58 protein-coding genes (1 of these 58 running past the window's edge) are annotated in these 55718 nt (G+C 74.4%); 31 read left to right on the top strand and 27 right to left on the bottom strand.

Annotation, left to right across the window (positions count from 1 at the left end):
* From UXQ13_RS04065 to UXQ13_RS04055, 3 genes are all read right to left on the bottom strand, one after another.
* Positions 1 to 551: the 5' portion of an ABC transporter ATP-binding protein gene (locus tag UXQ13_RS04065; RefSeq protein ID WP_336391849.1), read on the bottom strand. It extends 367 nt beyond the left edge of the window; 551 of the gene's 918 nt are visible here — the first part of the coding sequence; it begins with the start codon at positions 549 to 551; the stop codon falls past the left edge of the window.
* Positions 548 to 1645, bottom strand: a complete 1098-nt coding sequence (locus UXQ13_RS04060; protein ID WP_225232021.1) for a transcriptional regulator — start codon at positions 1643 to 1645, stop codon at positions 548 to 550. Before UXQ13_RS04060 ends, UXQ13_RS04065 begins: the two co-directional genes overlap by 4 nt.
* 68 nt (positions 1646 to 1713) lie before the next feature.
* Positions 1714 to 2196 carry a heme-degrading domain-containing protein gene (locus UXQ13_RS04055; RefSeq protein ID WP_225232022.1) on the bottom strand — a complete coding sequence of 161 codons (483 nt, stop codon included), beginning with the start codon at positions 2194 to 2196 and terminating at the stop codon, positions 1714 to 1716.
* 52 nt (positions 2197 to 2248) lie between these two features.
* Here UXQ13_RS04055 and UXQ13_RS04050 point away from each other — a divergent pair, with 52 nt between their 5' ends.
* Complete coding sequence (locus UXQ13_RS04050; protein ID WP_225232023.1) at positions 2249 to 2884, top strand: hypothetical protein; 636 nt, start codon at positions 2249 to 2251, stop codon at positions 2882 to 2884.
* Here the strand turns inward: UXQ13_RS04050 and metF are convergent.
* The gene (gene metF, locus UXQ13_RS04045) at positions 2851 to 3741 is read right to left on the bottom strand and encodes a methylenetetrahydrofolate reductase [NAD(P)H] (protein ID WP_225232024.1); all 891 of its coding nucleotides are present in this window, start codon (positions 3739 to 3741) and stop codon (positions 2851 to 2853) included. The two genes, UXQ13_RS04050 and metF, sit on opposite strands and share 34 nt — an antisense overlap.
* 96 nt (positions 3742 to 3837) lie before the next feature.
* Here metF and UXQ13_RS04040 point away from each other — a divergent pair, with 96 nt between their 5' ends.
* The 3 genes from UXQ13_RS04040 to UXQ13_RS04030 are packed head-to-tail and all read left to right on the top strand — an operon-like array spanning position 3838 to position 7387.
* Positions 3838 to 4971, top strand: a complete 1134-nt coding sequence (locus UXQ13_RS04040; protein ID WP_225232025.1) for a polyprenyl synthetase family protein — start codon at positions 3838 to 3840, stop codon at positions 4969 to 4971.
* Positions 4968 to 6461, top strand: a complete 1494-nt coding sequence (crtI, locus tag UXQ13_RS04035; RefSeq protein WP_225232026.1) for a phytoene desaturase family protein — start codon at positions 4968 to 4970, stop codon at positions 6459 to 6461. The genes UXQ13_RS04040 and crtI overlap by 4 nt, the downstream gene beginning before the upstream one ends.
* Positions 6458 to 7387, top strand: a complete 930-nt coding sequence (locus UXQ13_RS04030; protein WP_225232027.1) for a phytoene/squalene synthase family protein — start codon at positions 6458 to 6460, stop codon at positions 7385 to 7387. Before crtI ends, UXQ13_RS04030 begins: the two co-directional genes overlap by 4 nt.
* 22 nt (positions 7388 to 7409) lie before the next feature.
* Here the strand turns inward: UXQ13_RS04030 and UXQ13_RS04025 are convergent, their stop codons facing one another.
* A complete protein-coding gene (locus UXQ13_RS04025) occupies positions 7410 to 7739 on the bottom strand; it encodes an Rv2175c family DNA-binding protein (RefSeq protein WP_336391848.1) in 330 nt (109 codons plus the stop codon).
* A gap of 17 nt (positions 7740 to 7756) precedes the next feature.
* Here UXQ13_RS04025 and UXQ13_RS04020 point away from each other — a divergent pair, with 17 nt between their 5' ends.
* The 3 genes from UXQ13_RS04020 to UXQ13_RS04010 all read left to right on the top strand — a co-directional run bounded on the left by UXQ13_RS04020 (position 7757) and on the right by UXQ13_RS04010 (position 11855).
* Positions 7757 to 8917, top strand: a complete 1161-nt coding sequence (locus UXQ13_RS04020) for an alpha-hydroxy acid oxidase (RefSeq protein ID WP_225232029.1) — start codon at positions 7757 to 7759, stop codon at positions 8915 to 8917.
* Positions 8918 to 9010: 93 nt separating this feature from the next.
* Complete coding sequence (gene pknB, locus UXQ13_RS04015) at positions 9011 to 10984, top strand: Stk1 family PASTA domain-containing Ser/Thr kinase (RefSeq protein ID WP_225232030.1); 1974 nt, start codon at positions 9011 to 9013, stop codon at positions 10982 to 10984.
* A gap of 19 nt (positions 10985 to 11003) precedes the next feature.
* Complete coding sequence (locus tag UXQ13_RS04010; RefSeq protein WP_225232031.1) at positions 11004 to 11855, top strand: deoxyribonuclease IV; 852 nt, start codon at positions 11004 to 11006, stop codon at positions 11853 to 11855.
* A gap of 10 nt (positions 11856 to 11865) precedes the next feature.
* Here UXQ13_RS04010 and UXQ13_RS04005 read toward each other — a convergent pair whose 3' ends face one another.
* Positions 11866 to 12879, bottom strand: a complete 1014-nt coding sequence (locus tag UXQ13_RS04005) for a threonine aldolase family protein (protein ID WP_225232032.1) — start codon at positions 12877 to 12879, stop codon at positions 11866 to 11868.
* A complete protein-coding gene (locus tag UXQ13_RS04000; protein ID WP_225232033.1) occupies positions 12872 to 14209 on the bottom strand; it encodes a class II 3-deoxy-7-phosphoheptulonate synthase in 1338 nt (445 codons plus the stop codon). The genes UXQ13_RS04005 and UXQ13_RS04000 overlap by 8 nt, the downstream gene beginning before the upstream one ends.
* 83 nt (positions 14210 to 14292) lie before the next feature.
* Here UXQ13_RS04000 and UXQ13_RS03995 point away from each other — a divergent pair, with 83 nt between their 5' ends.
* Positions 14293 to 15192, top strand: a complete 900-nt coding sequence (locus UXQ13_RS03995) for an NmrA family NAD(P)-binding protein (RefSeq protein ID WP_225232034.1) — start codon at positions 14293 to 14295, stop codon at positions 15190 to 15192.
* 14 nt (positions 15193 to 15206) lie between these two features.
* Here the strand turns inward: UXQ13_RS03995 and UXQ13_RS03990 are convergent, their stop codons facing one another.
* Positions 15207 to 15689 (bottom strand): polyadenylate-specific 3'-exoribonuclease AS, encoded by a 483-nt coding sequence (locus UXQ13_RS03990; protein ID WP_225232035.1) that lies wholly within the window; start codon positions 15687 to 15689, stop codon positions 15207 to 15209.
* 26 nt (positions 15690 to 15715) lie between these two features.
* Complete coding sequence (locus UXQ13_RS03985) at positions 15716 to 16621, bottom strand: short-chain dehydrogenase/reductase (protein ID WP_225232036.1); 906 nt, start codon at positions 16619 to 16621, stop codon at positions 15716 to 15718.
* A gap of 98 nt (positions 16622 to 16719) precedes the next feature.
* On the opposite strand from UXQ13_RS03985, the gene UXQ13_RS03980 reads away from it, so the two are divergent.
* From UXQ13_RS03980 to UXQ13_RS03970, 3 genes are read left to right on the top strand one after another with little or no spacing between them, the layout of a single operon-like run.
* Entirely contained in the window at positions 16720 to 18237 is a 1518-nt protein-coding gene (locus UXQ13_RS03980) for a flavin-containing monooxygenase (protein ID WP_336391847.1), read from the top strand.
* Positions 18234 to 19160, top strand: coding sequence for an alpha/beta fold hydrolase (locus UXQ13_RS03975; RefSeq protein ID WP_336391846.1), 927 nt, complete (start codon positions 18234 to 18236; stop codon positions 19158 to 19160). The genes UXQ13_RS03980 and UXQ13_RS03975 overlap by 4 nt, the downstream gene beginning before the upstream one ends.
* A complete protein-coding gene (locus tag UXQ13_RS03970; RefSeq protein ID WP_225232038.1) occupies positions 19157 to 19711 on the top strand; it encodes a TetR/AcrR family transcriptional regulator in 555 nt (184 codons plus the stop codon). The genes UXQ13_RS03975 and UXQ13_RS03970 overlap by 4 nt, the downstream gene beginning before the upstream one ends.
* Before the next feature lie 21 nt (positions 19712 to 19732).
* Here the strand turns inward: UXQ13_RS03970 and UXQ13_RS03965 are convergent, their stop codons facing one another.
* Complete coding sequence (locus UXQ13_RS03965; RefSeq protein ID WP_225232039.1) at positions 19733 to 20494, bottom strand: lysophospholipid acyltransferase family protein; 762 nt, start codon at positions 20492 to 20494, stop codon at positions 19733 to 19735.
* A 127-nt stretch (positions 20495 to 20621) separates the two neighbouring features.
* On the opposite strand from UXQ13_RS03965, the gene UXQ13_RS03960 reads away from it, so the two are divergent.
* The gene (locus UXQ13_RS03960; RefSeq protein ID WP_336391845.1) at positions 20622 to 21383 is read left to right on the top strand and encodes a hypothetical protein; all 762 of its coding nucleotides are present in this window, start codon (positions 20622 to 20624) and stop codon (positions 21381 to 21383) included.
* 17 nt (positions 21384 to 21400) lie between these two features.
* Here UXQ13_RS03960 and UXQ13_RS03955 read toward each other — a convergent pair whose 3' ends face one another.
* From UXQ13_RS03955 to UXQ13_RS03940, 4 genes are read right to left on the bottom strand one after another with little or no spacing between them, the layout of a single operon-like run.
* Entirely contained in the window at positions 21401 to 22384 is a 984-nt protein-coding gene (locus tag UXQ13_RS03955; protein WP_225231741.1) for an ROK family glucokinase, read from the bottom strand.
* Positions 22381 to 22710, bottom strand: a complete 330-nt coding sequence (locus UXQ13_RS03950) for a hypothetical protein (protein WP_336391844.1) — start codon at positions 22708 to 22710, stop codon at positions 22381 to 22383. The genes UXQ13_RS03955 and UXQ13_RS03950 overlap by 4 nt, the downstream gene beginning before the upstream one ends.
* The gene (locus UXQ13_RS03945; protein ID WP_225232040.1) at positions 22707 to 23849 is read right to left on the bottom strand and encodes an ArsA family ATPase; all 1143 of its coding nucleotides are present in this window, start codon (positions 23847 to 23849) and stop codon (positions 22707 to 22709) included. Before UXQ13_RS03945 ends, UXQ13_RS03950 begins: the two co-directional genes overlap by 4 nt.
* A 7-nt stretch (positions 23850 to 23856) precedes the next feature.
* The gene (locus tag UXQ13_RS03940) at positions 23857 to 24288 is read right to left on the bottom strand and encodes an SRPBCC family protein (protein WP_336391843.1); all 432 of its coding nucleotides are present in this window, start codon (positions 24286 to 24288) and stop codon (positions 23857 to 23859) included.
* A gap of 152 nt (positions 24289 to 24440) precedes the next feature.
* Between UXQ13_RS03940 and UXQ13_RS03935 the strand changes: the two genes are divergently transcribed.
* Entirely contained in the window at positions 24441 to 26243 is a 1803-nt protein-coding gene (locus UXQ13_RS03935; protein WP_225232042.1) for an AMP-dependent synthetase/ligase, read from the top strand.
* Here UXQ13_RS03935 and UXQ13_RS03930 read toward each other — a convergent pair.
* From UXQ13_RS03930 to UXQ13_RS03910, 5 genes are all read right to left on the bottom strand, one after another.
* Positions 26240 to 27388: a glycosyltransferase family 4 protein gene (locus UXQ13_RS03930; protein ID WP_318249952.1), complete on the bottom strand. Its 1149-nt coding sequence runs from the start codon at positions 27386 to 27388 to the stop codon at positions 26240 to 26242. The two genes, UXQ13_RS03935 and UXQ13_RS03930, sit on opposite strands and share 4 nt — an antisense overlap.
* Positions 27376 to 28611 carry a M48 family metallopeptidase gene (locus tag UXQ13_RS03925; protein ID WP_225232043.1) on the bottom strand — a complete coding sequence of 412 codons (1236 nt, stop codon included), beginning with the start codon at positions 28609 to 28611 and terminating at the stop codon, positions 27376 to 27378. Before UXQ13_RS03925 ends, UXQ13_RS03930 begins: the two co-directional genes overlap by 13 nt.
* Before the next feature lie 44 nt (positions 28612 to 28655).
* Positions 28656 to 29714 (bottom strand): C40 family peptidase, encoded by a 1059-nt coding sequence (locus tag UXQ13_RS03920; protein ID WP_225232044.1) that lies wholly within the window; start codon positions 29712 to 29714, stop codon positions 28656 to 28658.
* 183 nt (positions 29715 to 29897) lie between these two features.
* Entirely contained in the window at positions 29898 to 30221 is a 324-nt protein-coding gene (locus tag UXQ13_RS03915; RefSeq protein ID WP_318249953.1) for a hypothetical protein, read from the bottom strand.
* A 113-nt stretch (positions 30222 to 30334) separates the two neighbouring features.
* Positions 30335 to 32065, bottom strand: coding sequence for a D-alanyl-D-alanine carboxypeptidase family protein (locus tag UXQ13_RS03910; protein ID WP_336391842.1), 1731 nt, complete (start codon positions 32063 to 32065; stop codon positions 30335 to 30337).
* 171 nt (positions 32066 to 32236) lie between these two features.
* Between UXQ13_RS03910 and UXQ13_RS03905 the strand changes: the two genes are divergently transcribed.
* Positions 32237 to 34045 carry a DEDD exonuclease domain-containing protein gene (locus tag UXQ13_RS03905; RefSeq protein ID WP_336391841.1) on the top strand — a complete coding sequence of 603 codons (1809 nt, stop codon included), beginning with the start codon at positions 32237 to 32239 and terminating at the stop codon, positions 34043 to 34045.
* Positions 34042 to 34323, top strand: a complete 282-nt coding sequence (locus tag UXQ13_RS03900) for an Lrp/AsnC family transcriptional regulator (RefSeq protein WP_225232047.1) — start codon at positions 34042 to 34044, stop codon at positions 34321 to 34323. Before UXQ13_RS03905 ends, UXQ13_RS03900 begins: the two co-directional genes overlap by 4 nt.
* A 43-nt stretch (positions 34324 to 34366) precedes the next feature.
* Here UXQ13_RS03900 and trpD read toward each other — a convergent pair whose 3' ends face one another.
* A complete protein-coding gene (gene trpD, locus UXQ13_RS03895; RefSeq protein WP_225232048.1) occupies positions 34367 to 35437 on the bottom strand; it encodes an anthranilate phosphoribosyltransferase in 1071 nt (356 codons plus the stop codon).
* A complete protein-coding gene (locus tag UXQ13_RS03890) occupies positions 35434 to 35844 on the bottom strand; it encodes a hypothetical protein (RefSeq protein ID WP_225232049.1) in 411 nt (136 codons plus the stop codon). Before UXQ13_RS03890 ends, trpD begins: the two co-directional genes overlap by 4 nt.
* 300 nt (positions 35845 to 36144) lie before the next feature.
* Here UXQ13_RS03890 and ctaE point away from each other — a divergent pair, with 300 nt between their 5' ends.
* From ctaE to qcrB, 4 genes are read left to right on the top strand one after another with little or no spacing between them, the layout of a single operon-like run.
* Positions 36145 to 36714, top strand: a complete 570-nt coding sequence (ctaE, locus tag UXQ13_RS03885) for an aa3-type cytochrome oxidase subunit III (protein ID WP_318249954.1) — start codon at positions 36145 to 36147, stop codon at positions 36712 to 36714.
* Between the two features lie 8 nt (positions 36715 to 36722).
* Entirely contained in the window at positions 36723 to 37580 is an 858-nt protein-coding gene (qcrC, locus tag UXQ13_RS03880; RefSeq protein WP_318249955.1) for a cytochrome bc1 complex diheme cytochrome c subunit, read from the top strand.
* Positions 37577 to 38686 (top strand): cytochrome bc1 complex Rieske iron-sulfur subunit, encoded by a 1110-nt coding sequence (gene qcrA / locus UXQ13_RS03875; RefSeq protein WP_225232051.1) that lies wholly within the window; start codon positions 37577 to 37579, stop codon positions 38684 to 38686. Before qcrC ends, qcrA begins: the two co-directional genes overlap by 4 nt.
* Positions 38686 to 40362, top strand: coding sequence for a cytochrome bc1 complex cytochrome b subunit (qcrB, locus tag UXQ13_RS03870; protein WP_225232052.1), 1677 nt, complete (start codon positions 38686 to 38688; stop codon positions 40360 to 40362). Before qcrA ends, qcrB begins: the two co-directional genes overlap by 1 nt.
* A 1243-nt stretch (positions 40363 to 41605) precedes the next feature.
* Here qcrB and UXQ13_RS03865 read toward each other — a convergent pair.
* The gene (locus tag UXQ13_RS03865; RefSeq protein WP_225232053.1) at positions 41606 to 42007 is read right to left on the bottom strand and encodes a cytochrome c oxidase subunit 4; all 402 of its coding nucleotides are present in this window, start codon (positions 42005 to 42007) and stop codon (positions 41606 to 41608) included.
* Positions 42008 to 42049: 42 nt separating this feature from the next.
* Positions 42050 to 42928 (bottom strand): aa3-type cytochrome oxidase subunit II, encoded by an 879-nt coding sequence (gene ctaC, locus UXQ13_RS03860; RefSeq protein ID WP_225232054.1) that lies wholly within the window; start codon positions 42926 to 42928, stop codon positions 42050 to 42052.
* Positions 42929 to 43191: 263 nt separating this feature from the next.
* On the opposite strand from ctaC, the gene UXQ13_RS03855 reads away from it, so the two are divergent.
* The 3 genes from UXQ13_RS03855 to asnB are packed head-to-tail and all read left to right on the top strand — an operon-like array spanning position 43192 to position 45849.
* On the top strand, positions 43192 to 43551 hold the full coding sequence (locus tag UXQ13_RS03855) for a metalloprotease (RefSeq protein ID WP_225232055.1): 360 nt from the start codon (positions 43192 to 43194) through the stop codon (positions 43549 to 43551).
* Positions 43541 to 43876 carry a DUF3817 domain-containing protein gene (locus UXQ13_RS03850; RefSeq protein ID WP_225232056.1) on the top strand — a complete coding sequence of 112 codons (336 nt, stop codon included), beginning with the start codon at positions 43541 to 43543 and terminating at the stop codon, positions 43874 to 43876. Before UXQ13_RS03855 ends, UXQ13_RS03850 begins: the two co-directional genes overlap by 11 nt.
* Positions 43877 to 43914: 38 nt before the next feature.
* Entirely contained in the window at positions 43915 to 45849 is a 1935-nt protein-coding gene (asnB, locus tag UXQ13_RS03845; protein ID WP_225232057.1) for an asparagine synthase (glutamine-hydrolyzing), read from the top strand.
* A gap of 69 nt (positions 45850 to 45918) precedes the next feature.
* On the opposite strand, the gene UXQ13_RS03840 is transcribed toward asnB, so the two are convergent.
* Positions 45919 to 46281: a HesB/IscA family protein gene (locus tag UXQ13_RS03840; protein ID WP_091248670.1), complete on the bottom strand. Its 363-nt coding sequence runs from the start codon at positions 46279 to 46281 to the stop codon at positions 45919 to 45921.
* Positions 46282 to 46449: 168 nt separating this feature from the next.
* Here UXQ13_RS03840 and UXQ13_RS03835 point away from each other — a divergent pair, with 168 nt between their 5' ends.
* Together UXQ13_RS03835 and UXQ13_RS03830 are read left to right on the top strand one after the other, a co-directional pair.
* Positions 46450 to 47046 (top strand): DUF3043 domain-containing protein, encoded by a 597-nt coding sequence (locus tag UXQ13_RS03835; RefSeq protein WP_336391840.1) that lies wholly within the window; start codon positions 46450 to 46452, stop codon positions 47044 to 47046.
* Between the two features lie 34 nt (positions 47047 to 47080).
* A complete protein-coding gene (locus UXQ13_RS03830; RefSeq protein ID WP_225231743.1) occupies positions 47081 to 48064 on the top strand; it encodes an aldo/keto reductase family protein in 984 nt (327 codons plus the stop codon).
* A gap of 1 nt (position 48065) precedes the next feature.
* Here the strand turns inward: UXQ13_RS03830 and UXQ13_RS03825 are convergent, their stop codons facing one another.
* Positions 48066 to 48293 (bottom strand): hypothetical protein, encoded by a 228-nt coding sequence (locus UXQ13_RS03825; RefSeq protein ID WP_225231744.1) that lies wholly within the window; start codon positions 48291 to 48293, stop codon positions 48066 to 48068.
* Between the two features lie 112 nt (positions 48294 to 48405).
* Between UXQ13_RS03825 and UXQ13_RS03820 the strand changes: the two genes are divergently transcribed.
* The 4 genes from UXQ13_RS03820 (at position 48406) to UXQ13_RS03805 (ending at position 50619) form a co-directional block, all read left to right on the top strand.
* The gene (locus UXQ13_RS03820; protein WP_225231745.1) at positions 48406 to 48822 is read left to right on the top strand and encodes a phage holin family protein; all 417 of its coding nucleotides are present in this window, start codon (positions 48406 to 48408) and stop codon (positions 48820 to 48822) included.
* Positions 48819 to 49118 carry a DUF3618 domain-containing protein gene (locus UXQ13_RS03815; RefSeq protein ID WP_225231746.1) on the top strand — a complete coding sequence of 100 codons (300 nt, stop codon included), beginning with the start codon at positions 48819 to 48821 and terminating at the stop codon, positions 49116 to 49118. Before UXQ13_RS03820 ends, UXQ13_RS03815 begins: the two co-directional genes overlap by 4 nt.
* Entirely contained in the window at positions 49115 to 49387 is a 273-nt protein-coding gene (locus tag UXQ13_RS03810) for a DUF4235 domain-containing protein (RefSeq protein ID WP_225232058.1), read from the top strand. Before UXQ13_RS03815 ends, UXQ13_RS03810 begins: the two co-directional genes overlap by 4 nt.
* Before the next feature lie 95 nt (positions 49388 to 49482).
* Complete coding sequence (locus UXQ13_RS03805) at positions 49483 to 50619, top strand: YihY/virulence factor BrkB family protein (protein WP_225232059.1); 1137 nt, start codon at positions 49483 to 49485, stop codon at positions 50617 to 50619.
* Here UXQ13_RS03805 and gcvT read toward each other — a convergent pair whose 3' ends face one another.
* A complete protein-coding gene (gcvT, locus tag UXQ13_RS03800) occupies positions 50620 to 51741 on the bottom strand; it encodes a glycine cleavage system aminomethyltransferase GcvT (protein WP_225232060.1) in 1122 nt (373 codons plus the stop codon).
* Between the two features lie 36 nt (positions 51742 to 51777).
* Between gcvT and UXQ13_RS03795 the strand changes: the two genes are divergently transcribed.
* Complete coding sequence (locus tag UXQ13_RS03795; protein WP_225232061.1) at positions 51778 to 53289, top strand: leucyl aminopeptidase; 1512 nt, start codon at positions 51778 to 51780, stop codon at positions 53287 to 53289.
* Positions 53290 to 53305: 16 nt separating this feature from the next.
* On the opposite strand, the gene UXQ13_RS03790 is transcribed toward UXQ13_RS03795, so the two are convergent.
* Positions 53306 to 53650 (bottom strand): oxidoreductase, encoded by a 345-nt coding sequence (locus UXQ13_RS03790; protein ID WP_225232062.1) that lies wholly within the window; start codon positions 53648 to 53650, stop codon positions 53306 to 53308.
* Positions 53651 to 53846: 196 nt separating this feature from the next.
* Here UXQ13_RS03790 and lpdA point away from each other — a divergent pair, with 196 nt between their 5' ends.
* Together lpdA and UXQ13_RS03780 are read left to right on the top strand one after the other, a co-directional pair.
* Entirely contained in the window at positions 53847 to 55226 is a 1380-nt protein-coding gene (gene lpdA, locus UXQ13_RS03785; protein ID WP_225232063.1) for a dihydrolipoyl dehydrogenase, read from the top strand.
* A 38-nt stretch (positions 55227 to 55264) separates the two neighbouring features.
* The coding region (locus tag UXQ13_RS03780; RefSeq protein ID WP_336391839.1) for a biotin/lipoyl-containing protein at positions 55265 to 55718 on the top strand (454 nt) is incomplete at its 3' end.

The raw sequence follows: 55718 nt of genomic DNA, 5'->3' as shown, positions 1-55718 counted from the left end.
TGCAGGTCAAGCAGCAGCAGGCGGATCTCGTGGATGCCCTGCGGGTCCAGCCCGTTGGTCGGCTCGTCCAGGACGAGCAGGTCCGGACGGCGCAGCAGCGCCCCGGCCAGCCCCAGCCGCTGCCGCATGCCCAGCGAGTAGCCCCGGACGGCGCGCTTGCCCACCCCGCCGAGCCCGACCTGCTCGAGCACCTCGGCGATCCGGGCCTTCCGGGTGCGGCGGGACCCACCGGGTCCGGCGGCGTCCAGCAGCGAGAGGTTGGCGGTGCCGGACAGGTGCCCGTAGGCGGCCGGGCCCTCGATCAGGGCGCCCACCCGCGGCAGCACCTCCCGGGCCGCCTTCGGGATCGGCCGGCCGAGCACCTCCACGGTGCCGGCGGTGGGCAGCACGAGCCCGAGCAGCATCCGCACCGTGGTGGTCTTGCCCGACCCGTTGGCGCCGAGGAAGCCGTAGATGTCCCCGGCCCGCACGTCCAGGTCGATGCCGTCCACCGCCCGCACGGCGCCGTAGGCCTTGCGCAACCCGTGGGTGGCGATGACGGTGCCGCTCATCGGTCGGTCTCCTGGATCTGCTGCGCGGCGGTGGCCAGCGCGTCGAGGGTGACGGTGCCGGCGAGCAGGTAGGTGCCGCTGCCGCCGTCCCGGGTGCTGGTGCCGGCGACCATCAGCGACAGCGGGCCGGCCGCGATGCGCACCCCGAGGTCGTCGACGACGGCGCCGGGGGTGGCCGCGAGCTGGCTGCGCAGCGAGCCGGCCGCCCGGCCGGGCAGGGCGCTGACGGCCAGCACGGTGATGCCCGAGCCGTAGGCGCCGATCTGGTCGGGGACGCCCTCGACGGTGCGCCGGTCCAGGCCGGCCAGGGTCGCGGGCAGGTCGGCCCGCTCCTGCCGGCCCAGGTCGACGTCGGTCAGGTCGCGGTCGGTGGTGACGTCGGCGTCCGGCGGCGGGTCGAACGCGGTGGTGGCGGCGTCCGGCGTGGCCAGGTCGAGGTCGAGGAAGCGGGTGTCCAGCGCCGGGATCGAGGTGTCCGCGCTGCGTACCACGACCCTCAACGGCAGCCCGGTGGTCGGGTCGGCCCAGATGTCCACCGCGGAGACCGAGGCCGCCTCGGCCGCCGGGGTGTAGCGCAGCCCGACCGCGTCCACGCCGGCCACCCGGGCCGGGTCGATCCGGGTCAGCTCGGCGTCGGTGGCCTCGCTGAGCAGCCGTCGGCCCAGCGCGCTGGGCAGCAGGTCGGGTGCGGCCGGCAGCGCCAGCGGCGGGGCGTCGCCGCGGCTGGCCCGCTGGTCGGCGTAGTCCCAGGTCCAGGTGCCGGCGGCGTCGCGGTGCGTGCCGGTCTCGCCGGTGGTGGTGACGACGTCCACCCGCCAGTCCTCGGCGCCGCGGTACCAGGCGCGCAGCGAGGTCTGGTCCGACAGCAGGTCGGCCACCCCGGTGAGCGCGTCGGACACCGGGAGGGTGAGCCCGCCGGTGGAGACGGCGTAGCCGGAGAAGGCGACGTCGTCGCTGGCCAGCACCCGGTCGCGCAGGTCGGTCGCTGCGACCGACGCGTCGTCGGCCGGCAGCGCCTCGAAGACGGCGGGCAGGGCGACCAGGACGGCCAGCCCGAGGGCCACCACGGCCCAGCGCCATCCCCGTCGGACCATGGCCCCACCGTACGACGGGACGACGGGGTGCTGCCGCTTTCAAGCAGTTCGCACATCGTCCCCACAGGTCACCGCGCCAGGAACAGCTCCAGCGCCTCGACGGCCAGCGCGTGGTCCTCGGCCTGCGGCAACCCGGAGACGGTCAGGGTGCCGACCACCCCCGCGCCGGCCACGGTGATCGGGAAGGCCCCGCCGTGCCCGGCCATCCGGGTGGCGTCGATCCAGGGCGCGTCCTCGAACGCCTCGCCCCGCGCCCGGGCCTGCAGCCCGGCCAGGAACGAGCTGGTGCCGAGCTCGCGGACGGTGGCCACCTTGCGGGCGATCCAGACGTCGTTGTGCGCGGCCGTGCCGGCCAGCGCGGAGTGGAACAGCTGCTGCTGGCCCCGGGTGATGTCGACGGTGACCGACAACCCGCGGTCCCGGGCCAGGCCGACCACCAGCGATCCCAGCGCCCAGGCGTCGTCGTGGGTGAAGTGCTCGAGCACGAGCCGGCGCTCCTGGTCCTGCACGGCGGCGATCAGGTCGGCGATGTCCTCGGGTGCGTCGGTCACCGGGCGATCGTCGCAGAGCGGGCCGGTCCGGTGGCCGCTAGCGTCGGTGGCCGTGGCGCCCCCCATCACCGACGCCGTCGTCGTCGACGTCCTCCGCCGGGTCGACCGCCTGTGGGCCCCGGTGGTGGCCCGGCTGGACCGGCCGCCGGCGCTGCCCGAGGCGCAGCGCGCGGAGTGGTGGGCCGAGAACGTCTCCCGGGTGGTCGCCGTGGCCTCGGCCGCGCCCCGGTTCGCCGGCAAGCTGGCCGACCTGCTGCCGCTGCAGAACACGGTGGGTGCCGCCGTCCAGTCCCTCGTCGTGCTGGGGGTGGCCGCCGAGCACGGGACCACCGACCCGGCGGCGCGGGTCGCGCTGCTGGCCCGGGTGCTGCTGGACCGGCCGCTCACCGCCGAGCAGGTGGAGCCGCTGCTGGTGCGCCGGCGCGGCGCCTACGCCGATGACGTGCTCGGTGCCGTGGAGCGGAGGCAAGGTGCCGCCGGGATCACCCGCACGCTGTGGCGGGTGGCCCGGCTGCTGGCCCGGATCGACGACGCCCTGGACGCCCGGCCCAAGGGCGGGCTCGGCGCCCGCGCACTGTCCAACCTGCCGGTCGTCGGCGTGGTCGGCGGCTACCGGGCCGAGCGCGTCGGCCTCCGCCGCGCGGCCCAGCAGGCCTATACGGCGTTGACCGGGACCAGGCGGGAGTAGACCTCACGGGTCGCCGTGGAGCGGTTCATGGTGATGAAGTGGATGCCGGGCACGCCCTCGGCCAGCAGCTGCGCGCACATGTCGGTGGCCACGTCCACGCCCAGGGCCCGCTGCACCGCGGCCGGCTGGTCGGCCACCGCGTCGAACCGCTCGGCCAGCTCCCCCGGGAACGCCTGGCCCGACAGCTGCACGATGCGGGCGATCTGCTTGGCGCTGGTCACCGGCATCACCCCGGCCAGCACGGGGACGTCGCAGCCGCGGGCGGCCACCCGGTCACGCAGCCGGAGGTAGTCGTCGACCCGGAAGAACATCTGGGTGATCGCGAAGTCCGCGCCGGCCCGGCACTTGGCCACGAACATGTCCACGTCGGTGTCCGGGTCCGGCGAGCGCGGGTGCGACTCGGGGAAGGCCGCGACCCCGACGCCGAAGTCGCCCATGGACTTGACCAGCTCGACGAGCTCCGCGGCGTACTGCAGCCCGTCGGGGTGGGCCACCCAGTCCGCCTGCGGGTCGGCGCCCGGCGGGTCGCCGCGCAGCGCCATGACGTTGCGCACCCCGGCCGCGGCCAACCGGCTCACCACGTTGCGCAGCTCGGCGACCGAGTGGTCCACCGCGGTCAGGTGCGCCAGCGGCAGCATCGTGGTGTCGGTGGCGATCTGCTCGGTCACCGCGAGGGTGCCCTCGCGGGTCGAGCCGCCGGCCCCGTAGGTCACGGACACGAACGAGGGCGCCAGCCGCTCGAGCTCGCGCAGCGTCGTCCACAGCTGGGCCGCGCCGGCCTCGTCCTTGGGCGGGAAGAACTCGAACGACCAGGTCGGTCGGCCCTCGTCGATCAGGTCGCGCACGGTGCCGGTCACACCTGGACAGGGTACGGGGGCGCACGCCGCACCCCGGAGCGGACGGCGAGTGGATCACGATGAGTGCCGACCGCCCGGACCGGTCATACTCGTACGGTGACTGCAGGCACCCGGGCGAACGGATCGACCAGCGCAAACGGCGCTGACCAGCACGCGGCGGCCGCTGCGGCGGACCTCGCGCGGGTCCGCGCGGCCGTCAGCGAGGCCCTGGACGCGTTCCTGCTGGAGAAGCGGGCCGTGCTCGCGGCGATGGACGCCCAGCTGGTCCCGGTCATCGAGGAGGTCGCCGCGGTCGCCGAGGGCGGCAAGCGGCTGCGGCCGGCGTTCGCCTACTGGGGCTGGCGCGGGGTGGCCACGGCGCACACCGAGGACGACGCCGCGGTGCTGCGGGCGGTGGCCGCGCTGGAGTTCGTGCACGGCAGCGCCCTGGTGCACGACGACGTCATGGACGCCGCGACCACCCGCCGCGGCCGGCCGGCCACCCACATCGGCTTCGCCGACCGGCACACCGCCGCCGGGCTGGAGGGCAGCCCCGAGCTGTTCGGCACCGGCGCCGCGATCCTGGTCGGCGACCTGGCCCTGGTCTGGTCCGACGAGCTGCTGCGCCGCTCGGGCATCTCCGCCGAGGCGCTGGCCCGGGCCCGCCCGGTCTGGGACAGCATGCGCACCGAGGTCACCGCCGGCCAGTACCTGGACCTGCTGCGCGCCGCCGGCGGCCTGCCCGGCCCCGAGGGGGCGCTCAAGGTGGCCCGCTACAAGAGCGCCGGCTACACCGTCCAGCGCCCGCTGCACCTGGGCGCGGCGATCGCCGACGCCGGCCCCGAGGTCACCGACGCCTACACCGCCGTCGCGCTGCCGCTGGGCGAGGCCTTCCAGCTCCGCGACGACGTCCTCGGTGTGTTCGGCGACCCCGCCGTCACCGGCAAGTCCGCCGACGAGGACCTGCGCGAGGGCAAGCAGACCCTGTTGGTGGCGCTCACCGCCACCGGCACCGACGACGCCGGCCGGGCCCTGCTGCGCAGCGTGCTCGGCGACCCGGCCGCCGGGGCGCCCGAGCTGGACTCGATCCGCGACCTGATGCGCAGCACCGGCGCGCTGCAGCAGGTGGAGGACCGCATCACCACCCAGACCACCGCCGCCCGCGAGGCGATCGCCGAGGCCCCGGTGCTCGACGAGGCCCGGGCCGCCCTGGACGCCCTGGCCGTCGCGGCCACGAGCCGCACCACGTGAGGACCGTCCCCGGACGCACCGACCGCGTCGTCGTGGTCGGTGCCGGTCTCGCCGGCCTGTCCGCGGCCCTCCGGCTGCGCGGTGCCGGCCGCGAGGTCACCGTCGTCGAGCGCGGCCCGCAGCCCGGCGGGCGCGCCGGCCGGGTCGAGCACGCCGGCTACGCGCTGGACACCGGCCCGTCGGTGCTGACCGCCCCCGGCCTGATCCGGGACGCGCTGGCCTGCGTCGGCGAGACGCTGGAGGACCGGCTCGAGCTGCTCCCCCTGGAGACCACCTACCGCGCGCAGTACGCCGACGGGTCCACCCTCGACGTGCACGCCGACCCCGAGGCGTTCGCCGCCGAGGCCGAGCGGGTCTGCGGACCGGGCTCCGGCGCGGAGGTCCGCGCCTACCTGCAGCACATCCGGGACCTGGACCGGCTGCAGTGGGACGTCTTCATCGACCGCAACCTGGACTCCCCGCTGGACCTGGTCGGCCGGCCGATGGTCGAGCTGGCCCGCAAGGGCGGCTTCGGCCGGCTGGCCCCGCACGTGGACAAGCGGCTCACCGACGAGCGGCTCCGCCGGCTGTTCAGCTTCCAGGCCCTCTACGCCGGGGTGTCCCCGTTCACCGCGATCGCCGCCTACGCGGTCATCGCCGAGCTCGACATCGGCAAGGGCGTCTGGCACCCGGTCGGCGGCATCCACGCCGTCCCGGCCGCCCTGGCCGCCGCCGCGGCCGCGGCCGGCGTCGTGTTCCGGTACGACACCACGGTCGCCTCGCTGGACATCCGCGGCGGTCGCGCCGTCGGCGTCCGGCTCGAGGACGGCGAGCTGCTGCCCGCCGACGCCGTCGTGGTGACCGTGGACCGCCCCGACACCCTGGTGCCCCGCCGGGCCCGGAAGGTGAAGCCGGTCTACTCCCCCAGCTGCGTGGCCATCCACGTCGGCGTCCGGCAGGAGTTCGCCGACCGCGCGCACCACACGATCAGCTTCGGCGCGTCCTGGCGGGAGGTCTTCACCGAGCTGACGCAGACCGGCCGGCCCATGAGCGACCCCAGCCTGCTGATCTCGATGCCCAGCAAGACCGACCGGACGCTGGCCCCCGAGGGCGGCCAGGTCATCAGCATCGTGGCGCCCACCCCGAACCAGGACCGGCACTCCGGCGGCAACCCCGACATCGACTGGGCGGCGCTGGGTCCGCGGTACCGCGACGAGGTGCTGCAGACCATGGAGGCCCGCGGCTGGACCGGGCTGACCGGCTCCATCGAGGTCGAGGAGATGCTCACCCCGCAGGACTGGGCCGACCAGGGCATGGCCGCGGGCACCCCGTTCGCCCTCGCGCACACCTTCGCCCAGACCGGCCCGTTCCGGCCCTCGACCTACCCCCGCGGCGGGCTGGAGAACGTGGTGCTGGCCGGCTCGTCCGTGCAGCCCGGCGTCGGCGTGCCGATGGTGCTGGTCAGCGGTCGGCTGGCCGCCGAGCGGATCACCGGGAAGGTCCCCGCGTGACCTCGCTGCAGACGAAGCAGGCGCAGCTGGACGAGGCCTACCGGGTCTGCCGGGGCATCGCCGCCGAGCACGGCAAGTCCTACTTCCTGGCCACCCGACTGCTCACCCCCGACCGGCGGCCGGCGATCCACGCGCTCTACGCCGCCGCCCGGGTCGCCGACGACATCGTGGACGTCGGTGCCGACCTGCCCGGCCGCGACCCCGACGGCGAGCTGCTGGCCTGGTCCAAGGCCGCGCTGGAGGAGGTCGAGGCTGGCTGGTCCGACGACCCGGTCCGGCTGGCCCTGGTGCACACCGTGCGCCGCTACGACATCCCGCTCGAGCACTTCGTGGACTTCCTGGCCGCGATGACCAGCGACCTCGACGTCACCGGGTACGCCGACCTGGCCGCCCTCGACCGGTACATGTGGGGCTCGGCGTCGGTGATCGGCCTGCAGGTCCTGCCCGTGCTGGGCACCGCGCGCGGGGTCAGCCGCGAGGAGGCCGCCCCGCACGCGATCGCGCTGGGCGAGGCGTTCCAGCTGACCAACTTCCTGCGCGACGTCGCCGAGGACGTCGACCGCGGCCGGGTCTACCTGCCTGAGGACATGATGGCCGCGCACGGCGTCACCCGGGAGCAGCTGGCCGCCCGCGAGCACACCCCCGGCTTCACCGCCCTGATGCGGGACATGGTCGACGTCGTCCGCCGGCGCTACGACGACGCCGCCCCCGGGACGGCGATGCTGGCCCCGGAGTCGCGGGACTGCGTGCGCGCGGCCACCGACCTGTACGGCGGCATCCTGCGGGAGATCGAGCGTGCCGGGTACCGGGTGCTCGACGGCCGGGTCCGGGTGTCCAGGCCGCGGCGTCTGGCCGTGTTCGCCCGCCGGTTGACCGCCGCCCAGGTGGCCCGGGCACGGGTCGGCCTCGCCCGCTCGGGCGGCTAGCCCGACCCGGCCGGGCGCCGGGTCAGAAGGCCAGTGCCTGGGCCCGGCGGGTGACCTCGGTGTGCCGGTCGTCGCGCAGCGCCTGCACCGGGGTGCCCGGCAGCGACTCGTCCTCCCGGAACAGCCAGTCCCACGCCTCCTGCTCGGAGAACCCGCTGTCGCCCAGCAGGGTCAGCAGGCCCGGCAGGTGCCGCAGCACCTCGCCGTCCTGGATGACGTCGACCGGGATCTTGCTGCGCCCGCTGCCCGGCAGCGCGAGGAGCCTGCCGTCGTTCACCAGCTGCCGGACCCGGTTCGGCGACACGCCGATGAGCTTGGCGACCTCTTGGGGGGTGTAGAACTCCACGCCCATGAGCTTAGGTCGGTCCCGTGACCAGCCTGACCCAGCGCCTCCGCGGACCCGACGAGGACCCCCAGCCCGACGACCCGGACCGCGAACCGCCCTACCTGGACCTCGACCGGCTCGAGGCCCGGGCACGGGAGACGCTGGAGGCCTCGGTCTACGACTACTACGCCGGCGGGGCCGAGAGCGAGACCTCGCTGACCGAGGCGCCGCAGGCCTGGCGGTCCTGGCGGCTGCGGCCCCGGGTGCTGCGCGGCACGACGGCCGACCTGGCCACCACGCTGCTGGGCAGCCCGGTGGCCACCCCGCTCGGCGTCGCCCCGTGGGCCTACCAGGGCATGGCCCACCCCGACGGCGAGCTGGCCACCCGGCGGGGCGCGGCCGAGGTCGGCGCCCTGATGACGGTGTCCACCAGCGCGAACCACACCGTCGAGGAGGTGGCCGCGGCAGCGCCGGCGTCCCCGGCCTGGTTCCAGCTGTACCGGCAGCACTCCCCCGAGCACACCGCCGACCTCGCCCGCCGGGCCGGCGACGCCGGCTACCGCGCCCTGGTGCTCACCGTCGACCTGCCGGTGCTGGGCCGCCGGCGCCGTGACCTGCGCCGGGACTTCGCCCTCCCGGCCGGCCTGCGGATGGCCAACCACCCCGCGCCCGACGACCGGCCGCCGCTGTCGGCGAACGCCCACCCCAGCTGGACCTTCGACGACGTCGGGCGGTACGCCGAGCTCAGCGGGCTGCCGGTGGTCGTCAAGGGCGTGCTGCGCGGGGACGACGCGGTGGCCTGCGTCCGGGCCGGCGCCTCGGCCGTCTGGGTGTCCACCCACGGCGGCCGGCAGGTCGACCTGGTGGTGCCCAGCGCCCACGCGCTGCCCGAGGTCGTCGACGCCGTGCGCGGGGAGACCGCCCCCGACGGGTCCGACGTCGAGGTCTACGTGGACGGCGGGGTCCGGGCCGGCTCCGACGCCCTCGTCGCCCTCGCGCTGGGCGCCCGGGCCCTGGGCGCCCGCGCGGTCTTCCTGGGCCGGCCGGTCGTCTGGGGCCTGGCCACCGGGGGCGCCGACGGGGTCGCCGGCGTGCTGGCCGGCCTGTCGGCGGAGCTGGCGCACGCCATGACGCTGTGCGGGGTCGCCGGGCCGGCCGACGCCACCCAGGACCTCGTCGTCCGGGCCGGCTGGCTCCCCCGCTGAGGTGCGCGCCGACGTGACGGGGTCCGCGACGGGTGACGCAGGCCCCCGCGTCGCTGGGCCTGGGTGCTGGCCCTCGCTCGTATGCTCGCACCCGTGGACACGACCGTGACCGACCCCGTGCTGGGGCTGGTCCTGGAGGGGCGCTACCGCCTCGAGGAGCGCATCGCGCGCGGCGGCATGTCCACCGTCTACTCCGCCACCGACCTCCGGCTGCACCGCGAGGTGGCGGTCAAGGTGATGGTCGAGCACCTCGCGCACGACCCGGCCTTCGTCGACCGCTTCATCCGCGAGGCCCGCGCCGCGGCCATGCTCAGCCACCCCAACGTGGTCGGCGTCAGCGACCAGGGCAGCGACCAGGGCCTGGTCTACCTGGTCATGGAGCTGGTCCGCGGCCGCACGCTGCGCGACCTGCTGCAGGCCCGCGGCCGGCTGACCGTGGGCGAGGCCTTCGCCGTCCTGGAGCCGGTGCTGTCCGGGCTGACCGCCGCGCACCGGGCCGGGATCGTGCACCGCGACATCAAGCCCGAGAACGTGCTGATCTCCACGTCCGGCCAGGTCAAGGTGGCCGACTTCGGGCTGGCGCGAGCCGTGGCCGGCACCGGGCACACCAGCCACACCGGCGGCGTGCTCATCGGCACGGTGGCCTACCTGTCCCCCGAGCAGCTCGAGCGCGGCCGCTCCGACGCCCGCTCCGACGTCTACGCCGCCGGGGTCGTGCTCTACGAGCTGCTCACCGGCCACCCGCCCTACGCCGGGGACACCCCGTTGGCGGTGGCCTACCAGCACGTGCACCACGACGTGCCCGCCCCGTCGCTGGAGACGCCGTCGGTGCCCTGGCAGGTCGACGAGCTCGTCGGGCGCACCACCCGGCGCGACCCCGGTGCCCGACCGCTGGACGCCGGCGCCTTCCTCGCCGAGATCGAAGACCTCCGCCGCGACCTCGGCCTGGGCCGCACCCCGGTGCCGACCGGCCGGGCCAGCACGACCACCACCACGATCCGCCCGGTCAACCGGGCGACCGCGGCCCGCGCCGGCGACGACCCGCGCACCGAGGTCATCTCCGCCGCCCGCGCCTCCGGGCGGACCGCGATGGTCCCGATGCCGCCCACCGGCGCCGTCGGCGGCCGTCGTCCCCCGCACCCGACCACCCCGCGCCCGCTGCCGCGGGTGGGGGTGTCCGACCACATCCGGCGCCGGCGGATCCGCTTCGGCGTCACCATCGTGCTGCTGCTGGCCGTCACCGTCGGCGCGGTCGGCTGGTGGCTGGGCTCCGGGCGGTGGACCGACGTACCCGCCGTGTCCGGCCAGGGCCAGCAGCAGGCCATCGGCTTCCTGCAGGAGGCCGGGCTGGACCCGGTGGTCACCGAGGTGTTCAGCGAGGACGTCGCCGCCGGCACCGTCATCTCCGCCGACCCCGCCGACGGCGCGCGGATCATCATCGGCAGCGACGTGCAGCTCAGCGTCTCCAAGGGCCCCGAGCGGTTCACCGTGGACGGCGGCCTGCTCGGCCAGCCCGCCGACGACGTCCAGGCCACGATCGAGGGGCTGGGCGCCGACCTGCAGGTCACCCGGACCACCGGCCGCAGCGACGACGTCGCCGCCGGCGCGGTGATGGCCCTGGACCCCGCCCCGGGCACCGAGCTGCGCCGCGGCGACACCGTCACCCTGCAGGTCTCCGAGGGACCGGCCACCGCCGCCGTCCCCGACCTGGTCGGCAGCGACCCCGACGACGCCGAGGCCACCCTGGCCGCGCTGGGCTTCGAGGTCGAGCGCACCGAGGGCCGCAGCGACGCCGTGTCCGCCGGCCAGGTGGCCGCGGTGTCCCCGGACGGCACCGAGACCTTCGGCGCCACGATCACCCTGACCGTGTCGGTCGGCCCGGTGCAGGTCAGCGTGCCCAACGTGGTCGGCCAGTCCAAGGACGCCGCCGTCGCCGCGCTGGAGGCGGTGGGGCTCGAGGCCTCGGTCACCCAGTTCTTCGGCGACACCGTGCTGCGGCAGACCCCCGCGGCCGGCGAGGTCGTCGACCCCGGCACCTCGGTGACCATCCTGGTGACCTTCGGGTGATCCCCCCGTCGGGGCGCACGTGTCGGTCAAGGGCGGGTTGGCCACCGGCGGCCTGGCCTACGCCGACGCGGTCGGTGCGCAGGCGGTCCAGGTCTTCGTGGGCAACCCGCGCGGCTGGCGGCGCTCGGCCGGTGACCCGCAGCAGGACGCCGCGTTCACCGCCGGCTGCGCCGAGCGCGGGATCCCCTCGTTCATCCACACCCCGTTCCTGGTCAACGTCGGTTCGCCGTCCGCGGCCACCGTCGAGGCCTCGGTGGCCACGGTCGCCGCCGACCTGGCCCGCGGCGTCGCGCTCGGCTGCGCCGGCGTCGTCGTGCACGCCGGGTCCTCGGTGGGCGAGGACCGCTACGAGGCCGCGCTGGCCCAGCTGCACGACCGGCTGCTGCCGGTGCTCGACGGCCTGCCCGACGACGGTCCCTGGCTGCTGGTCGAGCCCACCGCGGGCGGCGGCCGGGCGCTGGCGGCCACCGTGCAGGACCTGGGCCCCTACTTCGCCGCCCTGGAGCACCACCCGCGGCTGGGCGTGTGCCTGGACACCTGCCACGCCTGGGCCGCCGGCCACGACCTGGCCACCCCGGGCGGGACGGCGGCCACCCTGGACGCGCTGGAGGCCGCCGTCGGGCCGGGCCGGCTCGGGCTGGTGCACGCCAACGACTCACTCGACGGCTGCGGCTCGCTGCGCGACCGGCACGCCACCATCGGCGCCGGGCAGATCGGGGTGGCCGCCTTCGCCGAGCTGCTGGCCCACCCGACGGTCGCCGGCGTCCCCGTCGTGGTGGAGACGCCGATGGCCGGCGAGACCGGCCCGTGGGACGGGCACGCCCGCGACATCGCGCTGCTCCGCGAGCTGCGCGACCGCGTCGCCGTCTGACCCTGCGGGGTCAGAGCAGCGGGGCGAGGACCTCCACGGCGCGGTCGATGCCGGCGTCGTCGACGTCGAGGTGGGTCAGCAGCCGGACCTTGGTCGCCGACACCTGGCTGATCAGCACGCCCTGGCCCTTGGCGGCCTCGGCCAGCATCGGGGCCGCGACGCCGTCGAGCACGACCATGTTGGTGTGCACCGTCGCCGGGTCCACGCCGAGCCGCTGCGCCAGGGACCGGGCCCGCGCGTGGTCCTCGGCGAGCCGGTCGACGTGGTGGTCCAGGGCGTAGTGACCGGCCGCGGCCAGCACGCCGACCTGGCGCATCCCGCCGCCCAGCCGCTTGCGCCACAGCCGGGCCTCGGCGATCCGGTCGGCCGAGGCCACCAGCACCGAGCCGATCGGCGCGCCCAGGCCCTTGGACAGGCAGACCGAGGCGGTGTCGGCCAGCCGGCCGTAGGTCGACAGCGGCACGCCGGAGGCGACCGCGGCGTTCCAGATGCGGGCGCCGTCCAGGTGCACCGCGACACCGGCGTCCCGGGACCAGGCGTACAGCTTCTCCAGCTGCGCCAGCGGCTGGACCAGCCCGCCGGCCCGGTTGTGCGTGTTCTCCACCGCGATCGCCGCGGTCGGCGTCAGGTGCCAGTTGCCGAAGGGCCGGACCTGCTCGATGAGCTGGTCGGCGTCCAGCACGCCGCCGGTGGAGACCACCGTGCGGGTGGACAGGCCGAAGATCGCCGCCGCGGCACCCATCTCGTAGGTGACCACATGCGCCTCGGCGTCCCCGAGCACCTCCTGGCCGGGCTGGCAGACCAGCCGCATGCCGATCTGGTTGCCCATCGTCCCCGAGGGCACGAAGACCGCGGCCTCGTGGCCGAACAGGTCGGCGACCCGCTCCTCCAGCGAGTTGACCAGCGGGTCCTCGGAGTAGACGTCGTCGCCGACCTCGGCGTCGGCCATCGCTGCCCGCATCCCGGCCGTCGGCTTCGTGACGGTGTCCGACCGCAGGTCGACCATGCCGCTGTCCTCAGCCACGGAGCATCTCCGCCACGAGGAAGGCCAGCTCCAGGCTCTGCCCGGTGTTCAGGCGGGGGTCGCAGGCGGTCTCGTACCGGCTGCTGAGGTCCTCGTCGCTGATCTCCATGGCGCCGCCCAGGCACTCGGTGACGTCCTCGCCGGTCAGCTCCACGTGGATGCCGCCGGGCCAGGTGCCCAGCGAGCGGTGCACGTCGAAGAAGCCGAGCACCTCGTCGACCACCCGGTCGAAGTGCCGGGTCTTGTAGCCCGACGGCGACTCGTGGGTGTTGCCGTGCATCGGGTCGCACTGCCACACGACCTGGTGGCCGCTGGCGGTGACCTTCTCCACGATCCCCGGCAGGACGTCGCGGATCTTGCCGTTGCCCATCCGGCTGATCAGCGTCAGCTTGCCGGGCAGGCCGTCGGGGTCCAGCCGCTCGACCAGCTCGACGGCTTGCTCGGGCGTCGTGGTCGGGCCGATCTTGACCCCCACCGGGTTGGCCAGGTTGGCGGCGAACTCGATGTGCGCGCCGTCCATCTGGCGGGTCCGCTCGCCGACCCACACGAAGTGCGCGCTCAGCGCGTAGGGGCGGCCCTCGTGCATCCGCATCAGGGCGCGCTCGTAGTCCAGGATCAGCGCCTCGTGGCTGTTGAACAGCTCCACGCTGCGCAGCGCGGAGTCGTCGACCCCGCAGGCCCGCATGAAGCCCAGCGCCCGGTCGATCTCCTGGGCGATGACCTCGTACCGCACCCCGGCCGGGGAGGAGGCCACGAAGTCCTGGTTCCAGTGGTGCACGGCGTGCAGGTCGGCCAGCCCGCCGCGGGCGTAGGCCCGGATCATGTTCATCGCGGCGGCCGAGTTGGCGTAGGCGCGGACCAGCCGGTTGGGGTCCGGGATGCGCTGCACCGGGTCGGGGTCGAAGGAGTTGACCATGTCGCCGCGGTAGGAGGGCAGGCCCAGCGCGTCGATGTTGGAGCTGCGTGGCTTGGCGTACTGGCCGGCGACCCGGCCCACCTTGACCACCGGGACGCTGGCGCCGTAGGTGAGGACGACGGCCATCTGCAGCAGCGTGCGGGTGGTGGCCTGCAGGTGCGGCTCGGTGTTGAGGTCGAAGGTCTCCGCGCAGTCCCCGCCCTGCAGCAGGAAGGCCTTGCCCTGCGCCACGTCGGCGAGCTGGGCGCGCAGCGCGTCCACCTCGCTGGGCGCCACGATCGGCGGCACGGTGGACAGCGTCGCCAGGACGGCGTCCAGGGCGGCCCGGTCGGGCCACTCCGGCTGCTGGGCGGCAGGGAGGTCGCGCCACCTGTCCAGGCCCGGGACCAGCTCGGCAGGTTCGGTCAGACTCACGGTGGAAGGGTACGGCGGGCCGGGGACACCCCGGTCCGGAGCCCTGTGCACCGACGCACGCCCGGCCCGATGGAGAGGAACCCATGACCCGCCTGATCACCGTCACCGGTGCGACCGGAGCGCTCGGGGGCCGGGTCGCCCGGCTGCTGGCCGCCGGCGCCGCCGACCACGGCGCCGCCCTGCGCCTGGTGGTGCGCGACGCCGCCCGCGCCCCGCAGCTGCCCGGCGCCGAGGTCGTCGCACACCCCGGCGGCTACGCCGACGAGGCCGGGCTGACCACCGCCCTGGCCGGGACGAACACGCTGTTCCTGGTCAGCGCGGCCGAGGCCGAGGACCGCACCGAGCAGCACCTGGCCGCCGTCCGGGCCGCGGTGGCCGCCGGGGTGGACCGGATCGTCTACACCTCGTTCCTCGGCTCCGAGGTGGGCGCGACCTTCACCCTCACCGCCACGCACGCGGCCACCGAGGCCGCGCTCGGGGACACCGGTCTGCGGACGACGGTGCTGCGCAACTCGATGTACGCCGACTTCGTGCCGTTCTTCGCCACCCCCACCGACGACGGCGGTGCGGTGATCGCGGCACCGGCCGGGGACGGGGCGGCGTCCTTCGTCTCCCGCGACGACGCCGCGGAGGTGGCCGCCACCGTCCTGCTGCGCGACCACCCCAGCACCGACGGCCGGGTGCTGGACGTGACCGGCCCGGAGGCGCTGACGCTGGCCGAGGCGGCCGCCGTGCTCACCGACGTGACCGGCCGCCCGGTGCGCTACGAGGCGCAGACGGTGGAGCAGGCCTGGGCCACCCGCCGGCCCAGCGGCGCCCCGGACTGGGAGGTCGAGGGCTGGGTGACCAGCTACACCGCGATCGCCGCCGGCGAGATGGCCGTGGTCAGCGATGTGGTGCGGGCGTACACCGGCCACCCGGCCACGTCGGTCCGCGAGCACCTGCAGCGGCACCCCGAGGACTGGGCGGCCCTGCGCCCCTGACCTCCGGGATGGGGCTAACGGCGGGCCTGCACCGCTTGCCAGACCGCGAGCCCGTGCCGGGCGTCCACGAGCGCGTCGTGGGCGTCCGGCGACTTGGGCGGCAGCGGCGGTGACCCGGCGTCCTCCCAGAGCTGCTTGAGCTCGTGGGTGAACCGCGGCACCTTGCGCGGCAGCGCCGGCATCGCGCCCCACAGCTGGCACAGCACGACGTGGTCGTAGGCGGCGATCCAGGCCCACAGCTGGACCTCCTCACCGGGGCCGGTGAGGAAGTCCAGCAGGGAGTCGCGGATCTGCGCCCGGGTGCGCCAGGCCCTGTCGGCCGGGGACGGCAGCTTCTCCAGCACGTTCTTGCGCACCCACGGGATGGCGCGGGTCGGGTCGAACTCGGTGGAGACGGCGTAGAACTCGCGACCGGTCTCGTCGACCACCCCGATGGACACCAGGTCGATCGTGGTGCCGTCCTCGATGAACTCGGTGTCGTAGAAGTAGCGCCGCACCCGGCAACCCTAGGCGGGCGCCGGGATCAGCTGCGGCTGCGACCGCGCTCGACGGAGTTGGCGCCGAACTCCTCGCCGCCCAGCGCGGCGATCTCGCGCTCGAGCTGCGGGACGGCGGTCTTGGCCTGAGCGAGCACCAGTTTCTCCCCCACCGCGCCGACGACGGCCTGCCGCCAGGCCGAGAAGAAGCCCACCGAGCGGGGCACGAAGACCCGCCGGCCCCGGTCCTCCAGGTTGCGCAGCAGCGCGTCGGCGCAGTCCGACACCGAGGTGTAGGAGCCCAGCGGCCCGGGGAGCCGGTCGAGGGTGGCCTTGAAGGTGGGCAGCGCGGCCTTGGTGTCGCGGACCATGTCGGTGTCGATCCACACCGGGTGCGCGCTGGCCACGGTCACCCCGCGGTGGGCCACCTCCAGCCGCAGCACGTCGCCGAAGCGCTCCAGCCCGGCCTTCGCCGCGCAGTAGGCGCTCAGCCCCGGCAGCACGGAGAAGGCGGCCGCCGAGGAGATCAGCAGCACGTGCCCCCCGCGCTTGGAGATCTCGGGCAGCGCAGCGTGCGCGGTGAACATGGCGCCGGTCAGGTTGACCTCGATGGTGCGGGCCAGCGCCCGGGCCGAGGCGGTGGCCACGGTGTTCATCGGCGCGATGCCGGCGTTGGCGACCACGACGTCCAGCCCGCCGAACACGTCGACCGCGCGGGCGACGGCGGCGGCCATCGCGTCGGCGTCGGTGACGTCGGCCTCCACCCACAGGTGCTCGGGGCCGAGCTCGGTGGCGACCTGGGCCAGCAGCTCGGGCTCGAGCCCCACCAGGGCCACCCGGGCGCCCTTCGCCGCGGCCTTGCGGGCCAGCTCGGCGCCGATGCCGCGGGCGGCGCCGGTGATCAGCACGGCCTGGCCGGCCAGCGAGCGGGGGGTGCGGTTCCTGCGGGCCATCGTCGGCTCCTCGTCGTCGAGTTCGCTGTTGAGCACTGCTCAACGTCTGTGTACCGTGTTGAGCGTTGCTCAGCAAGCCGTCAGCAGAGGAGCGATCGGTGACCAGCACGCTCGAGGAGTCCGTCCGCCCCACCGCACGTGAGGTGCACGTCGCCGTCGTCGGGTCCGGCTTCGCCGGCCTGGGCATGGCCATCCAGCTGCGCCGGCAGGGCATAGAGGACTTCGTCGTCCTCGAGCGGGGGGACGACGTCGGCGGCACCTGGCGGGACAACACGTACCCGGGCGCCGCCTGCGACGTGCAGAGCAACCTCTACTCGTTCTCCTTCGCGCCGAACCCCGACTGGCCGCGCACCTACTCCGAGCAGCCGGAGATCTTCGCCTACCTGCGCGACGTCGCCGACCGCTACGACGTGCGCGACCGGCACGTCTTCGGCGCCGAGGTCACCTCCGCCACCTGGGACGACGCCGCCCGCCGCTGGGAGGTGTCGACCACCGCCGGGGACTTCCGCGCCGCGGTGCTGGTCTCGGCCGCCGGCGCGCTGGCCGATCCGTCCTACCCCGACATCCCGGGCATCGACAGCTTCGCGGGCACGGTCATGCACTCCGCCCGCTGGGACCACGAGCACGACCTCACCGGTGACCGGGTGGCCGTGGTCGGCACCGGCGCCTCGGCCATCCAGGTCGTGCCGGCGATCCAGCCGGTCGCCGGCTCCGTGGCGGTCTACCAGCGCACCCCGCCGTGGGTCATCCCGCGCGGCGACCGGCCCACCACCGCGGCCGAGCGGGCGGTCTACCGGCGCTTCCCGGCCGTGCAGAAGGCCGTGCGCGGCGCGCTGTACGCCGGGCGGGAGTTCCTGGTGTTCGGGATGGCCAAGGACCGGCGGTTCCTGGCGCCGGTGCAGAAGCTGGCCCGCACGCACCTGGAGCGGCAGGTCCGCGACCCGCAGCTGCGGGCGCAGGTCACCCCGGACTACACGATCGGCTGCAAGCGGATCCTGATCAGCAACGACTGGTACCCGGCCATCTCCGCCCCCAACGCCGAGGTGGTCACCGCGGGGATCGCCGAGATCCGGCCCCACTCGGTGGTCACCCGGGACGGCGTCGAGCGGCCCACCGACACCCTGGTGCTGGCCACCGGCTTCCACGTCACCGACCTGCCGATCGCGCACCGGATCACCGGCCGCGACGGCCGCACCCTCGCCGAGGTCTGGGCCGACGGCATGGTCACCAACCGCGGCTCGGCCGTCGCCGGGTTCCCGAACCTGTTCCTGCTGGTCGGCCCCAACGTCGGGGTCGGGCACACCTCGATGGTCTACATGATCGAGTCCCAGGTGGCCTACGTCGGCCGAGCGCTGCAGGCGATGGCCACCGAGGGCCTGGCCACCCTGGAGACCACCCCGGCCGCGCAGGAGGCCTACCGGGAACTCATCGCCGAGCGCTCGCAGGGCACCGTCTGGCTGGGCGGGGGCTGCGGCTCCTGGTACCTGGACCGGCACGGCCACAACACCACGCTCTGGCCGGACTTCACCTTCCTGTTCCGCCGGCTCACCCGCACCCTCGACCGCGAGAACTACGTCGGGACGACGGCGCGCGAGACCGCGGAGGTGGCCGCGTGACCGGCACCCCCGCCACGACCGTGCGGCACGCGGTGCACGCCGTCCCCACCCCGGACGGTGCACAGCTGCACGCGACCGTCGACGGGCCCGAGGACGCCCCGGTCACCGTCGTCCTGGCGCACGGCTGGACCCTGGCGCAGGCCTCCTGGGACGACGTCGCCGCGCTGCTGGCCCCCGACGTGGCCGCGGGCGACGTCCGGCTGGTCCGCTACGACCAGCGCGGCCACGGCCGGTCCACCTGGGGGGAGACCGACCCGGTCTCCATCGACCTGCTGGGCGAGGACCTGGCCGTCGTCCTGACGACCCTGGTGCCCCGCGGCCCGGTCGTGCTGGGTGGGCACTCGATGGGCGGCATGACGATCATGGCGCTGGCCGCGGCGCACCCGGAGGTCATCGGCGACCGGGTCCGCGGGGTCGCGCTGGTCGACACGTCGGCCGGCGAGCTGTCCCACCCGCCGCGCACCGCCGTCGAGCGGCTGCAGGAGCGCCTGCTCCCGGCCGTCGGCGCGTGGGCCGTCGCGCACTCCCGGCGCGTGGAGGGCTGGCGCCGGCTGGTCCCGCCGTCGAACCCCCGGCACCGGCGCGTCGTGCGCGGCATCCTCTACGGGAGCGACGCGACCGACGCGATGGTGGCCCGCGGCGCGGACATCATGGCCGCGTCGTCCGTGCGGTCCTTCGCCGCCTTCTACCCCGCCCTCGGTGCGCACGACAAGGCACAGGCGCTGGCCGAGCTGGGCACCGTCCCGGTGGAGATCCTGGTGGGCGAGGCGGACAAGCTCACCCCGGTGAAGCACTCCGGTCGGCTCGCCGAGGCCATCCCGACCGCGCACCTGCAGATCGTGCCCGGCTGCGGCCACATGCTCCCCCAGGAGCGGCCGGACCTGGTGACCGCCGCGATCCGCCGGCTGCTGCCGACGCCGTGACCGCGGCCCGGCGGTCGGCCGCGGACCGGCGGGCGCAGCTGGTCGAGATCGGCCTGGAGCTGCTGCCCACCACGCCCGTGCCCGAGCTGACCATCGACGAGGTGGCCCGGCGGGCGGGGATCAGCCGCAGCCTGCTCTTCCACTACTTCGCCACCAAGGCCGACTACATCGACGCCGTCACGCGGGCGGCGGCCGATCTGCTGTGCGACCACGTGCTCGGCGACGCCGGCACCGGGGCGCAGGCCGGCATGCTCGACCGGTTCGTGGAGTGGGTGGAGACCTACCGGGACAGCTACGTGGCGTTCGTCCGCGGCGCGGTCGGCGGCGACCCGGCGGCGGCCACTGTCTACACGCAGGCCCGCGAGCGCCTGGTCGACGGGACGCTGGCCGTCGTCGGGCTCCCCGACGACCCGCGGCACCGCCAGCTGGTGCGCTCCTGGTTCGCCTTCACCGAGGACCTGGTCATCGGCTGGACCGCCGAGCCGACCATGAGCCGCGACGACGTCCTCGCCCTGGCCGCCGACGTGCTGGACCGCATCACCGGTCGCTGACCGGCACCGTGCGCGGGCGACCTAGCCGGCGAGGCTGCTCGGCAGGCGGTCGGCGGCCTCGTGCGGCGGCGGCTGCAGCTTGCCGACGACCTCGACGGCGCTGGATCCGGTGGAGTCCATCGACTTCTTGACCTTGGCCCCGTACAGGTCGACGTACTCCTGGCCCGACAGCAGCATGATCTCGTACATGATCTCGTCGGTGATCGAGCGCTCGACGAACCGGTCGCCGCTCATGCCCTCGTAGCGGGAGAAGTCCAGCGGCTCCCCCACCACGACGTCCACCCGGGTGAGCTTCTTGCCCAGGAAGCGGAAGCTGCGGCCGGGGACCATCGCCACCGGCACCACCGGGCAGCCGGTCTCCAGCGTCATCCGGGCCACACCGGTCTTGCCCCGGAACAGCCGGCCGTCGGGCGAGCGGGTGCCTTCGGGGTAGATGCCCAGCACGTTGCCCTCGCGCAGGATGCGGATGCCGGTGGACAGCGCGGCCTCGGCGGCGTCGGCGCTGGTCCGGTCGATCGGCACCTGGCCGCTGCCGGCGAAGAACACCCGCTGCAGCGCGCCCTTGATGCCCGGCGCGGTGAAGTACTCGGCCTTCGCCAGGAAGGTCACCCGGCGCTTGAGCATCAGCGGCATGAAGATCCAGTCCGAGGCGGCCAGGTGGTTGCTCGCCAGCACCGCCGCGCCACGGCGCGGCACGTTCGACGCACCGGTCACCTGCGGACGGAACACCAGACGGACGATCGGCCCGATCGCGACGTTCTTGAGGAACCAGTAGAACAACACGCCTCCCTCAGCGACGCCCAGACTAGGGAGCGAGGGTGCCAGGTCACAATCGGGGGGCCGGACGACCCTCCCCCTGGACAACCGGCCGGGGGCCGACGAGGCTCCACACCGTGCACGGGAGGCCAGGATGAACGCTCGGCGCGGGCGTCGGGACAACGGCCTGCAGGCCGCGCTGTGGCATCCCCTCCGCGACGTCGACCCCCGGGTCGGCGAGCACCTGCTGGACGTGCTGCGCGAGGAGGGCATCGCCGCCTACCTGGCGCCCTCCACCGACGTCGGCCCCTACACCCGGACCCAGTTCCTGCCGTCGCCGCCCACCGACCGGCTCTTCGTCGACCGCGCCCGCCGGGCCGACGCCCGGACGCTGGTCGACACGCACGCCGACGAGCACCTGCCGGCCGCGCCGACCCCCCGCCGCCGGCGGACCGACCGGGCCGAGGACGACGCCGCCACCGACGCCGAGTTCGCCCGCATCGTCGCCGCCTGGGAGGCCGAGGAGGCCGCCACCGGGCCCACCGACCTGCCCGTCGAGCCGCCGGCCGACGCGTCTGCTCCCCCGCCGGCCACCCTGCCGGTCACCCCGCCGGTCGTCGAGCAGCCCCGCGACGACCCCCCGCCGCCCCCGGCCGAGGTCCCGGTGCTGGACCGGCCCGACGAGCACTTCGAGCCCCCGGCCCCGCCGCCGCTGCCGGTGCTGGCCCCCGCGTCGCTGTACGCGCTGCTGCTGATCCTCGCCGGGGCGGTCTGCATCGTCACCCCGGGCACGCTCGGGCTGAGCCTGGACGTCGGCATCGTGATCGGCGTCCTGGCCGTCGTCGGCGGGGTCGCCGTCCTGGTGTCCCGGATGCGCGACCGGTCCGACGACGACGGCGACGGGGCCGTCGTCTAGCCGGTCTCTCCCTCCGGCTAGGCCGTGCCCTCGGCGACGGCCAGCCGGACGAGGTCGGCGGCGCCGACCAGGCCGGCCTGGGCGCCGAGCTGGGCGCCGACGACGGTCGGGCCGGGCCGGAAGCCGCGGCCGGGCAGCGCCCGCTCGAGCCGCTCCCGGGCCGGGCCCAGCACCATCTCGCCCAGCACGCTGACGCCGCCGCCGATGACCACCACGTCGGGGTCCAGGATCGCCGCCATGTCCGCGATGCCCTGACCCAGCCAGGTGCCGACCTCGGCGAGCAGCTCCAGCGCCAGCGGGTCGCCGGCCTTCGCCGCGGTGGCCACGTCCTCGCCGGTCAGCCGCTCGGCCCGGCCGCCCACCCGCTCGAGCAGCAGCGCGGCGGCCGCCGGGGAGCTGGTCGCCACCTCGCGCGCGGTGAGGCCCAGGGCGTTGCCCGACGCGTACTGCTCCCAGCAGCCCCGGTTGCCGCAGGCGCAGAGCCGGCCGTCGGGAACGACCCGCATGTGGCCCCACTCGCCGGCCACGCCGTGCGCGCCGCGCTGCAGCCGGCCGTCGATGACCATGCCGCCGCCGATCCCGGTGCCCAGCGTGATCATCACGGCCAGGTCCGAGCCCTGCGCCGCGCCGTACCGGTACTCGGCCCAGGCCGCGGCGTCGGCGTCGTTGCCCACCCACAGCGGGCGCTGCAGCCGCTGCGCGAGGTCCTGGCGCAGCGGCTGGTTGCGCCAGGCCAGGTGCGGGGAGAACAGCACGGTGTCGCCGGTGCGGTCGAACCAGCCGGCCGCGCCGACCCCGACGCCGACCAGCGGTCCGCCGTGCCGCTCGGCGAGCTCGTCGACGACCGCCGCGATGGCGTCCTCGGTGGCGCGGACGGACTTGCCGGGGGTGGCGCGGCGGGCGGTGTCGGTGATCGTGCCGTCGGGCTGGACGACGCCGCCGGCCACCTTGGTGCCGCCGATGTCGATGCCCAGGGCCGGGAGGTCCTGCGGGGAGCTCATGCCACCTCGATGTGCTGCACGGGAGCCGGCCGGGGGGCCGGTTCGGGTTCGGGGGCCGCGTCGTCCGCGGCCGGGGGGTCGTCACCGGGTGCCGGGCGGGCGAGCCCGCGCAGGGCCGTCGCCGCGGTGGACAGCAGGTCGGCCAGGGCGTCGGACAGGTCCGGCCGCTGGCCGCGGAGCACGGCCAGGGCGGTGCACAGCGGGCAGGTCCGGCACTCGGCGGAGTGGTCCTCGCCCAGCTCGGCGGTGACCGTGCCCAGGAACCCGTTCAGGCCCTCGGCCAGCCCGCGCAGCTGGTCGCCCAGGGCGGACGTCGGGTCGGTCACCGCGACGCCCCGGCCCGGACGTCCTCGGCGGCCAGCAGGTCGGCCGGCCACTGCGCGGGGTCGGTGACGAAGCGCACGGCGAGGGCGGCGGCCGGCGTCCCGGGGTCGCGCACCGAGGCCGAGGTGACCGCGCACCGGCGCAGCAACGAGTCCAGCGGCAGCGACCGGCGCACGCCGGCCACGCCGACCACCAGCTCGTCGCCCCACCGGGTCAGCTCGACCTCCCCGCGACCGGCGCCGGGCAGCGGGACGTCCAGCACCCAGCCGGTGCCCTCGCGCCGCGAGGAGGGCCCGGCCGGTGCCGCGGGCAGGTCCGGCAGACCGACGCCCAGCGCGGTCAGGGCGTCGACGTCGGCGGGCGGGCGGGGTGCCTCGGCGAGCTCCCCGACGGGGAAGCCGGTGCCGTGCAGCTCGGCGCGCACCTGGTCCTGGGCTGCGGCCCGCGCGGCCGCCCACTCCCCCGCGCCCCCGGGCAGCACCCGGGCGAGGGTGGCCGCGGCCAGCGGCCGGCCCAGCAGGCCGACCCCGGCGGCGGAGCCGCGCAGCGCCGGCAGCGCGCGCGGGTCCGGCGGCAGCACGAGGTGCACCTCGACGTCGGGCACCCGGTCCACCAGCGCCTCGGTGGCCGTCAGCGCCGCGAGGGCGGCCTCGAGCACGCCCGGGCGGCCCCGACCGGCCGCGGACCGGACGGCGGCCAGCACCCGCAGCCGCGGCGGGGCGAGCTGCGCGGACCACCAGCGCAGCGCGGCCGGCAGCCCGAGCAGGGCGGTCGCCCGGTCCACCGGTCCGGCGTCCACGACCAGCACGTCGGTGCCGCCGGCCGCGGCCACCCGGCCGAGCTCCACGAGCAGCGCGACCTCCCCGGCACCGGGGAGCGGCACCACCGACGAGGCCGGCGGCAGACCCAGCGCCGGGACCAGCGCGGCGAGCTGGTCGGCGTGGCCCGCCCACGCCGCCTCGACGGCCGGGCCGGGGGCCACCACCTGCACGGCGACCTCGTCGGCCAGCCCGGCCACGGCGGGCGCGCCGGCGGTCAGCAGCCGGGTCCGGTGCCCGGCCCGCGCGGCGGCCAGCGCGGTGGCCGCGGCGACGGTGGAGGAGCCGGCCCCACCGGGGCCGGTGACGAGGAGGGTGCGCACCGGCCGGTCAGGCCTCGACGCGCTTCTTGAGCTCCTTGAGCGCGGTGTCCAGGATGACCTTCTCCGCCTTGCGCTTGATCATGCCCAGCATCGGGATCGACAGGTCGATGCTGATCGCGTAGGTCACCTCGGTGCCGCCGCCGCTCTCGACCAGGGTGTAGCTGCCGTCCTGGCGCTTCTGCATCTGGCCCTGCACCAGGGTCCAGCTGACCCGCCGGTCGCCCTCCCAGGTGTAGGCCAGCACGTAGTCGTCCTTGACCGCACCGGCGTCGAGCACGAAGTGGACCTGCTCCGCCCGCCCGTCGGGGCCGGTGCGCAGGACCTCCACCGTCTTGGCGGCCGAGACCCACTCCGGGTACGCCGGGAAGTCGGCGATCACGGCCATCACGGCGGACGCCGGCGCGTCGATCACGATGGACTGGGTGGACTGGTCGGCCATGCGCGCAGGGTAGTCGCCGGGCCCCGCGGCCGTCCCCCGGTGCAGGTCACCTACTCACCAGTAGTGGGGCCCGCTAGATTGGTGGACCACGATCCCGCGTCCGCAGGCCGGCGACGAGGCTGGCCCCTCCGCGCGGGGAGGAGAGGACCGGCGTGCGCGAGCTGAGCGTTCCCCCCACCTACTCGGTGGGACCCGACGAGGCACTGCCCGACATGGTGGCGCTCAACGCCGCCGAGGCGGGGTCGCAGGTCGGCCTCCGCCGGCAGGTCGACGGCGCCTGGGTCGACGTGACCTACGCGGAGTTCGCCGAGCAGGTGCGCGCCGTGGCCAAGGGCCTGGTGGCCGGTGGGGTGCAGGCCGGTGACCGGGTCGGCCTGCTGGCCAAGACCCGCTACGAGTGGACGGTGCTGGACTTCGCGATCTGGACCGCCGGCGCCGTCGTCGTCCCGATCTACGAGACGTCCTCGGCCGACCAGATCGGCTGGATCCTGAGCGACTCCGGGGCCCGGGCGCTGGTGGTCGAGAGCTCCTCGCACGCCTCGGCCGTCGACTCCGTGCGCGACCAGGCGCCCGACCTGGGCCCGATGTGGGTGATCGACGACGACGCGGTCGGCACCCTGTCCGCGGCCGGCGACGAGGTCCCCGACAGCGAGCTCGAGGCCCGCCGCGCCAGCCTGTCCCCGGACAGCCTGGCGACCCTGATCTACACCAGCGGCACCACCGGCCGGCCCAAGGGCTGCGAGCTGACGCACGCGAACTTCCTGTTCGAGATCGGCAACGGGATGACCCTGCTCGGCCGGTTCATGAACATGGACGGGTCGTTGCTGCTGTTCATCCCCCTGGCCCACGTGCTGGCCCGGGTGCTGCAGGTCGGCGCCGTCCGCACCCGCACCGTCATCGGCCACACCCCGGACGTGAAGGACCTGGTGGGCGACCTCGGCCGCTTCCGGCCCACGTTCGTGCTCGCCGTCCCCCGGGTCTTCGAGAAGGTCTTCAACCAGGCCAAGGCCACCGCCGACGAGGGCGGCAAGGGCAAGATCTTCGACAAGGCCGCCCAGACGGCCATCGACTGGTCCCGCGCGCAGGACACCGGCGGTGCCTCGCTGCAGCTCAAGGCCCTGCACAAGCTGTTCGACGTCCTGGTCTACGGCAAGATCCGGGCCGCGCTGGGCGGCCGCTGCGTGGGTGCCATCTCCGGTGGCGCACCGCTGGGCGACCGCCTGGGCCACTTCTTCCGCGGTGTCGGCGTCACCGTCTACGAGGGCTACGGCCTCACCGAGACCACCGCCGCGGCCGCGGTCAACCACGACGCCGCGTTCAAGATGGGCACCGTCGGGCGGCCGCTGCCGGGCACCGACGCGGCCATCGCCGAGGACGGCGAGGTGCTGCTGCGCGGCGGGGTCGTCATGCGCGGGTACTGGAAGAACGAGAAGGCCACGGCCGAGGCCATCGACGCCGAGGGCTGGTTCCACACCGGCGACATCGGCGAGCTCGACAGCCAGGGCTTCCTGAAGATCACCGGGCGCAAGAAGGAGATCCTGGTGACCGCCGGCGGCAAGAACGTGGCCCCCGCGGTGCTGGAGGACTCGGTGCGCTCGCACGCGCTGGTCAGCCAGTGCATCGTGGTCGGCGACCAGAAGCCCTTCATCGCGGCGCTGATCACCCTCGACGAGGAGGCCCTGCCGGGCTGGCTGAAGGCGCACGGCAAGGACGCCTCGCTGACGGCCGAGCAGCTGCGCGACGACCCGGACGTGCTGGCCGAGCTCGACGCCGCGGTCACCCGGGCGAACAAGGCCGTGTCGCACGCGGAGTCCATCCGCAAGTTCCGGGTGCTCGGCATCGACTTCACCGAGGCCAACGGCACGCTGACCCCGAGCCTGAAGCTCAAGCGCAACGTGGTGATGAAGGAGTACGCCGACGAGGTCGAGGCGCTGTACGCGAAGGCCAGCGCCTAGGCGGACCCAGCCCCGTCGGGGTCGAGCAGCGCGGCGAACGAGGCGCCGATGGTGTCCCAGGACCAGCGCTGCTCGACCCACGCCCGGCCGGCCGCCCCCATGGCGGCCGCCCGGGCCGGGTCGTCGAGCAGGCCGGTGACCGCGGCGGCCACGGCGGTGGGTGACCGCGGGTCCACCACGTGGCCGGTGACGCCGTCCTGCACCGCCTCCGGGGCCCCGCCCGAGGTGCCGGCGACCACCGGGCGCCCGCACGCGGCCGCCTCCAGGTAGACCATCCCCAGGCCCTCCACGTCCAGCCCGGCGCGGCGGGTGCGGCAGGGCATGGCGAAGACGTCGCCGGCGGCGTAGTGCTCGGGCAGCGAGGCCGGCGGCACCGGACCGGTCAGCTGCACCGACGCCGACAGCCCCAGCTCGGTGACCCGGCTGCGCAGCCGGGCCTCGTCGGGTCCCCCGCCCACCAGCAGCAGGCGCGCAGCGGGGTGCCGGGCCAGCACCCGGGGCCAGCCCTCGACCAGGACGTCCTGACCCTTCCGCCGGACCAGCCGGGAGACGCAGACGACCACCGGGGCATCGCCCAGGCCGTACCGGTCGCGCACCGCGGCGCCGTCGGCACCGGGGTGGAAACGGGAGACGTCCACGCCCGGGGACAGCTGGCGCAGTGCGGTGCGGTCGCCCAGCGCCGGTGCCAGCCGGCCCCGGGTGAACTCGGAGATGTAGGTCAGCACGTCGACCCCGCCGGCGATGCGCTGCAGCAGCTGGCGGCCCACCGGCAGCGCCACCCACCCGGTCTCGTGGCCGTGGGTGATCCCGAGGCTGCGCCGCACGCCCGCCCGGTGCAGGCCGGGGGCCAGCAGGCCCAGCGGTGCGGCTGCGCCGAACACGACCGTCCCGGCCCGGTGCTCGCGCACGAGGCCGGCGGCCACCCGCGCGGTGCGCGGGGTGGGCAGCAGCATCGCCGTGGGCAGCCGCACCACCCGGTAGGGCAGGCCGGCGTCGTGCTCGGCCGCCCCCGGGGAGGTCGAGGCGAGCACCACCAGGTCCTCGGGCGGGAGCCGGTCGAGCAGGGCCGCGACGAAGGTCTGGATGCCGCCCTGCCGCGGCGGGAAGTCGTTGGTGACGACCAGGGTCCGGGTCAGCGCGACCACTCCTGGGCGGCGGCCACCCGCTGGGCGGTGGTGGGGTGCGACCCGAAGAACCACTGCCAGGCCGCCGGCGGGTCGGGCTGGTTCAGGTTGGCCACCGCCAGCCGGCGCATGACCGCGGCGAACGCGTCGGGGTCCTCGGCGAGGTCCAGGGAGTGCTGGTCGGCCCGGGCCTCGAGCTGACGGGACACCCCGTTCTGCACCGGCGTGGACAGCAGCGTGCCCACCGCGACCAGCAACAGGACCAGCGGGACGACCCGCGGGTCACCGGGGCCCTCCGCGCCGGCCCGCCGCAGCAGCGGTGCCGAGCCCAGCAGCCAGCCCAGCAGCGCCACCCCGGCCCCGGCGCCCAGCGCGCCGACGAGGGTGCCGGTCAGGACGTCGTCGGTGGCCACGTGGCCGAGCTCGTGCGCGGCGATCGACTCGATCTGGTCGTCGGGCAGCTGGTCGAGCAACGTGTCGTAGACGACGATCCGGCGGGTCGACCCGAACCCGGAGACGTAGGCGTTCAGCGCGGTGGTCCGCCGGCTGGCGTCGGCCACCAGGACGTCCTGCACCGGGGTCCCGTTGGCGGCCGCGAGGTCGAGCAGGTCGGTGCGCAGCGGGCCGGCCGGCAGGGAGGTGAAGTCGTTGAACGCCGGCTCGATGACCACCGGGTAGAGGAACGACCCGGCCACCACCAGCCCGGCCGCCCCGACGCCGACCCACGCCCACCAGGTCCGCGGGGCCCGCCGGGCCACCGCGACCAGCAGCACCAGCCCGAGGGCGGTCAGCCCCGCGGTGATGCCGGTGTCCACGGCCACGTCGCGGGCCCACAGCGGCCAGCTGCGGGTGGACAGCCCGAAGCGGTGCCGCACCACCTCGCCGTAGGCGGCCAGGGGCAGCGTCACCACCCGGCCCGCCGCGGTGAGGACGACGGTGCCCAGCACCACCTGCCAGAACCACCCCCCACCGAGCGGCCGGGCCACCGCGGTCACCCAGCGGGCGCCGGTGCGGGTGAGCCCCAGCACCCCGCTGACCACCAGGCCCAGCAGCAGGTTGGCGACCGACGCCGGGCGCAGGGCCGCGGCGAAGGAGTCCGCCCGGTCCAGCTGGTCGGTGGTCAGACCGCCGGTCGGGTCGCTGACCTGCGGGGTCGCCGCCCACGGGATCCGCAGCCACAGCACCACGACGAGGGCCAGACCGAGCGCGAGCGCCGTCAGCAGCGCGAGCCGACGGGGGGTCACCGGTACACCGTACGAGCCGGACCTTGGCCGCGGCCGCCGGCGGCTCAGAGCAGGCGGCGGGCCCCCGCGTAGCCGGACATGTCGACGCTGGACACCTTGACCACGTCACCGGACGTGGGCGCGTGCACCATCATCCCGTTGCCGAGGTAGATGCCGATGTGGCTGACCGGCGAGTAGAAGTAGACGAGGTCGCCGGCCTGCAGGTCGGCGCGGGAGACCGCGGACCCCATCCGGGCCTGGGCGGCGCTGGAGTGCGGCAGGGAGATGCCGGCCGCGGCGTAGGCGTAGGCGGTCAGGCCGGAGCAGTCGAAGCTGCCGGGCCCGCCGGCACCCCACACGTAGGGGTCCCCGCGCTGGGCCATCGCGGCGTCGACCACGGCCTGCGCGGCATCGCTGTCGGCGACCACGGCGGCCGGCGGGGTGACCTCGGGGCCGCTGGTGGCCTGGACGACCTCGGCCTGCTGCGCGGTGGTCAGCGCGGCGTACTGGGCCTGGTAGGTGGCGATCTGCTGCTGCAGCTCGGTCTGCTGGGCGGTGACCTGGTCGAGGGTCTGCTGCGCCTGGGCGCCGGCGGCGTCGGCCGCGGCCTGGGCGTCGGCGGCGACCTGCGCGGCGGCCGACACCTGGGTGAGCAGGTCGTCGGTGTGGCCGGCGATGACGTCCAGCGTGCTGACCTGGGCCAGGAAGTCCTCGGGCGAGCTGCTGGTCAGCAGCGCGGCGAAGCTGGAGGGGTTGCCGGTGTAGGCGCTGACGGCCACCTCGTCCATCTGCGCGCCCAGGCTCTGCAGCTGGGCCTGCGCAGCGGTGACGGAGTCCGCCGCTGCGGTCGCGGCGGCCTGCTGCTCGGCGAGCTGCACCTGGGCGTCGTTGACCTGCTCGGTGACCACCTCGAGCTGGTGGGTCGCGTCGGCCACCAGCTGGGTCGCCTCCGCGGGGCTGCCGGCCTGCGCGGGTGCGGCCACCGCCGCACCGGGCGCCAGGGCCAGCACCAGGCCGGCGGCACCGACCAGGACCAGCCCGCGGGCGGACCAGGCTCGGGCGGCCGTGGCCGGGGAGGGGTGGGACCAGGTGGGGACGACCACGATGCGCGAGTGCTCCTGCACCCCGGCCGAGACCACCCTGGGGACAGGTGGTGCGGGCTCGACCGGTCACCACGAACGCTACGGGCGTGATCGGATCGAAACGAAGAGTCACAACCGGATTCATGCGTGCCTGATCTGCTAATCCCACCCGTGTGGTTTTGGCATGATCCGCTGGGTCGGGCCGGCCAGCGGCGTGTCGCCGGGTCAGCCGACCTCGCGGGTCGGCGGGGCCTGGTGCCGCAGCGGCGGGACCAACCCCATCTCCGCCAGGACGAACAGGGCGCGGCGCTCGACGTCGTCGAACTCCAGCACCCGGCCCTGCCGGGTCGGCCCGGACACGAGGGCGTCGCCGAGCGCGGCCCCCAGGCCGGGGAGCGCGGGCTGGGTCGGCCGCAGCGGCCGGCGGCCCAGCGGCACCACGGTCGGGGCACTCCCCCGGAACCCCGGCGGGGCACCGAGCAGCACGCTGACCACGCAGTCGCCGCAGCCCTCCCCGCGGACGGTGCAGGTGTCGCAGTCGATGAGCACGTCGGGCCTCCTGGCAGCTGGACGGGGCACGTCGGCGGACCCGGTCGGTCCGTCGCCGCGGACGCTAGGAGCGACCACCGACAATTCCGGCCGACCGACCCCGCGCACCGGGGTCAGCTGCCCGCGTACTCCCAGTGCCAGGGCTCCTCGCGCCCGTTGCCCGGGTCGGCCCAGGTGGGGTGGATGAAGCCGAAGCGGCCGGCGTTGGCCACCATCCAGGCGTACTGGGCGGTGCCGTAGGACTCGACCCCGCCGCACAGGTCCACGGCCAGCCCCCAGCCGTGGTTGCTGGTGCCCGGGACCGCGGCCAGCGCCGGCTTCTGCCCGTAGAGGGTCACCTGGCTGGCGTAGCTGCGGTAGGAGTCGGTGATGCACAGCGCCGGGCCGAAGGCACCCGCGAAGGCCGCGGACATCGCCCGGTAGGCCGCGGCCGCGTCGCAGCGCAGCGCGTGCCCGGCGGCGCCCAGCGGGCACAGGGCCGACGGCGGGATCAGCCCGTTGGGGTAGCCGCCCCACGAGCGGCTGCCGTCGTAGGTGGCCGGGTAGACCGTGTTGCCGCACTCCACGGCCAGCGCTCCCCCGGTGGGGCCCGGCACGGCGACCGGGGCGCGCAGGGCCAGGCTCGGCCGGCCGATGCCCAGCACCTGGTCGGCCGGCAGGCCGCGGACCACCACGGCGCCGGCCCGGCCGTCGGCGGCCAGCATGGTCTGCGGGTCCAGCGCGATGCCCACGTGCGACAGCCCGGACTCCGCCGACCCCAGGAACACCAGGTCGCCGGGCAGCACGTCCACCGGCGCCACCGGCGAGGTGGTGGCGAACAGCTCGCCCTGGGTGCCCGGCACCGCGATCCCGGCCGCGGCGTAGGCGGTCTGCACCAGCGACCCGCAGTCGAAGGACTCCGGGCCGGCGGTCCCGGGGGCGAACGGCAGCCCGAGGTCGGTCATGGCCGCGCTGACGGCGGCGACGGTCTCGGCCGGCAGCACCAGCAGGGAGGTGGGCTGGCGGGGCAGCTGGGCCGCGCCGGGCTGGGCGGCCCCGGTCGAGCCGCCCACCGGCACCAGCCCGGCCGGCAGCCCGGCGACCGGGTCGCGCAGCGCGGCCGCCGGCGGCGGGAGCACCCCGGCCGCGGCGAGCTGGTCGACGTAGCCCTGCCACGCGGCGGCGGTGTCGGCGTTCACCTGCAGCTGCTCGGCCTGCAGCTGGGCCAGCTGCCGGTCGACCACGCCCAGGGCCTCGTCCAGGCGGCTGGTCACCGAGGCGGCCGCCGCCTCCAGCTCGCCCACCTGGGCGGCCACCGCGTCGGCCTCGGTCCGGCTGTCCGACAGCGCGGCGTCGGCCGAGGCCTGCTGCGCCAGCGCCTGCTGGCGCCGGTCCTCGGCGGCCTGCAGGACGGCGTCGGTGCCGGTGTCGATGACGTCGAGGTAGCCGAGCGCGGAGACCACGTCGCCGGGGTCGCCGCCGGCCAGCAGGAGGGACAGCGCCGTGGGGGCGCCGCCGTCCCGGTAGACCGCCGAGGCGTACCGGGACACCGCGACCTGCTGCTGGGTGAGCACCGTGTCGGCGGCGGCGACCTCGGCCGCGGCGGCGTCGGCCACCTGCTGCGCCGAGGCCAGGCGGTCCTGGGCGGCGGTGACGGTGGCCTGCCGCTCCTGGAGGTCGCCCTGGACGTCGGCGGCCTGGTCCTGCAGCGCGGTGAGCTCGGCGCTGTCCAGGACGCCCGTGGTGCCGCCGGGCTGGTCGCTGGGTGCCGCCGCCGCCGTCCCGGGGGCCGCCAGCACGGCCAGCGCCAGCAGCGCACCGGCCAGCACGGCCCCGAGGGCCGTCGTCCCCGACCGCGACCACACCTGGACCTCCCCGACCGGTCGCGCACGACGCCGTCGTCGTGCCGCGGATCACGGCGAGGTGGATTGTGCCCCGCCGGTGACGGCCGCTGCACCTCGGCGGGCGCGGGGGCACCCGAGCGGGTCCCGGGGGCCCGCCGGGGAATGTCGGACCCCCGCCCTAGCGTCCGCGCCGTGACCGGTACCCCCGCCCACCAGGTGACCATCGACGACCTGGGCACCCCGCTGACCGACGTGACGTTCGTGGTCGTCGACCTGGAGACCACCGGCGGCTCGGCGCACACCGACGCGATCACCGAGATCGGGGCGGTGCGGGTGCGCGGCGGGGTGGTGCTCGGCGAGTTCGGCACGCTGGTCGACCCCGGCCGCGACATCCCGCCCTACGTCAGCGTGCTCACCGGCATCACCTCCACGATGGTGGCCACCGCCCCCCGCATCGAGTCGGTGCTGCCGCACTTCCTGGAGTTCGCCCGGGGGGCGGTCCTGGTCGCGCACAACGCCCCCTTCGACCTCGGGTTCCTCAAGGCGGCCTGCGCCGCCACCGGGCTCGCGTGGCCGCCGGCCGCGTCGGTCGACACCGCGGTGCTGGCCCGGCGGCTGCTCACCCGCGACGAGGTGCCCAACTGCAAGCTGGGCACCCTGGCCCCGTTCTTCTCCTCGTCCACCACGCCCACCCACCGCGCCCTGGACGACGCCCGGGCCACCGTCGACGTGCTGCACGGGCTCTTCGAGCGGCTGGGCCCGCTGGGCGTCACCTCGCTGGAGGAGCTGGTCGGGCTCACCCGCCAGGTCGACCCGCAGCGCCGGCGCAAGCGCCACCTCGCCGCGCACGTGCCGCACGGCCCCGGCGTCTACGTCTTCCGCGGCCCCGGCGACGAGGCGCTGTACGTGGGCACCTCCACCGACCTGCGCGCCCGGGTGCGCAGCTACTTCACCGCCGGTGAGCAGCGCAGCCGGATGACCGAGATGGTCGGGCTGGCCCAACGGGTCGAGGCGCTCCCCTGCGCGCACGACCTGGAGGCCTCGGTGCGCGAGCTGCGGCTGATCGCCCAGCACAAGCCGCGCTACAACAAGCGGTCCCGGTTCCCCGAGCGCCTGCTGTGGGTCCGGCTCACCGACGAGGCCTTCCCCCGACTGTCCGTGGTGCGCCGCGTGGTCCCCGGGCCGGGCACGGTGCTGGGCCCCTTCGCCGACCGGCGGGCCGCCGACGCCGCGGTGGCCGCCGTGCACGAGGCGCTGGCGCTGCGCCAGTGCAGCGGACGGCTGGTCCCGTCGGCGTCCCACCCGGCGTGTGCGCTGGCCGGGATGGGCCGCTGCGGCGCCCCGTGCACCGGCGCGCAGAGCGCCGACGAGTACGCCGCCACCGCCGCGGTGCTCACCGCCGCGGTGCACGCCGACCCTGGCCGACTCTGCGCGCCGCTGCTGGGTCGGGTCGACCGGCTGGCCGCCGACGGCCGGTTCGAGGACGCCGCGGTGCTGCGCGACCGGATCGCCGTCCTGGTGCGCGCCCTGCGCCGCCGCCAGCGGCTGGCCCAGCTCGCCGAGGTCCCCGAGCTCACCCTCGCCCGCCCGGACGGCGCCGGTGGCTGGGCCCTCGCGGTGGTCCGCCGCGGCCGGCTGGTGGCCGCGGGGGTGGCGGTGCGCGGCGCCCCGGTGCGGGCCTACCTGCAGCAGCTGAAGACCACCGCCGAGACCGTCGCCGGGCCCGAGGGCGAGCTCGCCGCCTCGGTCGAGGAGACCGAGCTCGTGCTCCGCTGGATGGAGAAGCCCGGCACCCGCCTCGTCGAGGTCACCGGCACGCTGGCCTGCCGCACGCCCGGCACCGGTCCGCTGCGCGGCTTCCTCGCCCTCGTCGACGCCGGCCGCGCCGCCCGCGACCCCTTCGCCGACGGACGCTCCCTGGGCACCCGCGCCCGGCCGGACCGGGTCACCGGCGGGCGGACCGGTCACGGCGGCCCCGCGGCGCTAGCCTCGCGGGTGTGATCACCGCCATCGTCCTCATCGACGCCTCGACCGACTCGATCGGCGAGGTCGCGACCACCCTGGCCGACCTCGACGGGGTCAGCGAGGTCTACTCCGTGGCCGGCGGGGGCACCGACCTCATCGCCCTCGTCCGGGTCCGCGAGTTCGAGGACGTCGCCGAGGTCATCGCCGGGCGGATCAACAAGGTCCCCGGCGTGGTCGACACCAAGACCCACATCGCGTTCCGCGCCTACTCCCAGCACGACCTGGAGTCGGCCTTCTCCATCGGCCTCGACTAGGGCAGGACCCCCTCGCTCCCCGCGAGGGGCCCGTTCCTTCCGCCTACCTCGCGGCCTGGCTGACCTCTGCCCAGCGGGCGAGCAGGGCCTCCGCCCGGCCGTCGTCCACGGCCGCCGCGGCCCGCACCAGCCCGGCCGCCAGCTGGTCGTGCAGGCGACCCCCGTGCTCGTCGAAGGCCACCAGGGCCGCGGCGGCGTTGAGCAGCACCGCGTCGCGCACCGGCCCGGTCTCGCCGGCCACCAGCCGCCGGACGACGTCGGCGTTGACCGCGGCGTCCCCACCGCGCAGCGCGCCCGGTGCCGACGTGGCCAGGCCCAGCGCCGTCGGGTCCACCCGGTCGGCCACCACCGTCCCGTCGCGGACCACCCAGACCGCCGAGGTCGTCGACGTGGTGAGCTCGTCGAGCCCGTCGTCGCCGCGGAACACCAGCGCCCGGGAGCCGCGGCCGGCCAGGACCTCGGCGAGCACCGGGGCCATCCGGGCATCCGCGCAGCCGATCGCCGAGGCCGCCGGCCGCGCCGGGTTGCTCAGCGGGCCCAGGAAGTTGAAGACCGTCCCGATGCCCATCTCGCGGCGGGGGCCGGCGACGTGCCGCATGCCGGGGTGGAACACCGGCGCGAAGAAGAACCCGATCCCGGCCTCGGCCACGCAGCGGGCGACACCGGCCGCCGGCAGGTCGATGACCACGCCCAGCGCCTCGAGGACGTCGGCCGACCCCGAGGACGACGACGCGGCCCGGCTGCCGTGCTTGGCCACCGGCACCCCGGCCGCGGCGGTGACGATCGCCGCCATCGTGGAGATGTTGACGGTGTCGGCGCCGTCGCTGCCGGTCCCGACGATGTCCACGCAGTCCATCGGCAGGGACACGGGGGTCGCCTTCTCCACCATGGTGGACGCCATGCCGGCCACCTCGGAGGGCGCTTCGCCCTTGGCCCGCAGCGCCACCGCGAACCCGGCGACCTGGGCGGGCGACGCGGCGCCGGCCATGATCTCGCGCATCGCCCAGGCGGTCTCGGCAGCAGCGAGGTCCTGCCGGGCGATGAGGCGGCGGAGCAGCCCTGGCCAGGTGGGGGTCGGCTCCGTGGGGGGCGCCGTGGAGGTGGGCTCCGTCATCCGTGCACGGCCGGCCGGCCGGCGCGGGCGCGCAGCAGGTCGGCGACCGCCTCGGGCGCCACCAGCGGGTCCACCGGGTGCGCCAGGGTGGCCTCGGCCATCGACCAGTGGGCCAGCCAGCGGTCGGCCTGCCGCGCGATCAGGACCAGGACGGGCGGGCAGTCGGTGATCTCGTGCTTGAGCTGGCGGCCGATGCCCATGCCGCCGGTCGGCTGCGCCTCGCCGTCCAGGATGCAGAGGTCCACCCCGCCGCGGTCGACCGCGGCCACCACCTCGGCGCCGGTGGCGCACTCCAGGTAGCGGACCGGGCCCACGTCGGACGCCGGGTGGGTACCCACGGCGGTGCGGACGGCATCCCGGACCTCGGCCCGGTGGCTGAAGACCACCACGGTGGCAGCGCTGCTCACCGGGCCGACCCTAGTGCCCCGACCGCCCGGGCGGTGGTCCGCTCGGTGCGGCCGGCAGGTCACGACCAGGTCACGCCGGGCGCCGGCGGACACCGGCCGGGCCGGGGGCCGGGGCGGCCCGGGGACGGCTGCGGACGGCCACTCCCGCGTCGCTGCGGGGGTCTGGACCCGACCGGGTCCACAGCTGGCTCCCGGCTCCGCCACGCCGTCGCACCCGCACTCGTACCCCGGCTGCACCGATGCCATGATGGGCCTGTGACAACGGCCCCCGTGGCGAGCAGCACCTTCGACACTTCGCGGGTGCACTCCCTGACCCGACCGAACATGGTCAGCGTCGGCACGATCATCTGGCTCGCCAGTGAGCTGATGTTCTTCGCCGGACTGTTCGCCATGTACTTCACCGCGCGTGCTCGAGCGGGCGACCCGTGGCCCCCGCCGCCCACCGAGCTGGACGTGCCCTACGCGCTGGTCTTCACCTTGATCCTGGTGGCCTCGTCGGTCACCTGCCAGCTCGGCGTCTTCGCCGCCGAGCAGGGCAACGTCTACGGGCTCCGGCGGTGGTTCACCATCACCTTCGTGATGGGGCTGGTCTTCGTCCTGGGTCAGGCGAACGAGTACCGCGTCCTCGTCACCGAGCACGAGACCACGATCTCGTCGTCGACGTTCGGCTCGGTGTTCTTCCTGACCACCGGCTTCCACGCGCTGCACGTCATCGGCGGCCTCGTGGCCTTCGTGTTCGTCCTCATCCGGTCCACCATGGGCCGGTTCACGCCTGCGCAGGCGACCTCGGCGATCGTGGTCTCCTACTACTGGCACTTCGTCGACGTCGTGTGGGTCGGGCTCTTCGCCACGATCTACCTCATCCGCTAGGGGAACCGGTGCCCTTCTCCCACTCCGTGGCCGGTCTGCGCGCCCGCCTCCGTCGTCGTGCAGACGGCACTCCGAGCAGTGCGGCGAGGATCCGTCGGCGGTCCAAGCAGCGACGCCGCCTGGCCAACATCGCCGGCCTGTTGGCCGCGCTGGTCCTGACCGGCGTGGGCTACTCTGCCCTGGCCCCGGCCAATGCGGCCGACGACGCGATCAGCACCCAGTCGTCGGCAGAGCAGGCCGGCGAGGAGCTCTACACCCGCAGCTGCATCAGCTGCCACGGCTCGAACCTGCAAGGGGTGTCCGACCGCGGTCCCTCGCTGATCGGCGTGGGGGAGGCATCGGTCTACTTCCAGGTGCACACCGGCCGCATGCCGCTGGTCCGCCAGGAGGCCGACGCGGCCCGGAAGCCGGCGGTCTTCGACAACGCCGAGATCGAGCAGCTGATGGCCTACATCCAGGCCAACGGCGGCGGTCCGACGCTGCCCTCGGGCGACCTCCGCGAGGGCGACCTGGCCGAGGGCGGGGAATTGTTCCGCCTCAACTGCGCGAGCTGCCACAACTTCGTCGGCGCCGGCGGAGCCCTCTCCTCGGGCAAGGCCGCACCCAGCCTCGGTGACGCCAACGACCTCGAGATCTACGCCGCGATGCTGAGCGGACCCGAGAACATGCCGGTCTTCGGTGACAACCAGCTCACACCGGAGCAGAAGCGATCCATCATCGACTACGTGCAGACCCTCAAGGAACAGGCCGACCCCGGCGGTGCCGGCATCGGCCGCACCGGCCCGGTCTCCGAGGGCCTGGTGATGTGGGTCGTCGGCATCGGCGCCCTGCTGTTCGGGATCTTCTGGATGGGGACGAAGGCGTGAGCACGCAGGACCGAGCCGGTTCGGACCCGGCCACCGACGAGGCAGGCCCGACGCACGGCGGCCCGGACGACGACTACTCCCCCGAGCGTCTGGCCGGGATGCAGCGCGAGGACCTCAACCGCCTCGGCGCCCGCTACGACGGCGTCGAGGTCCTGCACGTGGACCCGCCCCCGGCACCGGGCTCGGGCCTGGAGAAGCAGGCCGAGCGCCAGGTGGCCATCGCCTTCGGGCTGGCCGGGCTGTTCGCCCTCGCGTTCGCGGTCGTGTACTTCGGCTCCGACTGGTTCCTGCCGGACTGGCAGTGGGACTCCGAGGACAACGGCTGGAGCGCCCTCTACACCCCGATGCTCGGCCTCACCATGGGCGGTGCGCTGGTCTTCATCGGCGTGGGTCTGGTGCTGTTCGTCAAGAAGCTGCTGCCGCACGAGACCGCCGTCCAGGACAAGCACGACGGTTCCAACTTCGACCGCGCCACGACGGCCGCGACCCTGATGGGTGGACTGGACAAGACAGGCTTCCCCCGCCGGAAGATGATCGGCCGCAGCCTCGGCTTCGCCGGTGGCGCGATGGGTCTCATGCTGATCGCCCCGCTCGGTGGCCTCATCAAGAACCCGAACAAGGGTAACCCGCTGGGCACCACCGAGTGGGCCGACGGCGTCCGGCTGGTCCGCGACGACGGCTCGCCGATCCGACCCGGGGACCAGGAGCCCGGCTCGCTCGAGACCGTGTTCCCCGCCGTCGAGGGCGGCAACAGAGCGGCCGACGCGGCCACCATGCTCATCCGGCTCCGTCCCGAGCAGATGGCCAACCTGCGGCCGCGCGATGGCCAGTCGGACTTCGGCTACGGCGACTACGTGGCCTACTCCAAGATCTGCACGCACGCCGGGTGCCCCGTCTCGCTGTACGAGCAGGAGACCAGCCGCATCCTGTGCCCCTGCCACCAGTCGCAGTTCGACGTGCTGCAGGGGGCCAAGCCGGTCTTCGGCCCGGCGTCCCGCTCCCTACCGGAACTGCCGATTACGCTGGATGACGAGGGGTACTTCGTCGCGCGCAGCGACTACATTGAGGCTGTGGGACCCACCTACTGGAACCGAGAGCGGATCTGATGGCTACAGCGGTCGCGCCGGGACAGCCGGCGACGAAGATCGGCAAGGCAGCAACCGAGATCGACGAGCGCCTCATCGTCGCCGGGCCCCTGCGCCGCACCCTCAACAAGGTCTTCCCCGACCACTGGTCGTTCCTGCTCGGGGAGATCGCGCTCTACTCGTTCGTCATCCTGCTGCTGTCGGGCACCTACCTGACCTTCTTCTTCGACGCGTCGATGGCCGAGGTCCCCTACCAGGGTTCCTACGCCCCGCTGCGCGGCGTGGAGATGTCGCAGGCCTACGAATCCACCCTCGCGCTCAGCTTCGACGTCCGCGGCGGTCTGTTCATCCGGCAGATCCACCACTGGGCGGCCCTGCTGTTCGTCGCCTCGATCGTGGTGCACCTGCTCCGCATCTTCTTCACCGGCGCGTTCCGCAAGCCCCGTGAGACCAACTGGGGCATCGGCGTCGTGCTGCTGGTGCTGGCGCTGCTCATGGGCGTCACCGGCTACTCCATGCCCGACGACCTGCTCTCGGGCACCGGCCTCCGGATCATCTCGGCGATCCTGCTGTCCATCCCGGTCATCGGGACCTGGGCGCACTGGGCGGTCTTCGACGGTGACTACGTCGGGGACGCGATCATCGGACGGTTCTACATCGTCCACGTGCTGATCATCCCGGCGATCATCCTGGCGCTGATCGCAGTGCACCTGCTCCTGCTGATCAAGCAGAAGCACACCCAGTTCCCGGGGCCGGGGCGCACCGAGCACAACGTGGTCGGCAACCGGCTCTTCCCGGCCTTCGCCGGCAAGGCGACTGCGCTGTTCTTCATCGTGTTCGGTCTGTGCGCCGCGCTCGGTGGCCTGGTGCAGATCAACCCGATCTGGCTGTGGGGGCCGTACAACCCGGCTCAGGTGTCTGCGGGCTCCCAGCCCGACTGGTACATCGGCTTCCTGGACGGCTCCACCCGCCTGATGCCCGCGTGGGACATCAACCTCCCCGGCAACTACACGATCCCGGCCCTGTTCTGGCCGACGGTCGTCGTGGCCGGCGCGATGTTCACCGTGCTGGCGCTCTACCCGCAGCTGGAGCGCAAGCTCACCGGCGACACGGCCAGCCACCACCTGCTCCAGCGTCCCCGCGACGTGCCGGTGCGCACCTCGGTCGGCGTCATGGCGCTGACGTTCTACGGCGTGCTGTGGATGTCCGGTGGCAACGACGTGATCGCCGACAAGTTCGACATCAGCCTCAACGCCATGACCTGGGTCGGGCGCATCGGGATGGTCGTCCTGCCGCCGGTTGCCTACATGATCAGCTACCGGATCTGCTTGGGGCTGCAGCGCCACGACCGCGAGGTCCTCGAGCACGGCATCGAGACCGGTGTCATCCGCCGACTCCCGAGCGGTGAGTTCATCGAGGTCCACCAGCCCCTCGGCCCGGTGGACGAGCACGGCCACGGCCAGCTCACCTACGCCGGCGCCCCGGTGCCGAAGAAGATGAACCAGGTCGGCGGTGCCCGTCGGGCGGTGAAGGGCTTCTTCTCCCCCATCGAGCAGCCCTCTCAGGTCGAGCTCGCCTCGCAGCAGGAGCGACGCGGCCTGGCTGCGGCCGAGGCCGACGAGCCCGTCGGTTCCGGTCGGCCATCCGAGGGGGGTCGCCCCTCCGAGGGTGGCCGCCCGCAGGACCCGCGCGACTGATCCGCCGCTCCGCCACAGCGGGCCCCCTCCCCACCGGGAGGGGGCCCGCTGTCGTTGCGCCCGCGGTATGTCGCCTCGTCAGGAGGCCGTGCCTGGTTCGTCGCCAGCAACGGTGGGACGTCGACCGGGAGCGTCGACGGTCGGCCCGGCAGCTCAGCGGCTGGTGTTGGCTGCGTCGCCGTGCGGGCGGTCTGAGCCGCGACCACCAAGGCATCGGGCCGCCCTGCCTTCGTACGCCAGCGGCCCACACCCGACTCGGTTCCGGGCCGCCGGCGTACGACGCTCGGCCCACGCCGTCCACGCCGTCCACGTAGTCCACGCCGTCCACGTCGTCCACGCCGGGCAGCGCCGACAGCGCGCCGGCTGACCGGCCGTGGACGGGCCCCGTTCGCGCCCTGGGGCTTCAGCGCCCACTCAGCCGACGCGCCTCTGAGCGTCAGGCCGCCGTCGAGGCCGAACGCCGAAGGTCCGGATGCGCCGTCGATGCCGCATCGCGAAGGTGCGGACGCGCCGTCGATGCTGCATCCCCACGGTGCGGATGTGCCGTCGGTGCATCCCGAACGGTGATGCGCATCCGGAACGATCCGGGTACGCCGTCCACGCCGCATGCCAGACGGCCCGGGTACGCCGCCGGTGTCGCACCGCAGACCCTCCGGAAACCGTCCGAGCTGCGCCAGGACTCCAGCCGGTGCAGACCGAGCTCTGGGCACTGGACACCCTGCGACGGGCCGGCGCGGCAGCCTCGAAGACACCCGGGCTGAGCCAGCGCTGGCGACCACCGTCGTCGTGGCCTGCCCGATCTGCCCGCCACGGGCTTTTCCAGGCCGTGCGGCGCTGTCGCGGCGGCGAGCGCCTCACCTTCGACAGGCCGACAGCCAACCGGTCACTCAAGCCCTGAGCGACGAGTCGCCGGTCTCACGCGGTGGTCCCGCCGTCGAGCGCTGACCGACGGCGCCTGCGACCCGCTCGAGGGCCTCAGCGTCGACGTGAGGTCACCTGACACCATGGTCTGGGTCTCGACGTGCGCCGCATCGGAGCCCGCGCTCCGCGGTCATCGAGGCCGACCCACGCCTCGTGTCGGGGATGAGCCGCGCCGCGGTGGGGTGAGCCGCCGTCCACCCCGGCTCACCCCACCGCAGCGCGGCTCAGCCGGTCGAAGGGCCCGGCGTGCCTGCACAGTCGTCCTGGAGACGCTGAAGGCCCCCACGCGGTGCGTGGGGGCCTTCTGCGGAGGTGCGGCGGGTCAGCTGTGCGCGTTCTGCCCGCTGTAGTACTCGAAGAGCAGGCCACCGATGGTGATGAGCAGCGCAGCTCCGGCCATCAGGATCAGCCAGACGTGGAAGAACGCCAGCGCGAGGCCCATCATGGCGGCGGACACGGCCAGGCCGAAGGGCCAGTAGCTGCCCGGCGAGAAGAAGCCCAGCTCGCCCGCACCGTCGGCGATCTCGGCGTCCTTGAGGTCCTCGGGCCGGGAGTCGATGCGGCGGGCGACGAACCAGAAGAAGCCACCGATCAGACCGAGCAGGCCGGCCGACAACGCCAGCGCCGTCGTGCCGATCGGCTCGCGCGACCACAGGCCGTAGACGACCGCTGCCACGATCGCGAACAACGCGATCAGGTTGAAGATGAGCGCTTCGACCTTCACGGTCGGTCCTCCCGCTGCTGCTGGGTCGTGGAGTGGGACACGTCAGTTGCTGGCCCCGTCGAGCTGTTGCTCGGTCAGGGTGTCGAAGGGCACGGTCGTAGATGCGCTGCCGTCCTGGCCGATGCTCTCGAGCGCGTCGTAGGTCGACAGGCCGTCCTCGCGGGCGGCGAGGTAGGCGTCGTAGTCCTCGCCGGACACCGCGCGGACCTCGAAGTTCATGTTCGCGTGGTACGTCCCGCAGAGCTCGGCGCACCGGCCCACGAAGGCGCCCTGCTCGCGGACGGTCACCTCGAAGACGTTGTCGCGGCCGTTCTCGTTGCCCGGGATCACGTCGAGCTTGAAGAGGAACTCGGGAACCCAGAACGAGTGGATGACGTCGGCCGAGGCCACCTCGAACCGGATCGTCTGGTCCACCGGCACGACCAGGATCGGGATCTCGGTGCTCGACCCGGTGGTGCTGACCGGCGTCCCGCCGTTGGACTCGGTGGTCTGCGGGTAGACGAACTGCCAGTTCCACTTGAAGGCGTTGACCGCGATCGTCACGTCCGGGTTGTCGCTGCGCTCCTGCACGCGGTTCTGCACGACGACGGTGTAGAAGAACAGCACCGCGATCATGACGAACGGGACGATCGTGTAGACGATCTCCAGGGGCAGGTTGTAGGCGGTCTGCTTGGGCAGTTCGTCGCCGCGCTTGCGGTGCCGGATCATCGACCAGAAGATCAGCCCCCACACCGCGAAGCCCACGACCAGGGCCGCGATGACCGAACCGGTCCACAGCTGGCGCATCTGCTCGGCCTGGTCGGTGATGCCCTCGGGCCAGCCGAAGCGCCAGAACTCGTTGTTCAGGTCGCACCCGGCCAGGGTGAGAACGGCCAGGACGCCGAGCGCGGCGACCCGCGCGAGCTTGCTCCGTCGAGCCACTGCCCGCTGCCTCCTTCATCCTCCGCGCGGCCGGTGCTGCGCGGTACGGCTCATGTGTGGCGACGCGGCCTTCACGGTCTCCCGAGACGTCCCGGCCACCACGACCGCAGTCACGGCGAGCGTAGCCGACCGTCACGGGACGCCGCCCCCTGGTCGGGGGGCGCGCGGGCGGCTGCCGACGGCACCCGGGGGCAATGCCGTCGGGGGTGCGGGGATGCTCCGCGGAGCAGGCCGTCCCAGGTCCGCCGTCTACAGTCGCAGGCGTGCTCCCCCGGTTGTTGACCCCGCGCTGGGTGCTGCTGCACCTGCTCATCACCGCGTTGTTCGTGGCCACGTTCTTCCTGGGCTACTGGCAGCTGACCAAGGCCGAGAACGGCGGCGGCGCGGTCAACTGGAGCTATGCGCTGCAGTGGCCGCTGTACGGCTTCATGGGCCTGTTCTTCTACGGGAAGATGGTCAAGGTCGAGCTCAACCGCGACCCCGACGAGGACGAGCCCGGCCAGGACGTCGTGCTCTACCAGCGGCCGCGCATCGACACGACCGGCGACCCCGAGCTGGCCGCCTACAACCGGTACCTGGCCGAGCTCAACGAGAAGGCGCTGCGAGGACGAGATGTCGGCTGACACCGTGGTGCCCCCGCGCACCGCCACGGCGCTCAAGCGGTACCAGGTGATGGCCTACGTGGTCGGGGTGATGCTGCTGGTGCTGGTCTTCGTGGCCATCCCCCTGCGGTACGGCTTCGACGTCCCCGAGGTGTCCAGGATCGTGTCCCCGGTCCACGGGTTCCTCTACATCGTGTACCTCGTCACAGCCTTCGACCTGGCCCTGAAGGCCAAGTTCACCGCCAAGGGCACGCTGCTGGTGCTGCTCGCGGGCGTCGTGCCCTTCGTGTCGTTCTGGGCCGAGCGGCGGGTCAGCCGCCGGGTCCTGGCCGGCCAGCCGCTCTGACCCCGCCCTCCCCCGAGACCCCGGAGACCTACCAGCCGATGTGCGGCCTGCTCGCCTACCTGTCCACCGATGCCGAGCGGGTCGACGAGACCCGGGTCGACGGCGTCCGCCACGCCCTGCATTGCCTGCACCACCGCGGGCCCGACGACACCGCGGTGTGGTCCGACGGGCACACCGTGCTCGGGTTCAACCGGCTGTCGATCATCGACGTCGACGGGAGCCCGCAGCCGCTGCCCTACGCGGCCGACCGCTACCGGATCCTGTTCAACGGCGAGATCTACAACTACCTCGAGCTGCGCGAGGAGCTGCGCGCCCTGGGCGCCGAGTTCGCCACCGAGGGCGACACCGAGGCCATCGTCGCCGGCTTCCACCACTGGGGCCCCGACGTGGTCACCCGGCTGCGCGGCATGTTCGCCTTCGTCATCTGGGACACCGCCACCGGGACGGCGTTCGGCGCCCGTGACCCGTTCGGCATCAAGCCGCTGTTCACCGCCCGGCTGGCCGACGGCGGCGTCGTCCTCAGCAGCGAGAAGAAGGCCCTCCTCGAGCTGCTCGGCGGCTCGGCCGGCGCGGGCGGCGTCGACCCGGCGTCCCTGCAGCAGTACCTGACGCTGCAGTACGTGCCCGAGCCCGCCACGATGCACCGCGGCATCCGGCGGATCGAGAGCGGCACCCGGTTCACCGTCGTCGGCGGCGAGCTGACCACCGAGCGGTACTTCCACCCGGTGTTCGCCCCCCGCCCGGTCCCCGCGGGCGGTGAGCAGGAGCTCTACGACCGGATCGCCGCGGCCCTCGACGAGTCGGTGGCCAAGCACATGCGGGCCGACGTCACCGTCGGGTCGTTCCTGTCCAGCGGCATCGACTCCACCGCGATCGCGGCGCTGGCCCACCGCTACAACCCGGACCTGATGACGTTCACCGTCGGGTTCGAGCGCGAGTCCACCTCCGAGGTCGACATCGCCGCCCAGTCCGCCGCCGAGCTCGGCGTCGCCCACGTGCCGGTGGTCATCACCGCGGAGCAGTTCGCCGCCGCGATCCCCGAGGTGGTCTGGTACCTCGACGACCCGGTCGCCGACCCCGCGCTCGTGCCGCTGTACTTCGTCGCCCGCGAGGCCCGCAAGCACGTCAAGGTCGTGCTGTCCGGGGAGGGCGCCGATGAGCTCTTCGGCGGCTACACGATCTACCGCGAGCCGATCAGCCTGGCGTGGGCGCAGCGCGTGCCCGGCGTCGGCAAGAAGGTCATGGCCGCCCTGTCCGGCCGGCTGCCCGAGGGCATGCGCGGCAAGGACCTCCTCCGCCGGGCGTCGATCCCGCTGGAGGAGCGGTACTACGGCAACGCGCGCAACTTCTCCGGGGCCGAGCTCGCCGCGGTGCTCCGGGGGCACGACGCCGCGGTCTCCCACGTCCAGGTCACCGAGCACCTGTACCGGCAGACCCGCGCCGCGGGGTACGACGACGTCACCGCGATGCAGTACGTCGACCTGTTCACCTGGCTGCGCGGGGACATCCTGGTCAAGGCGGACAAGATGACCATGGCCAACTCCCTCGAGCTGCGCGTGCCCTTCCTGGACACCGAGGTCTTCGACCTCGCGCGCACCCTCCCGCTGGACCAGCGGGTCCCCCGCGGCTCCGACGCGACCAAGTACGCCCTGCGCCGGGCCATGGAGCAGATCGTGCCGCCGGCGATCCTGCACCGCCGCAAGCTGGGCTTCCCGGTGCCCACCGCGGAGTTCCTGGCCGGCCCGCTGCACGAGTGGGCCCACCAGGTCATCGCCGACAGCGGCACCGACGAGTGGCTGGACCGCGGTCGGGTCGCGGCGATGCTGACCTCGCTGCGCACCGCCGAGGTGCCGAGCAAGCGGGTGGCCAGGCAGCTGTGGGAGGTGCTGGTGTTCATGATCTGGCACGGCATCTTCGTCGAGGAGCGGATCGTCGTCGACGTCCCCGAGACGGTCTACCCGGTCAAGCTCTAGGAGCGACCGCCAGACACGACGAGGCCCGGCTCCCCTGGGGGAACCGGGCCTCGTCGGGTGTGCGTCGGATCAGGAGAACGAGTCCCCGCAGGCGCATGAGCTGCCGGCGTTGGGGTTGTCGATCGTGAAGCCCTGCTTCTCGATGGTGTCGACGAAGTCGATCGTCGCCCCACCCAGGTACGGCGAGCTCATCCGGTCGACGATGACCTCGACCCCACCGAACTCGTGGGTCTGGTCGCCGTCGAGGAAGCGCTCGTCGAAGAAGAGCTGGTAGCGCAGGCCCGAGCAGCCGCCGGGCTGGACGGCGATGCGCAGACGCAGGTCGTCACGGCCCTCCTGGTCCAGCAGGGCCTTGACCTTGGCCGCAGCCGGGTCGCTCAGGAGGACGCCGGTGGCGGCGTCGGGGGTGGTCGCAGTGTCCTGCACGGTCATGTTCTGTCCTCCCACATCGAGGGTCGGGGTTGCATCGTCTCGCCGTCCCGACCAACACCGCCGTGGCGGGGCTGCTTCCCACTGTACGGCGCGGACCCGCCCGTCCGGTGTTGCGCACGTCTCGGTGCGGGCCCGACCGGCCCCCCGCGGGCACGTAGACTGCACCCCGTGAAGCTCCGCCTGCCCGGCCGCCGCCCCGCCGAGACCGCCCCGGACCCGGCCGCCGACCTCACGGCCCAGCTGACCGCGGCCGGCAAGGGCCGGCCCACCCCCAAGCGCAGCGAGGCCCAGGGCCGCCGTCCCGGGCCGCCCCCGCCCCCGCCGACCACGCGGAAGGAGGCCTACAAGCGCATGCGCGAGCAGCAGGCCGCCGGCCGCGGCAGCGCCCGCGAGGCCGCGGCGCGCGGGGACGACAGCGCGCTCCCGGCCCGGGACCGCGGCCCGGAGAAGCGCCTGGTCCGCGATGTGGTCGACGCCCGCCGCAACGCCGGCAGCCTGTTCCTGGTGGTCGCCGCGCTCGTGCTGGTCGGGTACTTCATCCCGAACACCGCGGTGCAGAGCTACACCGTCTTCCTCTGGTTCGCCTTCTTCCTGGTCATCATCGGCGACTCGGTCGTGCTGGGCCGCAAGATCAAGAAGGTCGTCGGGGAGCGGTTCCCGAACGCCCGCACGCGCGGTCTGGTCTGGTACGGCATCAGCCGAGCCACCATGATCCGCCGCTGGCGGTTCCCCAAGCCGCAGGTCGAGCTCGGCGCCACCGTCTGAGCGGGCCGCGACCGCGCGGCTTACGTTCGAGGGCGTGCAGACACGTCGACTGGGCCGTTCCGGCCTCAACATCACCGAGCTCGCCTACGGCAACTGGCTGACCCACGGGAGCCAGGTCGAGGAGGACGCGGCGCACGCCTGTGTGCGCGCCGCCCTCGACGCCGGCATCACCACCTTCGACACCGCCGACGTCTACGCCGCCACCAAGGCGGAGTCGGTCCTGGGCCGCGCCCTGGCCGGCCAGCGGCGGGAGTCCCTCGAGATCGCCACCAAGGTCTACTGGCCGACCGGCCCGGGGGCCAACGACCGCGGGCTGGGCCGCAAGCACGTCATCGAGAGCTGCCACGCCTCGCTGCAGCGGCTGCAGACCGACTACGTCGACCTCTACCAGGCCCACCGGTACGACACCACGGTGCCGCTGGAGGAGACGATGACCGCCTTCGCCGACCTGGTCCGGGCCGGCAAGGTGCTCTACGTCGGGGTCAGCGAGTGGCGCGCCGAGGAGATCGCCGCCGGCGCCGCCCTCGCGCGTGACCTCGGCATCCAGCTGATCAGCAACCAGCCGCAGTACTCGATGCTCTGGCGGGTCATCGAGGCCGAGGTCGTGCCGACGTCCGAGGCCGAGGGCGTCTCGCAGATCGTCTGGTCCCCGCTCGCCCAGGGCGTCCTCACCGGCAAGTACCTGCCCGGCCAGGCCCCGCCGGCCGACAGCCGCGGTGGGCACCCCAGCGCCGGCGGGTCGATGAAGCAGTACCTCACCGACGACGTCCTGACCCGGGTCCAGCAGCTCAAGCCCATCGCCGACGACCTCGGGCTCTCGATGGCCCAGCTCTCGCTGGCCTGGGTGCTGGCCAACGGCAACGTCGCGGCGGCGATCATCGGCGCCACCCGGCCCGAGCAGGTGCACGACAACGTGGCCGCCGCCGGCGTCGAGCTCTCGGCCGAGGTGCTGGCCCGGATCGACGAGGTGCTCGGCGACGTCGTGGAGCGGGACCCGGCCAAGACCAGCCGGGGCTGACCTAGGAGGCCGCGAGGCCCATCGGTCCGTAGACGACGGTGTCGCCGCGGACCAGGGTGGCACTGGCCGCGCCGCGCTCGAGCAGCTCGCGCCAGTGCTCCCCCAGCCACGACTCGGCCTCGGCCTGGGCGTCCTCCACCGGGACGGCCACGCCGAGGTCGTCGGGGTCCACGACGCCGCCCGTCGGGTCGTGCAGCCGCCAGGTCCAGCCGTTCGCAGGCACGGTCATGGGCCCACCGTAGTGCCGGGGACGCGCGGGGACGGCGGTTCGACCTGGGTCCGGCCGGGCATGGGTGACGAGATCCGTCCCCACCCGATCCGCATCGACCGCAGGAGGTCCGATGAGCCAGTCCCCCGGCTCCCATACCGACCCGTCCTCCGCCTCCACCGGCCAGCTCATCGGTGAGCTGCCCGAGCTGGTCACCCGCCTGGTCCGCGACGAGGTCCGCCTCGCCCAGGCCGAGGTCAAGGGCAAGGCCAAGAAGCTCGGCGTCGGTGCCGGCCTGTTCGGCGGCGCCGGCCTGGTCGCGCTGCTGGGCCTCAACGCCCTGATCACCGCCGGCATCCTCGGGCTGGCCAACGTGCTGCCCGGCTACCTCGCCGCGATCATCATCGCCGTCGTCCTCTTCCTCATCGCCGGTGTGCTGGCCCTGCTGGGCAAGAAGGACGTGCAGGACGCCAAGCCACCGCTGCCCACCGAGACCCTCGAGAGCATCAAGACCGACGTCGCGACCGTGAAGGAGAGTGCCGGGCGATGAGCCATCCCGCGACGCGCCCGGAGGGCGCACACGGTCCGGGCGCGCCCGACGTGTCCGGCCCCACCGAGCCCGACGAGATCAAGGCCGACATCGAGGCCACCCGCGAGCAGCTGGCCGCCACGGTCGACGAGCTCAGCCACCGCCTGGACGTCGGCTCCCGCGCCAAGGAGTCCGCGGCCCAGGCCAAGGACACCGCGGTGGAGACCTACCGGGAGAACCCGCCGGTGGTCATCGCGGCCGGGGTGGCCCTGGTCGCCGCCGTCGTCGCCCTGGTCGTCTGGCGGTCCCGCCGGTGAGCGCCGGTGCCAAGGCGGTCTACCGGCCGATCGGCCTGGTCGGCAGCCTCGTGGCCGGTGCGGTCTCCAGCGCCGTCTTCGGCCAGGTCTGGAAGCGGGTCGCCGGCGAGGGCGACGCCCCCAGCGCCATGCAGAGCGAGTACCGGATGCGCGAGGTGCTGGTGGCCGCGGCCGTCCAGGGCGCGATCTTCGCGGTGACCAAGGCCGCCATCAACCGGGCCGGCGCCCGCGGGTTCACCAAGCTGACCGGGTCCTGGCCCGGCGACTGAACGAAGGACCCCCTCGCCCCCCACCCTTCGCAGGCTCAGGGCGGGCCCCTGCGAGGGGGGCCGCTCCCGTTCGTCACCACCGAGGAGACACACCGATGGCCGACATCAAGCGGCCCGACAGCGCCGTGGACCGCATCCGCGAGCGGGTGCAGGAGAAAGCGGCCCGTCGGGCCGCTGCCCGCGAGGCGGAGGACCGGGCCGCCGAGCACGGGCCCGCGCGGAGCGCCACGTCACCGCCCCAGGCGAAAGGGAAGAGCGCGGAGCTCCCCGGCGTGGACGCGGAGAAGCCGACGGAGATCCCGGCCCGCGGCTGGGTGCAGATCCTCAAGCGGGCGTGGGCCGAGAACAAGGCCGACAACATGCCGATCATCGGCGGCGGCGTGGCCTTCTTCGGCTTCCTGGCGATCTTCCCGACGCTGATCGCGGCCATCTCGCTCTACGGCCTGGTGGCCTCCCCCGCCACGGTGCAGGAGCAGGTGGACGGCCTGCGGGGCACGGTGCCCCGCGAGGTGCTCTCGATCATCCAGACCCAGCTGACGTCGGTCGCCGACGCCGGCAGCGGGGCACTGTCGATCAGCCTGGTGATCTCCATCGCGGCGGCGCTGTTCTCGGCCTCAGGGGGTGTCAACAACCTGATCACCGCGGTGAACCTGGCCTACGACGAGGTCGAGACCCGCAACGCGATCAAGGTGCGCGCGCTGGCCCTGCTGCTGACCTTCGGCGCCATCGTGTTCGTGCTGCTGACGCTGACCCTGGTGGCCGTCACCCCGATCGTGCTGGACGCGCTGCCGCTGGGCATCGTGGGCACGATCCTGGCCCAGGTGGTGCGGTGGGTGCTGCTGCTCGGGCTGATGGCCGTCGCGCTGTCGGTGCTCTACCGCGTCGCCCCCGACCGGGACGCCCCGAAGTTCCGCTGGGTCACCCTGGGCTCGGTGGTGGTGACCGTCGCCTGGGTCATCGTGTCGATCGCGTTCAGCTTCTACGTGAGCAACTTCGGGTCCTACTCGGCCACCTACGGCGCGATCGCCGGCGTCGTCGTCCTCATGCTGTGGCTGCAGCTGACCTGCTTCCTGGTCCTGCTGGGCGCGGAGATCAACGCCGAGGCCGAGCACCAGACCGCCCACGACACCACCGAGGGCGAGGAACTGCCCATGGGGGACCGCCGCGCCACCGTCGCCGACGAGCTGCCCGAGCCGCCCACCCCGACCAAGGAGTCGGCGAAGAGCGCCTGATCAGCGCACGTGCGAGGGCACGAACGGCGGCTTGACCACCTCGACCGGTGAGGTCCGGCCCCGGACGTCGACGGCGAGTTCACGTCCGGGGGCCGGGTCGGCCGCGGTGTCCAGCAGTGCCAGGGCGATGCCCGCCCGCAGGGTCGGGGAGAACGTGCCGCTGGTGACCACACCGACCCGCTCGCCCGCCGCATCCAGCACCGCCATGCCCGGCCGCGGGATGCCCCGCCCCGGCGCCCGCAGGCCCCACAGCTGGCGGGCCGGGCCCGCGGCGCGCTCGGCCAGCAGCGCGTCGCGGCCCCAGAACTGCTCCTTGCCCCAGCCCACGGCCCAGCCCGACCGGGCCTGGACCGGGGTGATCTCCACCGACAGCTCGTGGCCGTGCAGCGGGTAGCCCATCTCGGTGCGCAGCGTGTCCCGGGCACCGAGACCGCACGGCCGGATCTGCTCGAGCTCGCCCGCGGCCAGCAGCGCGTCCCACAGCTCGCCCGCGCGGTCGGCCGCGACGAGCAGCTCGTAGCCGTGCTCGCCGGTGTAGCCGGTCCGGCAGACGGTGACGTCGCCGCCGCCCTGGGTGCCGGCGAAGGCCATGTAGTCCAGCGCACCGGGCAGCCCGACCGCAGCCAGCACCTCCGCCGATCGGGGACCCTGCAGCGCCAGGACGGCGACCTCGGTGTGCCGGTCGGTGACGGTCACGCCCGCCGGTGCGGCCGCGGCGAGCCGGGCCAGCACCTCGGCCGAGTTCGCGGCGTTGGGCACCAGCAGGACGTCGTCCTCGGCGTGCAGGTAGGCGATCAGGTCGTCCACGACGCCGCCGGCGTGCTCCTCGCCGTCCGGGCGGCAGCACAGCGTGTACTGCGCCTGGCCGGGCCCGATGCGCCCGAGGTCGTTGGTCAGGCACCGGTTCACCAGGTCCGCGGCGCCCGGCCCGCGGACGGTGCCGGTGCCCAGGTGGGACACGTCGAAGAGCCCGACCCCCTGACGGACGGCGGTGTGCTCGGCGATGACGCCGCCCCCGGCGTACTCCAGCGGCATCGACCAGCCGCCGAAGTCCGCGAGCTTGGCGCCGGCCGCGAGGTGGCGCTCGTGCAGGGGCGAGAGCTGCGGGGTCTGCTCGGTCACCCGGCGACCGTAGCGGCCCCCTCATAGGGTGGGCGGGTGCCGCCGACGATCTCCGCCACCGACCGCCCGCTCGAGAAGCTCACCGCCGACGCCGTCGTCGTCGGGGTGGGGAAGGGTCCGGACGGGCCCCTCGCCACGCCGGGGGCCGAGGCGGTCGACCGACTGCTCGGCGGTCGGCTGATGGCGGCGCTGGCCGACCTGGGCGCCCGGGGCGCCGAGGACGAGGTGACCCGGCTGGCGACGTTCGGCCAGGGGCCGTTCCCCGTCGTCGCGGTGGCCGGGCTCGGTGCCCCGCTCGCCGACGGCACCTACGCCGGCGAGGCCGTCCGCCGGGCGGCTGGGGCAGCCAGCCGCGCACTGGTCGGCCGGGCGTCGGTCGTCTCCCTGCTGGCCGCGGTCGGCGGCGCCCCGGACGACGAGCGCCTGCACGCCGTCGGGGAAGGCTCCCTGCTGGGCGCCTACGAGTTCACCGCCTACAAGTCCGCCCTGCCGGCCGACCGGCCCACCCCGCCGCGCAGCGTCGAGCTGGTCGTGCCCGACGCCGGTGCGGCGAAGGCGGCACTGGCGAGGGTCCGGGCGGTGGCCGACGCCGTCGCGCTCACCCGCGACCTGGTCAACACCCCGCCCAACGACCTCTTCCCGGCCGAGCTGGCCGCGCGTGGCGCGGCGGCGGGCAAGAAGGCCGGGCTGTCGGTGGAGATCCTGGACGAGGAGCAGCTGGCCGCCGGCGGCTACGGCGGCATCCTCGCCGTCGGTGCCGGTTCGGCCCGCGGCCCGCGCCTGCTGCGGCTGTCCTACCGCGGGCGCCGGGCCCGCCGGTCGGTGGCGCTGGTCGGCAAGGGCATCACCTTCGACAGCGGCGGGCTCTCGATCAAGCCCGCGCTGAAGATGGAGGACATGAAGAGCGACATGGCCGGCGCCGCCGCCGTGATCGCCACCGTGTGCCTGGTCGCCGAGCTCGGCCTTCCCGTCGACGTCACCGCGACCGTCCCGATCGCGGAGAACCTGCCGTCGGGGACGGCGTACCGGCCAGCCGACGTCGTGACCTTCCGCAACGGCAAGACCGCCGAGATCACCAACACCGACGCCGAGGGCCGGGTGGTGCTGGCCGACGCCATCGCCCGGGCCGCCGAGGACTCGCCGGACTTCCTGCTCGAGACCTCGACCCTGACCGGCGCCCAGACGGTGGCGCTGGGCGGGCGCACCGCCGGCGTCATGGGCAGCGACGACCTGCGCGACGCCGTGGTCGCGGCGAGCGAGCGGTCCGGCGAGCCGATGTGGGCGATGCCGCTGCCCCCCGAGCTGCGCCGGGGCCTGGACTCGGCCACCGCTGACTTCGTCAACGCCAACGCCGACCGGCTGGGCGGCATGCTCGTCGCCGGTCACTTCCTGGCCGAGTTCGTGCCCGAGGGCCTGCCCTGGGCGCACATCGACGTCGCCGGGCCGGCCTACAACACCGGTGGGGCGTGGGGCTACACGACCAAGGGCGGCACCGGGGTGCCGGTGCGCACCCTGCTGGCCACCATCGAGGCGCTGATCGAGCGCTGACCCGCGGCGGGGCCGGTCACCGGTTGCGGTGCGTCCAGTCGCGCATCCGCTGCGGGTAGCCGGTCACCTGCGCGTCGTAGACCGGGATGGCCAGCTCGCGGGACAGCTTGCGGGCGGTGTCGGGCCCGTCGATCCGTCGGCGGGTCCACTCGCCGTCGGCGGCGACCAGCACGATGGTGGACTCGGTCATCGCCGTCCGCGGCTCGACGTAGCCCTCGACGCCGCGGCGGGTGGCCACGAACTGCTCGAGGTGACCCAGGTCGGCACGGGCGGAGGGCCGGTCCAGCGTGCCGCGCCGGTCGCCCCGGGCGCCCTGGCCGCTGCGCGGCGCACGTCCCCGCAGCCTGTCGATGAGACCCACGACGCGCTCCTCTCCTCCGCCGCGCAGCCCGGGCAGCCGCGCGGAGGCGCCGACGACGGCGCCCAGCGGGCCAACGGAGCAGGTCGGGTGCGCGTTCCCGACAGGTGGCAGGATGGGTGGTGCACTCCCCCGCACCTGGTCGCGGTGAGCACGACCTGCTCCCGCCGACCGCGCCGTCCCGCACCGAGGAGAACCCGTGAGCGCACCCGCCCAGACCGCCGACCTCGTCATCCTGGGTGGTGGATCCGGCGGGTACGCCGCCGCCCTCCGCGGCGCCGAGCTCGGGCTGTCGGTCGTGCTGATCGAGAAGGACAAGGTCGGCGGCACCTGCCTGCACCGCGGCTGCATCCCCACCAAGGCGCTGCTGCACGCCGCCGAGGTGGCCGACTCCGCCCGCGAGGGCGAGCAGTTCGGCGTGAAGACCTCGCTGGCCGGCATCGACATGGCCGGGGTCAACGACTACAAGGGCGGCGTCACCGCCAAGCTGTACAAGGGCCTGCAGGGCCTGATCAAGAGCCGCAAGATCACCTACGTCGAGGGCGAGGGGAAGCTCGTCTCCCCCACCGCCGTGGCCGTCGGCGACACCACCTACGAGGGCAAGCACGTGCTGCTCGCCACCGGCTCCTACGCCCGCAGCCTGCCCGGCATCGAGCTGAACGGCTCGACCGTCATCACCAGCGACGAGGCGCTCCAGCTCGAGCACGTCCCGAGCTCGGTGATCATCCTGGGCGGCGGCGTCATCGGCTGCGAGTTCGCCAGCGTCTGGAAGTCCTTCGGCGCCGACGTCACCATCATCGAGGGCCTGCCGCACCTGGTGCCGCTGGAGGACGAGTCGTCGTCCAAGCTGCTCGAGCGCGCCTACCGCCGCCGCAAGATCGACTTCTCGCTGGGCAGCCGGGTCGCCAAGGTCACCCCGGGCGAGAACGGCGTCTCCGTCGAGCTGGAGAACGGCAAGTCCTATGAGGCCGAGATCGTGCTGGTGGCTGTCGGCCGCGGCCCGGTCAGCCAGGGCCTGGGCTACGAGGAGGCCGGCGTCGCCATGGAGCGCGGCTTCGTCCTGGTCGACGAGTACATGCAGACCAACGTGCCCACCATCTCCGCCGTCGGCGACCTGGTGCCCACCCTGCAGCTGGCCCACGTCGGCTTCGGCGAGGGCATCCTCGTCGCCGAGCGCCTGGCCGGCCTGCCGGTCGTGCCGATCGACTACGCCGGTGTCCCCCGGGTCACCTACTCCGAGCCCGAGGTCGCCTCCGTCGGCCTCACCGAGGCGCAGGCCAAGGAGCGCTTCGGCGAGGTCGAGGTCGTCACCTACGACCTGGGCGGCAACGGCAAGAGCCAGATCCTCAAGACCCAGGGCGCGGTCAAGCTGGTCCGCGCGAAGGACGGCCCCGTGGTCGGCGTGCACATGGTCGGCAGCCGGGTCGGCGAGCTCGTCGCCGAGGCCCAGCTCATCTACAACTGGGAGGCGCTGCCTGACGAGGTGGCCTCCCTGATCCACCCGCACCCCACGCAGAGCGAGGCCATGGGCGAGGCCCACATGGCCCTGGCCGGCAAGCCGCTGCACTCCCACAGCTGACCTCCACCCACCCCCTGATCTGAGGAGAACTGCACTCGATGCCGACGTCCGTCACCATGCCCGCCCTGGGCGAGAGCGTCACCGAGGGCACCGTCACCCGCTGGCTGAAGCAGGAGGGCGACACCGTCGAGGTCGACGAGCCCCTCCTCGAGGTCTCCACCGACAAGGTCGACACGGAGATCCCCTCGCCCGCCGCCGGCGTGCTGACCAAGATCGTCGTCGCCGAGGACGAAACCGTCGACGTCGGCGCCGAGCTGGCGATCATCGGCGGTGAGGGCGACGGCGGAGGCTCCGCCGCCCCCGCGGCGGAGCCGGCTGCCGCCGAGGAGCCCGCCCCCGAGCCCGAGCAGCCCGCGACGCAGGAGCCGGCCCCCGAGCCCGAGGCCGCCCCGGCGTCCTCGGGTGGGTCCGACGCCGGCTCCGGCGAGGGCACCGCGGTCACCATGCCCGCCCTGGGCGAGAGCGTCACCGAGGGCACCGTCACCCGCTGGC

Source organism: Klenkia terrae, assembly GCF_037083865.1.
GTDB classification, from domain to species: domain Bacteria; phylum Actinomycetota; class Actinomycetes; order Mycobacteriales; family Geodermatophilaceae; genus Klenkia; species Klenkia terrae.
The sequence above is the reverse complement of the archived record's forward strand: the minus strand, read 5'-3'. Positions and strand labels throughout refer to the sequence as shown.

Bases quoted from the DNA above. Each gene is read 5' to 3' on its own strand.
- UXQ13_RS04060 (WP_225232021.1), bottom strand. From the start codon at position 1,645: ATGGTCCGACGGGGATGGCGCTGGGCCGTGGTGGCCCTCGGGCTGGCC.
- UXQ13_RS04025 (WP_336391848.1), bottom strand. From the start codon at position 7,739: ATGGGCGTGGAGTTCTACACCCCCCAAGAGGTCGCCAAGCTCATCGGC.
- UXQ13_RS03995 (WP_225232034.1), top strand. From the start codon at position 14,293: ATGACCCGCCTGATCACCGTCACCGGTGCGACCGGAGCGCTCGGGGGC.
- UXQ13_RS03985 (WP_225232036.1), bottom strand. From the start codon at position 16,621: ATGGCCCGCAGGAACCGCACCCCCCGCTCGCTGGCCGGCCAGGCCGTG.
- UXQ13_RS03960 (WP_336391845.1), top strand. From the start codon at position 20,622: ATGAACGCTCGGCGCGGGCGTCGGGACAACGGCCTGCAGGCCGCGCTG.
- UXQ13_RS03955 (WP_225231741.1), bottom strand. From the start codon at position 22,384: ATGAGCTCCCCGCAGGACCTCCCGGCCCTGGGCATCGACATCGGCGGC.
- UXQ13_RS03940 (WP_336391843.1), bottom strand. From the start codon at position 24,288: ATGGCCGACCAGTCCACCCAGTCCATCGTGATCGACGCGCCGGCGTCC.
- trpD (WP_225232048.1), bottom strand. From the start codon at position 35,437: ATGACGGAGCCCACCTCCACGGCGCCCCCCACGGAGCCGACCCCCACC.
- qcrB (WP_225232052.1), top strand. From the start codon at position 38,686: ATGGCTACAGCGGTCGCGCCGGGACAGCCGGCGACGAAGATCGGCAAG.
- UXQ13_RS03850 (WP_225232056.1), top strand. From the start codon at position 43,541: ATGTCGGCTGACACCGTGGTGCCCCCGCGCACCGCCACGGCGCTCAAG.
- asnB (WP_225232057.1), top strand. From the start codon at position 43,915: ATGTGCGGCCTGCTCGCCTACCTGTCCACCGATGCCGAGCGGGTCGAC.
- UXQ13_RS03840 (WP_091248670.1), bottom strand. From the start codon at position 46,281: ATGACCGTGCAGGACACTGCGACCACCCCCGACGCCGCCACCGGCGTC.
- UXQ13_RS03825 (WP_225231744.1), bottom strand. From the start codon at position 48,293: ATGACCGTGCCTGCGAACGGCTGGACCTGGCGGCTGCACGACCCGACG.
- UXQ13_RS03820 (WP_225231745.1), top strand. From the start codon at position 48,406: ATGAGCCAGTCCCCCGGCTCCCATACCGACCCGTCCTCCGCCTCCACC.
- UXQ13_RS03815 (WP_225231746.1), top strand. From the start codon at position 48,819: ATGAGCCATCCCGCGACGCGCCCGGAGGGCGCACACGGTCCGGGCGCG.
- UXQ13_RS03805 (WP_225232059.1), top strand. From the start codon at position 49,483: ATGGCCGACATCAAGCGGCCCGACAGCGCCGTGGACCGCATCCGCGAG.